This is a genomic window from Pseudomonas gingeri (assembly GCF_013386165.1).
Lineage (GTDB): Bacteria > Pseudomonadota > Gammaproteobacteria > Pseudomonadales > Pseudomonadaceae > Aquipseudomonas > Aquipseudomonas gingeri_C.
Genome location: NZ_JACAOS010000018.1, coordinates 57672 through 113695, shown reverse-complemented (window position 1 = coordinate 113695; position 56024 = coordinate 57672). Strand labels below are relative to the sequence as shown.

The window sequence follows — 56024 nt, the reverse complement described above, 5'->3', positions numbered from 1 at the left end:
CGGATTGCTTGGGCCGGCCATGTTGCGCACCACCGAGGACAGGTCGAAGCTCAACCCACGCTCGTATTGCGCGCCCTTCAAGGCATCGGCCCACAGACCGGTGTGTTTGGCATAAGTCTCGACCAGCTTGACCTGCTCGTCTTCACGCCCGGTGAGTTTGAGGTAGTCGATGGTCTGCTGGTCGATGTAGAACATCGCCGCCGTGGCGCCGTATTCCGGGGCCATGTTGGAAATGGTCGCGCGGTCGCCCAGGGTCAGCGCGCTGGCGCCTTCACCGAAGAACTCCAGCCAGGCCCCCACCACTTTCTGTTGACGCAGGAACTCGGTCAGCGCCAGCACCATGTCGGTGGCGGTGATGCCCGGTTGCAACTTGCCGGTCAATTCGACGCCGACACTTTCCGGCAGGCGCATCCAGGACGCCCGGCCGAGCATCACGCTCTCGGCTTCGAGCCCACCGACACCGATGGCAATGACGCCCAGGGCATCGACGTGGGGGGTGTGGCTGTCGGTGCCGACGCAGGTGTCAGGGAAGGCCACGCCGTCACGCGCCTGGATCACCGGAGACATTTTCTCCAGGTTGATCTGGTGCATGATGCCGTTGCCCGGCGGGATCACGTCGACGTTCTTGAAGGCCTTTTTGGTCCAGTCGATAAAGTGGAAACGGTCTTCGTTGCGACGGTCTTCGATGGCGCGGTTCTTGGTGAAGGCGTCCGGATCGAAGCCGCCGCACTCCACGGCCAGGGAGTGGTCGACGATCAGTTGGGTCGGCACCACCGGGTTGACCTGGGCCGGGTCGCCGCCCTGGGAAGCGATGGCATCACGCAGGCCGGCCAGGTCCACCAGGGCGGTCTGGCCGAGGATGTCGTGGCAGACCACCCGGGCCGGGAACCAGGGGAAGTCCAGGTCGCGCTTGCGCTCGATCAGTTGCTTGAGGGAGTCGGTCAGCGTGGCGGGGTCACAGCGCCGGACCAGGTTCTCGGCGAGCACCCGGGAAGTGTACGGCAGGGTGGCGTAGGCCCCGGACTGGATGGCCTCGACCGCCGCACGGGCGTCGAAGAAATCCAGCTGGCTGCCGGGCAGCGATTTACGGTATTGGCTATTCATGTTCTGGGACTCGATCACGGTAGTTTCAGACGGGGCGCCTGGCACCGGCAGTGAATGGCAACCGAGTCCCTGTAGGAGCCGAGCTTGCTCGCGATAGCGGTGTAACGGTCGACATCAATGTTGCAGTCAGTCCGTCATCGCGAGCAAGCTCGGCTCCTACAGGGTCGCGGTTGATTCAGCAAGCTGCGCCGTTCCCCACCGGTCAGCGTTGCTCGATTGGCACGAACTTGCGCTGATCAACGCCGATGTACTCGGCGCTCGGACGGATGATGCGGTTATTGGCCCGCTGTTCGAACACGTGCGCAGCCCAGCCGGTCAGGCGCGAGCAAACGAAGATCGGTGTGAACAGCTTGGTCGGGATCCCCATGAAGTGGTACGCCGAGGCATGGTAGAAGTCGGCATTCGGGAACAGCTTCTTCTGTTCCCACATGGTCTTGTCGATGGCTTCGGAGACCGCGAACAACACGGTGTCACCGACCTCGTCGGCGAGCTTCTTCGACCAGCCCTTGATCACTTCATTACGCGGATCGTTGTCTTTGTAGATCGCATGGCCGAAGCCCATGATCTTGTCCTTGCGCGCCAGCATGCCGAGGGTGCCTTCGACGGCCTCCTCGGGCGAGCTGAAACGCTCGATCATTTCCATCGCCGCCTCGTTGGCCCCGCCGTGCAGCGGGCCGCGCAGCGAGCCGATGGCTGCGGTCACACAGGAGAACAGGTCGGACAAGGTCGAGGCACAGACCCGCGCGGTGAACGTCGAGGCGTTGAACTCGTGTTCCGCGTAGAGGATCAGCGACACGTCCATCACCTTGCGGTGCAACTCGCTCGGCGCCTTGCCATGCAGCAAGTGCAGGAAATGCCCGCCGATGGACGCTTCGTCGGTCACGCAATCGATGCGCAAGCCTTCGTGGCTGAAGCGATACCAGTAGCACATGATCGCCGGGAACGCGGCCAGCAGCCGGTCGGTGGCTTCATGCTGGCGGGCGAAGTCGCCTTCAGGCTCGATATTGCCGAGGAAGGAGCAGCCGGTCCGCATCACGTCCATCGGGTGGGCGTCGGCGGGAATCCGCTCGAGCACTTCCTTCAGCGCCTGGGGCAGGTCGCGCAGGGTCTTCAGCTTGCCCATGTAGGCCGCCAGCTCGGTGGCATTCGGCAGCTCGCCGTACAACAGCAGATAGGCAACTTCTTCGAAACGCGCCTCGGCGGCCAGTTCACGCACGTCGTAGCCACGGTAAGTCAGGCCGGCACCGGCCTGGCCGACGGTGGACAAGGCGGTTTGCCCGGCGACCTGGCCACGCAGGCCGGCACCGCTCAGTACTTTTGCTTCAGCCATTGCTCTCTCCAATTCTTGAATTTATGACGGACCCGGCAATTACAGGGATCGAGGGGGTTTACCCCAATGCAAACACGGTCCTTGTGGGAGCTGGCTTGCCAGCGATGGCGATCTCACATTCACCACCGCTATCGCCAGCAAGCCGGCTCCTACAAATCAGCGCTCCACCGCAAATAGTGCGGGGCTCGCTCAGCCCTTCTTCTGGGCAAACAACGCATCGAGTTTCTGCTCGAAGGTGTGGTAGTCGATACGGTCATAAAGCTCCATGCGAGTCTGCATGGTATCGATGACGTTCTGCTGAGTGCCGTCACGGCGAATCGCGGTGTAGACGTTTTCTGCCGCCTTGTTCATCGCGCGGAATGCCGACAGCGGGTACAGCACCAGGGCCACATCGGCGGATTTCAGTTGTTCGGTGGTGAACAGCGGCGTCGCGCCGAACTCGGTGATGTTGGCCAGGATCGGCGCCTTCACCCGGTTGGCGAACAGCTTGTACATTTCCAGCTCGGTGATGGCTTCCGGGAACACCATGTCGGCGCCGGCCTCGATGCATGCGGCGGCACGTTCCAGGGCCGACTCCAGGCCTTCCACGGCCAGGGCATCGGTGCGGGCCATGATCACGAAGCTGTCGTCGGTGCGGGCATCCACCGCCGCCTTGATCCGGTCGACCATTTCCTGCAGGGTGACGATTTCCTTGTTCGGACGGTGGCCGCAGCGCTTGGCGCCGACCTGATCCTCGATATGGATCGCCGCCGCGCCGAACTTGATCATCGACTTGACCGTGCGCGCGACGTTGAACGCCGAGGCGCCGAAGCCGGTGTCGACATCCACCAGCAACGGCAGGTCGCAGACATCGGTGATGCGCCGTACGTCGGTAAGCACGTCATCCAGCCCGGTGATGCCCAGGTCCGGCACCCCGAGGGAGCCGGCCGCGACACCGCCACCGGACAGGTAAATGGCCTTGAAGCCGGCACGCTTGGCCAGCAAGGCATGGTTGGCGTTGATCGCGCCGACCACCTGCAAGGGCTGTTCGCTGGCGACCGCATCGCGGAAACGCTGACCGGGCGTGCTCTTGTTGGAACCCTGACTCATGACTCACCTCGCTTCGTAGCTGTCGGTTTGACGGCGTCCTGGTAATGACGCGCGATATTGCGTTTCGACGCGCCGATATGGCGGCGCATCAGCAGTTCGGCCAATTCGCCATCACGCTCGGCGATGGCATCGAGAATCCGGTGATGCTCGGCGAACGCCTGGCGTGGCCGATTGGGCGTCGCGGAAAACTGGATGCGGTACATGCGCACCAGTTGGTACAGCTCGCCGCAGAGCATCTGGGTCAGGGTGCGGTTGCCGGCGCCCTGGATAATCCGGTAATGGAAGTCGAAATCGCCTTCCTGCTGGTAATAGCCGACCCCGGCCTGGAACGCCGCGTCACGCTCGTGGGTATTGAGAACCTGTCGCAACTCCTCGATCTCCTCGGTCGTCATGCGCTCGGCCGCCAGGCGACAGGCCATGCCTTCGAGGGACTCGCGGATTTCGTAGAGTTCGATCAGTTCGGCCTGGCTGAGGGACACCACCCGCGCACCGACATGGGGCACGCGCACCAGCAGGCGCTGGCCCTCCAGACGGTGAATGGCCTCGCGCAGCGGGCCGCGACTGATGCCGTAGGTGCGCGCCAGTTCCGGTTCGGAAATCTTGCTGCCGGGGGCGATCTCACCCTTGACGATCGCCGCCTGAATGCGCCGGAAGACGTTCTCGGACAAGGTTTCCGAGTCGTCCTGGGCTATCGCGGGCGGCTCCAGCTCATGCAGCATATTGTCGACACCTCATCTTTCAATGGCGCTAAAACTAGCCAATACCAATGAATCAGTCAAAGAATTAATTGGTATTGTCGACAATAGTCTAAGAGCAGCGGCAAGTAACGAGCTTCAAGCCGCAAGCCGACTGGGGGGTGGTCCCGACGCTGGCGTCATGAAACCAGCATGCTAGAATGCGCCGCGCTTCCACCGATGCGCTGACTGTCATATTTTCCTGACAGACGTACGAGGATGCTTGCGCGATATTGCCAGTCCCCTTGAATCAAGATTGCCCGATACGCGCCAGGATTTATGAGACTCAAGCCTTCCCCCCTACTGCTTCTCTGCCTGTTTTGCCTGCCAGGTGTGAGCCTCGCGACAGAGAAGACGGTGTACGGCCTGAACGAGTACGCGCAACTGGCCGGGATCGACCTGCAAGTGCCGGCCAAGCTCGACACCGGGGCCAAGACCGCCTCCCTCAGTGCCCGCGACATCCACCGTTTCAAACGCAACGGCGAAAGTTGGGTGCGCTTCTACCTGGCGATCGACGCCGCCCATTCGCACCCGATCGAACTGCCCCTGGCCCGCGTCAGCAAGATCAAGCGCCGCGCCGGCGACTATGACCCGGACGAGGGCAACGCCTATACCGCGCGCCCGGTGATCAGCCTGGAAATCTGCATGGGCAGCGCCTTGCGCAGCATAGAAGTGAACTTGACCGACCGTAGCAGCTTCCAATACCCGCTGTTGATCGGCTCCGAGGCACTCAAGCGCTTCGATGCGCTGGTCGACCCCAGTCTTAAATATGCTGCCGGCAAACCCGCCTGCGCCCACGACGCTCAAACCGCCGAGTAATCCGAATGCGTTCTCTCACCCTCCACCTGAAAATCCTCATCACCGTACTGGTGTTGCTGGGGGCTTCGGTCACGGCCTATCAGATTTTCGTGCTGGGTATCCCCGTCACCGAAGATGCCACGGACGACTTGTGGAACATCGACGCCAAGGTCGAGTTCGTCGCCAGCACCAAGGAACCGGTGAAGATCCAGATGTTCGTGCCGCCCCTGAGCCGCGACTACGTCAGCCTCAACGAGAGCTTCATTTCCAATAACTACGGGGTGAGCGTCAACCGCGCCGACGGCAACCGCAAGGTGACCTGGTCGGCGCGACGGGTCAGTGGCAAGCAGACGCTGTATTACCGCCTGGTGCTGACCAAGCGCTACACCGGCGAGAAACCCAAGGTCAAAGGCCCGACGTTCCGCGACAGCATGGCCATCGAAGGGCCGGAAAAAATCGCTGCCGAGGCCTTGCTCGCGCCGATCCGCCAGCACTCGGCGGACGTCGAGACCTTCATCGGCGAAACCATCAAGCGGGTCAACAACCTGGGCGATGACAACGTCAAGCTGCTGCTGGCCGGCGATCCGTCGACCCCGCACAAGGCGCAGATCATCGAGCTGCTGCTGTCCATCGCCCATGTGCCGATGGAACGCGCCCACACCCTGCGCCTGGTGGCCGATCAGCCACAGACCCCGGAACTCTGGCTGCGCAGCTTCAACGGTACGAACTGGCTGTACTTCAACCCGGATACCGGCGAACAGGGCCTGCCCTCCGATCGCCTGCTCTGGTGGACCGGCGCTGACAACCTGATCACCGTCGAGGGCGGCAAGAAAGCCGGCGTCACCTTCAGCCTGAACAACAGCGAGATGAACGCGATCCGCCTGGCCAAGCTGACCGACGAGAACTCCGACGCCAACTTCCTCGAATATTCGCTCTACGGCTTGCCGCTGCAAACCCAGCAGACCTTCATGATCATGGTGATGATCCCCATCGGCGTGCTGGTGATCCTGATCCTGCGCAACCTGATCGGCCTGCAGACCCTCGGCACCTTCACCCCGGTACTGATCGCCCTGGCCTTCCGCGAAACCCAGCTGGGCTTCGGCATCGCGCTGTTCACCATCATCACCGCCCTGGGGCTGTCGCTACGCTCCTACCTGGAACATCTGAAGTTGCAGATGCTGCCGCGACTGTCGGTGGTGCTGACCTTCGTCGTGGTACTGATCGCCGCCATCAGCCTGTTCAGCCACAAACTGGGCCTGGAGCGGGGCCTGTCGGTGGCATTGTTCCCGATGGTGATCCTGACCATGACCATTGAGCGGCTGTCCATCACCTGGGAGGAACGTGGCGCCAACCACGCCCTGAAAGTGGCCATCGGCACGCTGTTCGCGGCCTCCCTGGCGCACCTGATCATGACGGTGCCGGAGCTGATCTACTTTGTCTTCACCTTCCCGGCGATCCTGCTGATCCTGGTGGGCTTCATGCTGGCGATGGGACGTTATCGCGGTTACCGCCTGACCGAACTGCTGCGCTTCAAGGCCTTCCTCAAGGAAAACGCCTGATGTTCGGCCTGTGGAAAACCTGGAAGGCCCTGGAAGCCCGCGGCATCATGGGGATCAACCGGCGCAACGCGGACTATGTGCTCAAGTACAACAAGCGCAGCCTCTACCCCATCGTCGATGACAAGATCATCACCAAGGAACGGGCCATCGCCGCCGGCATCCATGTGCCGGAAATGTATGGGGTGATTTCCACGGAAAAGGAAATCGACCAGCTCGGAACGATCATTGCCGGACGCCGTGATTTCGTCGTCAAACCGGCCCAGGGCGCTGGCGGTGACGGCATCCTGGTGATCGCCGACCGCTTCGAGGGCCACTACCGCTCGATCTCCGGGCGACTGATCAGCCATGGCGAAATCGAGCACCAGATTTCCAGCATCCTCACCGGCCTGTATTCCCTGGGCGGGCACCGTGACCGTGCGCTGATCGAATACCGGGTCACCCCCGACCAGATCTTCCAGAGCATCAGCTACGAAGGCGTGCCGGACATCCGCGTGATTGTGCTGATGGGCTATCCGGTCATGGCCATGTTGCGCCTGCCGACCCGCCAGTCCAACGGCAAGGCCAACCTGCACCAGGGCGCCATCGGTGTCGGCGTGGACCTGGCGACCGGCATCACCCTGCGCGGCACCTGGCTGAACAACATCATCCGCAAGCACCCGGACACCAATCAGCCGGTGGACGGCGTACAACTGCCGTACTGGGACGGTTTCATGCGACTGGCAGCCGGTTGCCATGAGCTGTGCGGGCTGGGTTATATCGGCGTGGACATGGTCCTAGACCAGGACAAGGGCCCGCTGATCCTCGAACTCAACGCCCGCCCAGGCCTGAATATCCAGATTGCCAACGACTGCGGCCTGACCCATCGCACCCATGCCGTGGAGGCCCATCTGGCGGAACTGGCGGCCAAAGGCATCAGCGAGACGCCGGCGCAGCGGGTGCGCTTTACCCAGGAACTGTTCGGGCACGTACCGGCGGTCGGCGACTGACTCTTTCCGCCCTTGTGGGAGCGGGCTTGCTGGCGATGAGGCCCTTGAGCCGGGTGGCGCCTGTTCGGCCGCCATCGCCGGCAGGCCGGCTCCTACAGAACCGCGTCTCACCGAAAAATTATTGTGCTGCCGAGGTCTTTGTAGGAGCTGGCTTGCCAGCGATGAGGCCCTTGGGCCTGGCGCTGTCCTGGCTGACGCCATCGCCGGCAAGCCAGGTCCCACAGGGTAATAGGCCTGTCCTCGATCCGCGATATGCCTCTAGGAGCAACGCCTTCAGGGGACTACAATCGCGCCCCCGCGCTCTCTAATGGCTGACCCGCACCACATGCTGACCTGCATCCTGCACCCGCTGCCCTACCACGCCAATCCCGCGCATTATTTCGCGGCGATTCGCCATGCGCCCGGCGCCGTACTGCTCGACAGCGGCCGGCCCGAAGCCGAACGCGGGCGTTACGATCTGCTCAGCGCCTGGCCGCTGGAGCAACTGGCGGTGCAGCCGGACGAACACGGCATGGCCTTTGTGCAACGCCTGCGGGACAATCTTGCACGCCTGGGTGAAGCGCAACTCCCGGCGTCCTGCGAACTGCCCTTTGCCGGCGGCTTGATCGGCTACCTGAGTTATGACTTCGGCCGGCACCTGGAAGCCCTGCCCGAGCAAGCCCGGGACGACCTGCAACTGCCCGATGCACGTTTCGGCCTGTACGCCTGGGCGCTGATCAGCGATCACCGGCAGGGCAGCAGCCAGCTGGTTTTCCACCCGAGTGTCGAGCCCACCGAACGCGAGCGGCTGATCCAGCTGTTCAACCAGCCGGTCAGCACCGACGCCGCTGCATTCCAGCTGAACGGCCCAATGACCGCAGACCTCAGCGCCGAGGACTACCACCAGGCCTTCGAGCGTATCCAGCACTATATCCAGGCCGGCGACTGCTATCAGGTCAATTTCGCCCAGCGCTTCCGGGCCGCTTGCCAGGGCGATCCGTGGATTGCCTATTGCGCCCTGCGCGCCGCCTGCCCGACGCCTTTTTCCGGATTCCAGAGCCTGCCCGACGACGGCGCAGTGCTGAGCCTGTCGCCAGAGCGCTTCGTCAAGATCAGCCAGGGCCAGGTCGAGACACGGCCGATCAAGGGCACGCGCCCACGCGGTCGCGACGCGGCCGAGGACGCCGCTAACGCCGCCGAGCTGCTGGCCAGCAGCAAGGACCGCGCGGAAAACCTGATGATCGTCGACCTGCTGCGCAACGACCTGGGCCGCACCTGCCAGATCGGCTCGGTGCGGGTGCCGGAGCTGTTCAGCCTGGAAAGCTACCCCAATGTGCATCACCTGGTGAGCAGCGTCACCGGCACCCTGGCCGACGACCGCGACGCCCTCGACCTGATCGCCGGCAGCTTCCCCGGCGGCTCGATCACCGGCGCGCCGAAGATCCGTGCCATGCAGATCATCGACGAGCTGGAGCCGACCCGACGGGCACTGTATTGCGGCTCGCTGCTGTACCTGGATGTGCGCGGCGAGATGGACAGTTCCATCGCCATCCGCAGCCTGCTGGTCAAGGATGGCCAGGTCAGTTGCTGGGGCGGCGGCGGCATCGTCGCCGACTCCGACTGGCAGGCGGAATACCAGGAGTCGATCACCAAGGTGAAGGTCTTGCTCGATACCCTGCAAAGCCTCTGACACACCACCCAACCTGTAGGAGCTGGCTTGCCAGCGATGGGGCCATCGAGCCTTGCGGCACCCATACGGACGCCATCGCCGGCAAGCCGGCCACAGGGAATGCGTTCAGGCATGGGGCCGTGGCCGAAGGATTTTGTTACTATTCGCCTATTCGAGCGCAAAGCGCCACTGACTGTAGGAACCGCCTGATGAGCCAACCGTTCGACGTCGCTGAACTCGCCGCGACATACGCCAACAAGTCCGCCCAGGACATCCTCAAGCTGGCCTTTGCCCAGTTTGGCGACGACCTGTGGATATCCTTCAGCGGCGCGGAAGACGTGGTGCTGGTGGACATGGCCTGGAAACTGAACAAGAACGTCAAGGTCTTCAGCCTCGACACCGGCCGCCTGCACCCGGAGACCTATCGTTTCATCGATCAGGTGCGCGAGCACTACAAGATCGACATCGAGCTGATCTCGCCGGATCACCAGGAGCTTGAGCCCTTCGTCAAGGCAAAAGGCCTGTTCAGCTTCTACAAGGACAACCATGGCGAATGCTGTGGCATCCGCAAGATCGCACCGCTGCGGCGCAAGTTGTCCGGCGTCAGCGCCTGGGCCACCGGCCAGCGTCGCGACCAGAGCCCGGGCACCCGCAGCCAGGTGGCGGCACTGGAAATCGACAGCGCCTTCTCCACCCCGGAACGTACCCTGTACAAGTTCAACCCGCTGGCGCAGATGAGCAGCGAAGAGATCTGGGGTTATATCCGCATGCTCGAACTGCCGTACAACAGCCTCCACGAACGCGGCTTCATCAGCATCGGTTGCGAGCCCTGCACCCGTCCGGTGCTGCCGAACCAGCACGAACGCGAAGGCCGCTGGTGGTGGGAAGAAGCCACGCAGAAGGAATGCGGTTTGCACTCCGGGAACCTGATCGCCAAGATCTGACGCCCCCGGTAAAACCCCGCGCGCACAAAAAAGCCCCGAACCAGTCGGGGCTTTTTCATATTCGGGCGACTCAGTGCACCGGCAGCTCGACACCGTCGAACAGCTCTTCCAGTTCCTGCTTGTTGTGGCACTGGATGGCCTTGGCCATGACTTCACGGGTCAGGTGCGGTGCGAACTTCTCGATGAAGTCGCACATGAAACCACGCAGGAAGGTCCCGCGACGGAAACCGATCTTGGTCACGCTGGACTCGAACAACTCGCTGGCATCGAGCACCACCAGGTCTTTGTCGAGCACCGGGTCCACCGCCATCTTGGCGACAATACCGACGCCCAGGCCCAGGCGCACATAGGTCTTGATCACGTCGGCGTCCGCCGCGGTGAACACCACCTTGGGGGTCAGGCCGCGATGACTGAAGGCTTCGTCCAGCTTGGAACGGCCAGTGAAACCGAACACGTAGGTCACGATCGGGTATTCGGCCAGGCTTTCCAGGGTCAGCTTCGGCAGCTTGGTCAGCGGGTGCCCTTGAGGCACGACCACACAACGGTTCCAGCGATAGCACGGCATCATCACTAGGTCGCCGAACAGCTCCAGGGCTTCGGTGGCAATGGCGAAATCCACGGTACCGTCGGCGGCCATCTCGGCGATCTGCATCGGCGAGCCCTGGTGCATGTGCAGGGCCACGTCCGGGTATTGCTTGATAAAACTGCTGATCACCGGCGGCAAGGCATAACGCGCCTGGGTGTGGGTGGTGGCGATCGACAGGGTACCTTTCTTCTCGTTGGAGAATTCCTGGGCGATCTGCTTGATGCTCTCGACCTTGCGCAGGATCTCGCCGGCCGTGGTGATGATACGTTCACCGGCTGGCGTGACGCGGGTCAGGTGCTTGCCACTGCGGGCGAAGACTTCGACACCCAGCTCGTCTTCGAGCAGGCGGATCTGTTTGCTGATACCCGGCTGAGAGGTGTAAAGGCTTTGCGCGGTCGCGGAAACGTTGAGGTCGTGGTGCGCCACTTCCCAGATGTAGCGCAGTTGTTGAAGCTTCATATGTATCCCTCAAAGCAGGTAAACGCCACAGATCAGAGCGGCGATATATAACTATATGAATGGTTTGAAGAATAAATCTAGAACTTTTTTATCAAATCACTGACTTTCCAGCTCAGATATCGCCATAACGACGGCGCTGCAACAGCGGCACCAGGTAAACCGGCACCTGGGACAACTGCAGGACCCGTGCGGCGGTACGCCCCAAATGCACCTCGCCACCAGTGCCATGACTGTGACTGCCGACGATCAGCAGGTCCACCGAAAGAGCCCGGGCCTGTTCGAGAATGACCTGCGAGGGGTCGCCCTGGAGCACCTTGATCGACTGGATCATGCTCAGGTCCTGGAGCCCATCCGCGCATTCCTCGCGAAAGCTGTCGAGCACCCGCTGCTCGATGGTCGCCATCACGGTGTTAAGACCCTGGCTGTGAAATTCGTTCAATGCCTGCTCGTCCAGGTAGCTCTGCAACACCGATTCGGCGAACAGGCCCATCGGCTCGACCGCGTGCACCACATACAAATCGGCCTTGAACGTTCGCGCCAACTCCAGGGCATGCTGCATCACATAAGGTGCATACAGACCGAGGTCGGTGGCATACAACATCGAACGGATCATGGGGCCTCCTCGATTGCCAGAATGGCGGAGATCAGTTGAGCTTAGCAGCGCCCCGAAGACCGCGGGGCACGGCTGGTCGGGCCGGCCCCACGGTCCATCCCCGAAGGAACACACTCTTGAAAATCCCACAAAACCTGTAGGAGCCAGCTTGCTGGCGATAACGGTTTACCTGGCAACAAGAATGTCGACGCTCAGATCGCAATCGCCAGCAAGCCGGCGCCTACAGGGCTGCATTCACCCCTGACGATTGTTCACGTCGATAAACGCCAGCGCCTGGTACAAGGCGCGAATCTTGGGCAACTCGCAACCGGCGGCACTCGCCGCCGCCAACGGCCGGACATAGATGGAGTCCAGTTCCAGCGCGCGCTTGTGCACAAAATCGTGGTACATGCTCGGCCAGTAGTCCGGCATCTTTTCCGTCACCTTGAACAAGTGCTCGGCACAACCGGGCGGCAGCTCATGGCCACAGGCCAGGGCGCCCTGCACGACTTCGGCCATCAGCGCCTGGACCAGCTCGCGACTGCTGTCATCGGTCATCAACGGCGTGGTGCTGGCCCGCAGCAACACCGACAGGCCGCTATAAGGCACGTTCCACACCAGCTTCTGCCAGCGCGCCTGTTGCAGGTTGGCCATGGCCTGGGACTCGATGCCCGCCTCATGGAACAGGCCGGTGCCCTCTTCGACCAGGGCCTGGAGGGCCGCGACATCCTGCAGCAACGGACCACTGTGATAACCGATATTCACCGCCCCCAGGGCCTGGTGCACGATGGCCCCGGGACCGGCGCGGTGTACGCAGATAAAACACAGACCGCCCAACAGGTGCAGGGACTCGGGCAGCAGCGCGCGCAGTTCGTCCTCCACCTCGAGACCGTTCTGCAGCACCAGCACCTTCGCCCCCGGCGCGGCGGCCTGGGCAATCAGCGGTGCGAGACTGGCGTTGCTGGTGGTCTTGGCCCCCACCAGCAACCAGTCGCAGGGCGGCATATCGGCGGCCTCGGAATAAGCCTGCACCGTCGTCAGATGCAGCGGACCATGCACCGCACTGTCGATCTGCAAACCGTTCTCGGCCACCACCGAAAATTCGCTGCGCAGCAGGAAATGCACATCAAAACCGGCCCGCGCCAGCATCACACCGTAATACCCGCCGATCGCCCCCGTACCGATAATGCCGATACGCGGCCTGCTCGCTGAACCTGTCATGGCAACTCCTCTGGTACAAGACTCAAGGCTTGCCGAAGCGCTTCGACAAGCTCGTTCACCGCCAGGCGTGACTGTACGGCGCCATGAAACCCGCCGTCCTTGATCACAAACAGCGCGGGCAGATGAAACACCCCATAACGCTGCACCGCCCCGCCGTTGTCACCCGCATCGATCCAGCACAGGTGTTCCACCGGCAGGGCCAGGGTCGGCAATACTGCCCGGGCGAAGCGGCAGGAGGCACAGCCGACACTGGTGAATATCAGTAACGAAACACCTGGCAAGTCCAATAGATTCCGGTCGATATCAAAATCCGTCAACTCCAGGCTCTTCACTATACTGTTGGAAAGTTTTTCCACTGACCGACGCAGGGAGTCGTTGTTCATGGTTCGCTTTCTTCCTCATCCCGATGACGTTCCCGTCACATTGACCTTGCTCGAGCATTCCTGCATTTCCCTCCAGCGACTGGACAGCATCAGCCTGGGAGGTGTCTCCTGCCTTTCGCCACGCGGCTGGCGCAAAGGTTCGGCGCTGCAAATGTGCATTCCCAGCCTCGGCGCAGTTGCCTGTTATCCCGGCTACGTGGCCTGGTGCCTGAAACGCAAGCACGGCTACCGGGTGGGCATTGCCTTTGTCGACGAGCAAACCCTGTTCGGCGCCCGCATGGGCGAGCAGGTTTGCCAGATCGAACGCTACCAGCGAACCCGCGAGCAACAAAGCGAAGATCGGCAAAACGTCGAAGTCATTGCCCAGCAATGGGTTCGGGAACACGCCAACGACTTCTCCCAGGCCAGCCTTGGGCAACCTTATGTGCGGGCTTTACTCGATTAAACCGGCCAGGCCATTGCCCGCCCCCCGCTTAACGCGCTAAGGTTCGGCTCCCCGACGCGCTCAAATCTGCTGCGCTCCGCCGCGCGGGGATCGCTGGCGGCCGGCACCCGTGACCTGACGAGTAACACGATGGCTGATTTACCGATCAACGACCTTAACGTCGCCTCCAACGAGACGCTGATCACTCCCGATCAGCTCAAGCGTGATATTCCCCTGAGCGAGACCGCCCTGCGTACCGTGACCAAAGGTCGCGAGGTGATCCGCAATATCCTCGATGGCACGGACCATCGCCTGTTTGTCGTCATCGGGCCTTGCTCGATCCATGACATCAAGGCGGCCCACGAATACGCCGAGCGGCTGAAGGTCCTGGCTGCCGAAGTGTCCGACAGCCTGTACCTGGTGATGCGCGTGTACTTCGAGAAGCCGCGCACCACCGTCGGCTGGAAAGGCCTGATCAACGACCCTTACCTGGATGACTCCTTCAAGATCCAGGACGGCCTGCACATCGGTCGCCAATTGCTGCTGGACCTGGCGGAAATGGGCCTGCCCACCGCCACTGAAGCCCTCGACCCGATCTCGCCGCAGTACCTGCAGGACCTGATCAGCTGGTCGGCCATCGGCGCGCGCACCACCGAATCCCAGACCCACCGCGAAATGGCCTCGGGCCTGTCCTCGGCCGTGGGCTTCAAGAACGGTACCGACGGCGGCCTGACCGTGGCGATCAACGCCTTGCAGTCGGTCTCCAGCCCCCATCGCTTCCTCGGTATCAACCAGGAAGGCGGCGTGTCCATCGTCACCACCAAGGGCAATGCCTACGGCCACGTGGTGTTACGCGGCGGCAACGGCAAGCCGAACTACGACTCGGTCAGTGTCGCGGTCTGTGAACAGGCGCTGGACAAGGCAAAGATCAAGGCCAACATCATGGTCGATTGCAGCCACGCCAACTCCAACAAGGACCCGGCCCTGCAACCGCTGGTGATGGAGAACGTCGCCAACCAGATTCTCGAAGGCAACCAGTCGATCATCGGCCTGATGGTCGAGAGCCACCTGAACTGGGGTTGCCAGGCGATTCCGAAAGACCTCGCCGACCTGCAATACGGCGTCTCGATCACCGACGCCTGCATTGACTGGAGCGCCACCGAAAAAACCTTGCGCAGCATGCATGCCAAGCTCAAGGACGTCCTGCCCAAGCGCCAGCGCAGCTGATCGCCGAACGCAGACGCAAAAACGCCGGGCATTGCCCGGCGTTTTTGTGTGCGTCGTGGACTCAGATCTTCGCGGCGTGCCGCTGATGACGTTCCATGTAACGCTCGACATAGGAGCAGGAAGGAATCACCGTGTAGCCCATCTGATCGGCATAAGCCAGCGCGTGTTCAGTCAGCGCCGCCGCGATGCCCCGGCCGCGCAAGGCGTTGGGCACGAAGGTCCGGTAGATATCCAGGGTCTGCTTACCCAGGTCCATATAGGTCAGGTAGGCACGATGACCGTCCACATTGGTCTCGAATTGATGACCTGCCTGGTCATGGTGGATGGACAACGCCTCGCTCATCGCTACTCCTCGCGGGTCTTGGGTTCTGACCCTACCTTACATGTTTTTCCGGCGAAGGGACCACCTGGCTTCCTACGAAAAATCGCTACAGCAGCCAAATCATCACAAATATCCTACGCCACCCCGTGCCAGGTTGGACAACGAGAAGAGCCGACAGCTCCCGAACAAACGGGCACCTGACAGATAGTAGGCGTCCTCCCCGTACTGCTCAAGGGACGCTCGTCATATGGTCCAACCGGCTCATGGTAGCCCGGCCGCACTGGCCCTTTCGCTGAAAAACCTGAACAGCGGCTGAAGATTGCCGGAATGTTATGTTGTAAGACGAACAGTGCTCCTTAAAGTCACTTTTCAATTGGCAAAGATGCCTCCCCGCCCTACCGACGGTAGAAGAAAAGAGTCATTCGCCGCGACTAGCGCGACGCTTGTATGAGCAGTGGACAGTCCCTGTGACTGTCACACTAGTGCAGGTTGGACTTGCCCAAAGCGCCCGGATCGCGCCCGGTTGCTGCACATTTTTCATACAGGATGATGAAAAGTTAGCTGAAAACATTCTCTTCCAAAAATTTTTTTTGCTTCTTGCGTTACGTCAGTTTACTTACTACAAGTAATGGGTAGTATGTATGCCGACTATATCCCCACTCTGGGGAGATGGTTATTAATAGAAAGTCCTTGAAGGGGAACACGATGAACAACGTTCTGAAATTCTCTGCTCTGGCCCTGGCCGCCGTTCTGGCCACTGGTTGCAGCAGCGCATCCAAAGAAACCGAAGCTCGTCTGACTGCTACTGAAGACGCCTCTGCTCGTGCCCAGGCTCGTGCTGACGAAGCTTACCGCAAAGCTGATGAAGCTCTGGCTGCTGCTCAAAAAGCACAACAGACTGCTGACGAAGCTAACGAGCGCGCTCTGCGTATGCTCGAAAAAGCAAGCAAGAAGTAATAATCCTTCGGGGTTGTTATCAAGCCGATCCATTATTGGATCGGCTTTTTTTTGCCTGGCGAAAAGTTCGCCGGACCGCAGGCATAAAAAAACCCGCCAGGACCTCAAGGCCCAGGCGGGTTGCTGGACAAGCCCTTACTGCTGCAGATCGAGCGGCGCGTTGGAGACCATCGACGGTGCACCGGGCATGGCGATTTCAGTCGGCAGGCCATCTTCGGCTGCGACGACGTCACGCACCTGGTCCCAATTGACCCGCAGGTTGTTCGCCAGGTCTTCACGCTTGAGCAGGGCGTTGATCACCGCGGTGTGTTTGTCGACCACCGACGGATTGCCATTGTCGTCCAGCGGTGTATGGGCCTCGAGGAACACCTTGCCGCCACTCATGCCGAACTTGTAGGCCTCGTTGATAATCCGCACCGACGTGCCCACCGGCACCATGTCGGCCATCTCCAGCACGTTGTTGTTATACATGCGGAAACAACCGTGGCTGGTGCGGGTACCGATACCGAACTTCATGTTCGAACCATGGATCAGGTAGCCCGGTGTGCCCAGGGCGAACTTGAACGGCCCCAGCGGGTTGTCCGGGCCGGCCGGCACCACGTTGGGCAACGGATCACCCTCGGCGGCGTGCTCGGCCTTGATCGAGGCCGGCGGGGTCCAGGTCGGGTTCGGTATCTTGGCGGTGATGGTGGTGTGGGCAACCGGCGAGCCCCAGCCTTCACGACCGATCCCCAGCGGGAAGGTGTAGACCACGTTGCGGCCTTTCGGGAAGTAGTACAGGCGATACTCGGCCAGGTTGATCACGATGCCTTCGCGCGGACCCGGCGGCAGGATGAAGCGGGTCGGCAGGACGATATCGGTCCCCGCCCCCGGCAACCAGGCATCGACGCCGGGGTTGGCCGCGACCATTTCCGAATAGCCCAGGTCGTAGGCGGTGCCCAGGTCAGCGAAGGTGTCTTCGTACTTGGCCTTGAGCACCTGGACCTGGCCGACGATATCCTCGCCCGGCGGTGGCAGCGGAAATTCCAGCGCCGAAACAGGACCCGCCACACAGAGGGCGGCTACAGACAGGCAACGGGCAACGGCAGGAAAGCGCGACAACATCCGGGACATCCTTCGCATGATCGACGTAAATGAAATAGACCGCGATTGTACACCGACACCGTGCTGGCAAGGGAGATGGCACGCCGGGACAATCGTAACGAGACAGGTACAGTACAGGTTGCCGGAAATCAGAGTTCGAAGCGCAATTCCGGCCAGATCGGCGGTGTACCGCGCTTCTGCGATTCAAGAATCGCCCGGCACAGGGGACACAGGCGCTGGTCCTGGAAAATCGAACGATCCACCCCCGACCAGCGTGGCTGGGCCGGCAACAAGGTGCCACACAGCGTCCGATCGGCCGAGCCACCGAGCTCCAGCTGCCGGGTGACCAGGTGCACGCGTACTTCCTGACAGGCGAACAGATCGAGCTGCTCGTCGGGTTCGATCAGTTGGTAGGCAAACAAGGACCAGGCGGGACGCTGCATCAGGGGCTCCAAATCGGGGCGCCACCTTAGCCGAAAGCCAGCCGCTAGAAAAGCTCAAAGCAGCGGTTTCAGGCTCGGCCAGACGTTATCGAGCAACATCCCCTGCCCCGCGGGCGCCGGATGAATCCCATCGGCCTGCATCAGCTCGGGGTGACCGCCGATGCCTTCGAGGAAAAACGGCACCAGCGCGATGTTTTTTTCCTCGGCCAGCTCACCGTAGACCTTGGCAAAGGCCTGGGTGTAGCGCGGACCATAATTGGGCGGAATCTGCATCCCGAGCAGCAGGACTTTTGCACCGGCTGCCTGGGACTTGTCGATCATCGATGCAAGATTTTGTTTCAATTGAGCCGGCAACTGTCCACGCAGGCCATCGTTGCCCCCCAACTCGAGCACCACCACTTGCGGTTTATGCTCTGCAAGCAGCGCCGGCAGCCGCGCCTGGCCCCCCGCACTGGTGTCGCCACTGATGGACGCATTGACCACCGGGTCGGCAAAACCCTCGGTCTTCAGGCGCTTTTCCAGCAGGGCGACCCATCCCACACGGGTATCCAGGCCGAAACCTGCGCTGATACTATCGCCAACGATCAGGATCGTACCCGCCGCCGCGTTCTGGGCCATGCACATCAAGGCCAGGCCGGCACTCAAAAACCACACTCGCATCGGATTCTCCATGGGCGAAAGCATTCTCACCGCGCAGAACCTTAGCAAAGTGGTTCCCAGCGCGGAAGGTGAACTGACCATCCTGCACCCTTTGAGCCTGACATTGAACAAGGGCGACAGCCTGGCCATCGTCGGCGCCTCCGGTTCGGGCAAATCGACCCTGCTGGGCCTGCTCGCCGGTCTCGACCTGCCCAGCGCCGGCGAAGTCATCCTGGCCGGACGGGCCCTGAGCACCCTGGACGAAGACCAACGGGCACGGGTCCGCGCCGAACACGTCGGTTTCGTGTTCCAGAGTTTCCAATTGCTGGACAGCCTCAACGCCCTGGAAAACGTCATGCTGCCCCTGGAGCTGGACGGTCGCAGCGATGCCCGCGAACGTGCCCGTGGCCTGCTCGAACGGGTCGGCCTGGGCCAGCGCCTGACCCACTCGCCACGGCAACTCTCCGGCGGCGAGCAGCAACGGGTAGCCATCGCCCGGGCCTTTGCCGCCGAACCCGACGTGCTGTTCGCCGACGAACCCACCGGCAACCTCGACAGCCATACCGGCGAGCGCATCAGCGACCTGCTGTTCGAACTCAACCAGGAGCGCGGCACCACCCTGGTGCTGGTGACCCACGACGAACGCCTGGCCCATCGCTGCCGGCGCCTGATCCGTCTTGATGCCGGCCATCTGGTCGGCCCTCTGGAGCCTTGATGGCACGCCTGCCGCTGTTGCGCCTGTTCAGCCTCGCCACTCGCCAACTCCTGCGCGATGCCCGCGCCGGTGAGCTGCGGGTGCTGTTCTTCGCCTTGCTGGTAGCGGTGGCGGCCAGCACCGCCATCGGCTACTTCGGCGCGCGCCTGAACGGCGCGATGCTGCTGCGGGCCACCGAATTCCTCGCCGCCGACCTGGTGCTCGACGGCACCAGTGCTGCTCGCCAGGAGCAAATCCAGACCGGCCGCGACCTGGGTCTTGCCCACGCGCGGGCGGTCGAGTTCTCCAGCGTGATCGCCACGGACACCGGCATCCAGCTGTCGAGCATCAAGGCCACGGACGAGCAGTATCCGTTGCGCGGCGAACTCAAGAGCGCTGCCGCGCCCTTCGGCGTCGAGACCGCCGGCGGTGGACCGGCGCCCGGCGAAGCCTGGGTCGAGGCACGCTTGTTGACCGCCCTGGACCTGAAGATCGGCGACAACATCGATGTCGGCCTGAAGACCGTGCGCCTGGCGCGGGTCCTGACCTACGAGCCGGATCGTGCTGGCAACTTCTACAGCCTGACTCCACGGGTGCTGATCAACCTCGCCGACCTCGATGCCACCGGCGTGGTCCAACCCGGCAGCCGGGTAGACTACCGTGAGCTGTGGCGCGGCTCGGCAAACGCCCTGTCGACCTATCGCGAGCTGATCAAGCCGGGCCTGGCACCGAACCAGCGCCTGCTCGACGCCCGCGACGGCAACCAGCAGATCGGCGGCGCCCTGGGCAAGGCCGAGCGTTACCTGAACATGGCCAGCCTGGTGGCGGTGCTGTTATCCGGCGTCGCCGTGGCCCTCAGTGCCAGCCGTTTCGCCGCCCGACGCTTCGACGCCAGTGCGCTGCTGCGCTGCCTGGGACTGTCGCGCCGGGAAACCATGCTGCTGTTCAGCCTGCAACTGGCGATCCTCGGTGTGCTGGCCAGCATCAGTGGTGCCCTGCTCGGCTGGCTCGCCCAGTTGGGCCTGTTCTCCCTGCTGCATGACCTGCTGCCCGCCGACGTACCGCCGGGTGGGTTGAGGCCGGCGCTCGCCGGCATCGGCACCGGGCTGGTGGCCCTGGCCGGATTCGCCCTGCCGCCCCTGGCCGCCCTTGGCCGGGTACCGCCGTTGCGGGTACTGCGCCGGGATCTGCTGCCGATCCCGGCCAGCACCTGGCTGGTCTACGGCACCGCCCTGCTCGCCCTGGGCCTGATCATGTGGCGCCTGAGCCTCGACCTGCTGCTGACCTTCGCCCTGCTCGGCGGCGGCGTGGTGGCGGCGCTGGTGCTCGGTGGCCTGTTGTTGCTCGGGCTGCAAAGCCTGCGCCGGCTGCTGGCCGGGGCCTCGTTGCCTTGGCGCCTGGGCCTGGGCCAGTTGCTGCGCCATCCGCTGGCCGCGGCCGGACAATCCCTGGCCTTTGGCCTGATCCTGCTGTCCATGGCCCTGATCGCCCTGCTGCGTGGCGAATTGCTCGACACCTGGCAGAACCAGTTGCCGAAAAACGCACCGAACTATTTCGCCCTGAATATCCTGCCGGCAGACAAGGACGGCTTCCGCGACCACCTGATCCAGCTCTCGGCCAAGTCGGCGCCGATCTATCCGGTGGTGCCAGGTCGACTGATCAGCATCAACGGCACCCCGGTGCGGGACATCGTCAGCAAGGACTCCGGAGGCGATCGCGCCACCCAACGTGACCTGAGTCTGACCTGGGCCGCCGATCTGCCGCCGGGCAACACCCTGACCGAAGGCAACTGGTGGACGGACAAACCCAGCGGGGACATTCCCGGCGTATCGGTGGAAACCAAGGTCGCCCTGAGCCTGAAACTCAAGCTCGGCGATCACCTGATCTTCAGTGTCGGCGGGGCCAACCGCGAGGCCGTGGTCAGCAGCCTGCGGACCATCAACTGGGACAATTTCCAGCCGAACTTCTTCATGATCTTCCAGCCCGGCACCCTGCAGGACCTGCCGGCCACCTACCTCACCAGCTTCTACCTGGCCCCCGGCCACGACAAGGATATCGTCGAGCTGTCCCGGGCCTTCCCGGCGGTGACCATCCTGCAAGTGGAGGCGTTGCTGGAGCAACTGCGCAGCATCCTGGCCCAGGTGACCATTGCCGTGGAGTACGTGCTGCTGTTCGTCCTGGCGGCGGGCATGGCGGTGCTGTTCTCCGGTTTGCAGGCCACCCTGGACGAACGTATCCGCCAGGGCGCGCTGCTACGCGCCTTGGGGGCTGAGCGAAAACTGCTGGTCAAGGCGCGGCGGATCGAGTTCGGCCTGCTGGGCGCGGCCAGCGGCCTGCTGGCCGCCCTCGGCACGGAACTGGTGAGCTGGGTGCTCTACCGGTTTGCCTTTGACCTGCCGTGGCACCTGCATCCGTGGCTGTTGCTGCTGCCGCTGATCGGCGCGGTGATGGTCGGCGGCGCGGGGGTGTTTGGCACCCGCCGGGCGCTGAATGTCAGCCCACTGACAGTGCTGCGCGAGGGCTGATAGACTCAACGCCTTGTTTCGCCAAGGGATTGCAGATGAGTCGTTACCGCCCGCCCCGCACTGCCGGCACCGCCCTGATCACTCCGGAGGGCGAGGCCCGCATGCGCGCCGAGTTGCATGAGCTGTGGCATGTGCGCCGCCCTCAGGTCACCCAGTCGGTGAGCGAGGCGGCAGCCCAGGGTGACCGCTCGGAAAACGCCGAGTACACCTACGGCAAGAAGATGCTGCGCGAGATCGACAGCCGTGTGCGCTTCCTGACCAAGCGCCTGGAAAGCCTGAAGGTGGTTGGCGAACGGCCCAGCGACCTGAACAAGGTGTATTTCGGCGCCTGGGTCACCATCGAGGACGAGGACGGCAAAGAGTCGCGCTACCGCATCGTCGGCCCGGACGAACTGGACCTCAAGCAAAACCTGATCAGCATCGACTCACCCCTGGCCCGGGCCCTGATCGGCAAGGCGCTGGATGCGGAGATTCGGGTCATGGCGCCCACCGGCGAGCAATTGGTGTACATCACCGCCATCGACTATCCATGAGCCTGCTGACGCTGATACCACCTGACCCGCCTAGCGCCGTGTGATCAAACCCTGCCGCGCGACGCGGGTCAGCTGTCGGATCACCGCTTCGGCGTGCTCGGCATCCGGGGCCTGGATCACCGCCAGGTCGAAGCTGTTATCGGCAAAACGTTCCAGGGAGTCACCGTCCTCGACAAACTGGATCAGGAAGGCCGAGGCGCGTCCCTTGCGTCGCGGCCAGCCGTCGAGATAACGCAGCAGCGTCGGCTGGTGTTGACCGCCAAGGAGGATTTTAGGATTGCGAAAAGGCAGGCTCGCCGTGATCGGCGTAAGACGTACAACGGGGCGTGGGCTGTTCAAAGTGCGTGTCTCCGCCTCAACGATCTGCCGGGCAGGTGTGAGGCAACACCGAACCAGCGCTTTAGCGGTATTTCGAAGCCTGACTCAAGCTTCTGTCGGCGGTCTTTCGACCGGCCTGGCGCCCCGCAAGTAGCTGTTTAAATCGGCGCATGTCTTAATCCTAGAGAAGCCGGTGGCAGGCTGTCAAGAATCCCTCACAACGAAAAAGCCCGCAAAAATGCGGGCCAGGTTCATTGCGCGGGCCCCGCGCCGGTCCTACGAACGGGAGATCGCCGCATCCGCCGAGAGCTTGCCGGCACCTTCGATCAATACCGCGAGCGTGCCGCCCAGCAGGGCCAGGGCGAATTCATAACCGTTGTTGGCCATGAACAGACCGTTGTGGATATGCACCGAGAAGATCGCCACCAGCAAGGTGAAGCTCAGGCCCAACGCTGCCGGACGGGCCAACAGGCCGATGATCAACGCCAGGCCGCCGAAGAACTCGGTACCACCGGCCATCAGGGCCATCAAATGACCCGGTGCCAGACCGATGCTCTCCATCCATTGCGCCGTCCCCGCCAGACCGTAACCGCCGAACAGGCCGAAAAGTTTCTGCGAACCGTGGGCGGCGAAGATGATCCCGACGAAAATCCGCAGGACAGTCAGGCCATAGCCGGCGCGGGTGCTCAGGACGCGGTTGATCAAGGTGCTCATGGGTGAATCCTTTTTAATAGGGGGTTGATGGGCCTCATAATAATCAGTTTTTAAAATGTAAAAAGCGCAAAAATCCCGACAAAACAATCGATTTATTCGATTATTTACGAGAAGCAATCTTCCGCGCATTCGGTTCCAGGGAGTCACGCTCCCGGTCAAACGCCAGGTAGTACTTGTTCACGCTGTTCACATAGTTCACCGCGTTCATCCCCACCTGCTCCATGGCGATGCGTTCGACCTGGAAGAACCACTGGTTGGGATTCAGGCCACGGCGGCGGGCCTCGGCGCGCATGCCCTGGACCCGCTCCGGGCCCATGTTGTAGGCCGCCAGGACAAAGGCCATGCGCTCGCGCTCGTTGAGCTTGGGGCTGGCAAAGAACTTGCGCCGGATCATCGCCAGGTACTTGGCCCCGGCCTGCACGTTGTTATCGACATTCTGGATATTGCTCACGCCAACCCGCTGTGCCGCCGAGGGAGTGATCTGCAACAGTCCCGTCGCGCCGCTGGCACCGCGAGCACCAGGATCCAGGGCCGACTCCTTGAAGGCCAGTGCCGCCAGGTTCAGCCAGTCAATGCCCTGGGCCTGGGCATGGCGTTGCAACACCGGGCGCAGCTTTTCCAACTTCGCTCGATCACTGCGGCTCAACGGATAGTGCACCTGGTACAAACGTCGATAGATCCGCAGAAATGCCGTGTCCTGGTCCGAAGGAGTCTTGTAGGTCTTGAGAAAACGATCGATGCTCGCGCTCAACATCGAGGCGTTATCGCGCACGAACCAGTGCATCTGCCCCGGTTCGCTGACCAGCACCTGCTTGTCGAAACGCAGCTTGGGCATGATCCGGGCCCAGCGTTCGGCTATCGGCTGTTCGACGACGGTCAGGTGAAAGATCCCGCCCTGGACCATCTCCAGCACATCCTCCACCGCCAGGCTCGGATCGACCCACTCGACCTTGACCGGCGGCAGCTTGCGTAACGCCAGTTTCTGGTTGATCTGGTTGACCGCCTCCCCTGCCGCACTCCCCGGGGTCAGGGCCAGGGTGCGGCCGGAGAGCTGCTCGAAGCGGGTAAAACGTTTTTCGCCCTTGAGCCCCACCAGCAACAACGGCACCGTACTCCCAAGCGGATCGCTGGCGATCACCGCGTGGCCCGGCTGGGCTTCGAGCAGTTCTCCCGGGGCCACCAGGTCACCCTCGCCGCGCTGCAAGGCACCGAGCAGTTGGTCCTTGGCCTTGGGAATGATCTTGAGGGTAATCTCCTGATTGTCCCGCGCCTGGCTGTTGAGGAACTGCTCAAAGGCGCGCAAGCGATGGTATTCGACGCCGATGACTTCGCCCTGGACCTCACCGCTGCTGTTGCGGCTCTGGTTGACCAGCACCCGCAGGACCCGGCTGCTACGAATCTCCGCGAGGTCGCGAACCTTGCCCGGCTGGGCGATTTCCAACGGCCCGGCCAACCGCGCAACCGCCGGCAACGGCAGCAGCAGGGACAGGCACAGCAGGAGCAACAGCGAGGGTCGCTTCTTCATCCGTTCTCCGGAAAGAATATTGCCCAGACCCAGGCAGGTAGCCTGAAGTCGGACGACTGAAATCGAACGTCTTTTGAACGCGAAAAGTGCACAAGACGGGCGCTACACCGGGGTCATGCCAACCGATGCGTTCTTGCGGCTTTAAGAGACAGTCATAACTCGTTGTAGTTCTTGATTTTTATTATAAATCTACAGCTCTGGTATGCTTTTCGGCCTGTGGCCTGAGGTAGCACCATGCAACTCATCGATATCGGCGTCAACCTGACCAACCCCAGTTTTGCCGGCAAACAGCAGGAAATACTCGACCGTGCCTATGCCGCCGGAGTCTGCCAACTGATTGTGACAGGCACCAGTCTGGAGGGCAGCGAACAGGCCTTGGAGCTATGCCGGGAGCTGGATCAGAGCGGTCAGAGACTGTTCGCCAGCGCCGGCATTCACCCCCACTCCGCCAGTGACTGGAGCACCGACAGCGCCGCTCGTCTGAAAGCCTTGCTGATGGAGCCGAACGTCTGTGCGGTCGGCGAGTGCGGCCTGGATTTCAATCGGGATTTCTCCCCGCGCCCGCAGCAGGAAAAAGTCCTCGAGGAACACCTGGCCCTGGCCGTGGAGTTGCAGCGCCCGGTGTTCCTCCACGAGCGTGACGCCAACACCCGCCTGCTGGAGATCCTGCGCGACTACCGCGATCATCTGCCCGCCGCCGTGGTGCACTGTTTCACCGGTGAGCAGAAGGCGCTGTTCAGCTACCTCGACCTGGACCTGCATATCGGCATCACCGGCTGGATCTGCGATGAGCGCCGTGGCACCCACTTGCATCCGCTGGTGCGGGAGATCCCCCGTGGTCGCCTGATGCTCGAAAGCGACGCACCCTACCTGCTGCCGCGCAGCCTGCGGCCCAAGCCGAAGAACGGTCGCAACGAACCGGCGTATCTGGGTGAAGTGCTACGCGAAGTGGCCCTGCACCGGGGCGAAACCGAGGAAGACCTGGCGGCCCACACAACGGCCTGCGCCCGCGCCTTCTTCAATTTGCCTAGCCTCGCCTGACCCCTCTGACACACCGCGACATTGACCCACATCAACAATCGTCTTCCTCAGTAGCGGCACAATAATGGCACCTTGCCAAAACTGTTTCCGCTCAATCAGAGAAGACCTTCCATGGGTGCCTGGCTTAGCAACATCTCGCTGAAGTACAAGTTCTGGGCCGTGAACGCGGTCGCTTTCGTCACCACCCTGCTCCTGGTGCTGTACGCCGTGCAATTGGAACAACAGGCGCGCACCGACGCCTCGCGCGCCGCGGTCCAGGCCCAGGCTTACCTGCTCGGCGCCTGGCCCGAAGGCAAGGCCTGGCCCGAGGCCGACAACCTGCTGCTGTTCAAGGCCGGCGAAACGCCGACCCTCAAGGGCCAGATGCTGCCGCGCCTGAAAGACGCCAAGGGCTGGGTCGGCTACGACTATATGCCGCTGTTCGGCGACAACCCGCTGCTCGGCGCCCAGGTGCTCGGCCGTGGCGAGCAGCAGGTCGCCGTACTCGCCTATGCCCCCAGCCTGGCCCAGGTGTTCGGCGAGCGTTTCGCCCACTATGCGGCGGCCGTATTCATCCTGATGCTGGCGATGCTCGGCGCCTCGCAGTTGCTGATCCGCTTCCTCCTCAGCCAACTCAATACCCTCAAGGACGTGATGCTCCACGTGGAGAAGACCGGCGACCTCTCGGCCAGGGTGCCGCTGGCCTGCAAGGACGAAGTCGGACAAATGGCCAGCGCCTTCAATGCGATGCAGGCCGGCTATCAGCGAGTGGTCGGCACGGTAGCGCGTACGGCGGCACAACTGGACGTCGGCGCCGCCAGCCTGGCCTCGAGCATGAACGACGTGCGCCACGGCATGCTCGGCCAGCAGAGCGAAACCGACCAGGCCGCCACGGCCATCAACGAGATGTCGGCCACGGTCTATCACATCGCCCAGCACGCCGGCGCTACGCGTGACCTGTCGAAAACCGCCGACGACCTGGCCGGCAGCGGGCAGGCGGTGGTCAGCCGGGTCCAGCAGTCGATCACCGGGTTGTCCAGCGGCGTACAGCAGACCGCGACGATGATCCAGCAACTGGCCGAGGACAGCCAGAAGATCAATGGCGTGGTCAGCGTGATCCACAGCATCGCCGAACAGACCAACCTGCTGGCACTCAATGCCGCCATCGAAGCGGCTCGGGCCGGGGAAATGGGCCGCGGTTTCGCGGTGGTCGCCGATGAAGTGCGCAACCTGGCCAAGCGGGTGCAGACCTCCACCGACGAAATCACCGGCATGGTCTCGGCGTTGCAGGCCGGCACCCGTGACGCCGTGGACTTCATGCAGGAAAGCTCATTCAAGGCCGACGACTGCGTGCAGCAGGCCCGGGAAGCCGGCGAGGCGCTGGCGCAGATCACCAGCGCGGTGGCCCAGATGCGCGAAAGCAACACCCAGATCGCCGTGGCCGCCGAGCAGCAGAGCCAGGTGGCAGAAGAAATGAACCGGGCGGTGGTGAGCATCCGCGACGTGACCGAGAACACCGTGCAACAGACCGTGGACTCGGCCACCACCAGCCATGACCTGGCCAAGCTGGCGGGAGAGCTGAGCAAGGCGATTGGCCAGCTCAAACTATAAGACCGATAGGAAGAGTTGATTCGCGCGGGTTACGGGTCCGGCTTAATCTCTGTTCACCGACTACACGAACAGAGGACACGATCATGGGCCAACGTCACCCCAACTTCCCCGCCTGGCAATGGCGAGTTGCACCCCAAGCGACCAACGATGGCACTGGCGAAGGCATGCAACTGCTGGCGCTGATCCTGTTCGCGCTGTCCTTCCTGCTGGTGAGCTCCGGCGTATTTGCCCACAACCCGACCGATTTCGCCGTCGGCGTGCTGGGCCTGGCAGCCGCCTTCAGCCTGCGTAGCAAAGGCCAACGCCTGGTGCTGGAAGCCTGAACCCTCAGGGTTTTCTGTAGACGCTGGCGGTCGATGCAAGCCTTACCGGCCTCATCGCCAGCAAGCCGGCTCCTACAAGTCCGTGTTTCAACACAAAGACGTCGCCATGCCCAGCCTCCCTGTAGGAGCTGGCTTGCCAGCGATGGCGTCCGGACAGGCAACACAGATCACACGGGCTCCTACAAGGGCCAACGCTGCATCAGCCAAACACGGTAACGGTTTGTCGGCTCAACGCAATCAGCCGTCCATCCGCGCTCCACAATGCCGCAGCCACATGGCCATAACCGTCGCAGGCATGCTCGATCAGTGCGCGGTATTTGCACCAGTCCAGGGTATCGAGTTCAAGCAACGGCTGAACGAACTCCACAGTCCAGGTCAGGGTGCTGCCGGGCGCCGGTTTGCCCAGATGCGGCAACACCGCTGGCGGCCAGGCGTCCACCAGCGCCAACAGATGCGCCTCGGTCAACGGCTCTTGCCGGACATCCCCCTTCAACCGCACCCAACCGCCCATTTCACGGGACGTATTGCCGGTGAAAGGCATACCGCCAATCCCCCAACGCATCGACAAATGGTTCATGAACTCCGGCATCACCCCCGGGATATACGGTGCCTCCGGACATTCGTCCCAGTGTTTGAACAAGGGCGCCGGCTCAGCCACCACCGCCACCACCGAGGCCCGGGAAGCACCAAAGCTGCCCTGCACCAGCGTCACCACCTGACCGTTCTGTACCGCCCGGCCGAGCACCTGGCTGACCGCCTTGCCCTCGCGCAACACCTCGACTTCGAAGTCGATGGGCACCCCAGGCTCCGCCGGTCCGACAAAGGTCACCGCCAGCGAACGCAAGGGTCGCTCGGCCGGCACCCGGGCGCGCATCGCCTCGTATTGCAGCGCGACCACCAGGCCACCGAAACTGGCGCGTCCCTGCCCCCAGTCGGCAGGAATGGAAAGCCCCTTGGGCTGACGACGAACCGCATCGAGCAAATCTGAAAAGCGCATGCTGACCTCAGTTGGAAAAAGTCCTACGCAATAGTAATCAGCTCACTCGCCCATCACAGCACTCATACCGGCCAAAGCAGCCGTCAAACAGGCCGTCGGCACTCAGCTGAAACAGGTCTCGCTCAAGCGGTCCAGCACCCGGTCGGCCTTGCTCTCGGCCAGGGCCATGGTCCTGCGCCAACCCGTGACACAGGATTGCAAGTCCGGTTCCTGTTCCGCCCGTAGCAACCATTGCCAGCAATCGTGCCAGTCGCCCAGCGCTTCCTGGGCCGACTTCAGGGATTTCAAGGAGCGTGCCGGCAAGCGGCTCAATTGCGGATAGGCTTCGGCCGCGTAGCGAACGCGCTTGATCAACAGCCGCAACCGATGGCGGTCATGCAACGGATCGTGCAGCGCTTCATCCAGCGCCGCCCATTGTTTTTCCAGACGTTTGTCGATGCGTTTGTCCAGGCCCTTCAACAGGCCCTGGTGCTGCGAAGCCCGGAGAAAACGCGGAAAGGCATCGAGCACACTGAACAATTGTTTCAACTCGGCACTGCGCGCCACGGCCCAGTAATCATCGGATAACTGTTCCGTGCGCCGCGCCGCCGCCACGTGATGCCCCTGCCGATGCAGGTAGGCCGCCAGCACTTCGCGATCGCGAATCGGCGTGGTCAGGCTGCCGACCTGCTGCGCCGCCTGCTCGACCTGTTCGACCCCCGGCAAACCGCGCAACGGCCGCAACAGGCTGCGCAGACGCCGGACCGTGGTGCGCAAGTCATGCAGGCCCTCCTCGTCGGTCAGCGCATCCACTCGCGCATGACAGGCCAACAAGCGCACTTCGAGGCTCAGGACCTCAACCACCAACTCATCCACCAGGGCAGACATTCGACACTCACTCCCAAATCGAACTTCCAAGACTACGACGCAATGACCGCAACCGCTGTTGCAATGCATCCATCGACGGGGTCTGTTCAGCATAGCGCTGGGCCACGAAGCTCTGGATAAATGCATTGATATTTTCCGCCTGGCGCGGCAATTGTCGCGCCGCCCGCTCGCCAAAAGCCTGCGGGCCTTCACCCGGCTCACGCACCAGGCCGCGTCGACGCAGCAACTTTTCGAAGGCGGCGAACACCCGCAACGACGGCTCGGAGGTGTTCCTCCAGGGGCGCAGCAATAGCAGGGAAAGCAGCCCCAGGATCAGCACCAACCCGACCGGCAGGACCCACACGCTCAGGTCGCCGAACCAGCGTCCCAGCACCTGCAATTGCTGTTCGCCCTGATAACCCAGGACCCAGCGCTGCCAACCATAATTGAGATTATCCCAGCCCTGGCGCAGGTCATTGAGCCAGGTCAGGTGCTGGTAACGCAGCGGTGAGAGGGGCGAGGCCCCGAGCAGATCTTCGTCGGCCGCCAGGGCTTGCTCCAGTCCCTGGTCGATCCGTTGCGGTGCCACCGCATAGGTCGGGTCGGCACTGCGCCAACCCTGCCCGTCCTGCCAGTATTCGACCCAGGCGTGGGCATCGTACTGGCGCACCGTGAGGAAGTTGCCCGCAGGGTTCAGCTCCCCCCCTTGGTAGCCGGCCACCATCCGCGCCGGGATCCCCGCCGCCCGTAGCACGTAGACCATGGCCCCGGCGTAATGCGCGCAAAAGCCCTGGCGGCTGTCGAAGAGGAACGCGTCGATGCTGTCGGCGCCCAGGGTCGGCGGCTTGAGGGTGTAGTGATACGGCTCGTCGTGAAAATGTTTGAGCAGCGCCGCCACCAGTGCCTGGGGCTGTGGATAAGCTTGCCGCAATTGTGCCGCCCACTGGCGGCTGCGCGGATCGCCCTCGGCCGGCAACTGCAAGGCCTGGCGTCGGGCCCGGTCGCTGAGCTGCGGATCGCGCACCACCTGCGGCCAGGACTCGGCCCGATAGAGCAAAACCTGCTGCACCGGACGCTGGCGCTGCACCCGATAGTCCGCCAACTGGTGTACATCGGCCTGATCGGTGCGGGCTACATCCAGCGCCGGTAACCAGGGTTTGCCACTGGCCTGGAGGATGATGCTGTAGCGCCAGGACGCGCCGCCGGGCTGCCATTTCGGCGCCGGACTGTAGGTCACCGACGGCGCCTGGCTCCAGCGCCGGCCGTCGAATTGCTCCAGGGTCAGCGCCCGCCAGTACAGGTCGCGACGCGCCGGCAGGGGGCCGTCGAAGCTGGCGCGAAAGGCCAGCTCCGCGGAACGCCCCAGCTCGGCCACGTCCCCCGGCGACATACTCTCGGACAAGCCGCTCTGCGCCTTGTCGATGGCCAACGGCAACGACCACAGCGGGGCGATACGGGGGAAAAACAGGAACAGCAGGAGCATCAGCGGCAAGGCTTGCAGCAGCAGGGTCGTGGACAGCCGAAGGGTCGCCAGGGGCCGGGTCGTCGAACCTTGCTGCAAACCGATCAAGGCCGCCAGCAGCGCCCCCACCGGCAACAGGCTGTAGAACGCCCAGGGCAAGCTGTCCTCGAACAGATAGGCCACCGCGACACAGAACAGCCCGAGGAAAATCAGCACCAGGGCATCGCGACGGGTGCGGGTCTCCACCAGCTTGAGCATGAACATCGCCACCAGCAGCACCGCCCCGGCGTCCAGCCCGATCAGGCTGCTGCGCGAGAGCCAGATGCCGCTGATAGTCACCAGCAGCAGAAGCACTTCCATCAGCCGTCCGGGAAAACGCGCACGCATTCGGTAGACCTGGATCCGCCAGACCGTGCAGCCAAGCCACAACGCCACCATCCACAGCGGCACATGAAACCAGAACGGCACCATCACCAAGGTCTGGGCCACCAGCAGCCAGACCAGGCTGGCACGGGAGATCAGCGGCGCGACATTCATGGGGCTTTCCCGAACAGCGCGAGGGCCCGCAGGCATGCCTCGCCATGGGCCGCACCGCTGTCGCTGTCCAGTACCTGGTCAGGCAGGCGCAGGGAGAACGCGGTCTCGCGGCGGGACAATTCCAGCACCCAATAACACAGACGTGACAGACGCTGCTCGACGTCCCCACCGAGGGCGAGGAAATCCAGGCACAGTTCACGGCCATCGAGCCGGGCGAACTCCTTGACCAGCAGGCCCTGCCCACGGGAATAGGCTTTCCAGTGCAGGCGCCGCCAGGAGTCGCCGGGTTGATAGACCTTCAAGCCCTGATAGTCGTCGACACCCTGGCCGTGGGCGCGCATGCCCTCTTCGCGGTCGTCGCTGAGCACACTGGCCAGGGTTGGCAGTTGGCCTTCCAGGGGCTGTGGATAAACCAGCACCTTCTGGCCCAGGTCGAGTCGGCTCCAGGTCCGCAGGATCCCCAGCGGGAAACTGCTCTCGACGCCGAAACGCGGCGCGTGCAGCCAACCTCGCACCAGGGTCGGCAGATTCAACTCCAGTTCACAGAACCCCGCCGCCGGCACATCGATACTGTGCAAGTCCTGCTTCGACCAGCCCAGGCCAATGGCGCGATGGGTTTTCCCGGCACTTTCCAGGCGCACGACAAAACGCGCCTGCTCGCCGACAAACACCGCTGGCCCGGTCCCGGCGCTGAGCACCAGCCCTTGCAAGTTACGAAAGGTATGCAGGATCGCCACCACGAACACCGACAGCAGCAGGAAACACAGGGCGTAGGCCAGGCTGTTCTGGTAGTTGATGGCGACCATCAAAATCAGCGCCAGCAAGGCCGCGAAGACCCCGCCCGCACGATTGGGCATGATGAAGATCTGTCGCTGGGTCAGCTGGATCCGCGTCGAGGGCGGCAGGCGCCGCGCCAGCCAGGCCTGCCAGGACCCGCGCAGGCGCCGGATCAAAGCGCCGGCACCTCGCGCAGCAGCCACTGCACCAGGGCGCCACCGCCCTGCCCGGTCGGATCGGCGCGCTCGCGCAAGCGATGGCTGACCACCGAGGGCAATACCGCCTGGACGTCTTCCGGGACCACATAGTCGCGCCCGGCCAACAACGCCCAGGCCCGGGCGGCGGCGAGGATCGCCAGGCTGGCGCGGGGTGACAGGCCCCAGGCGAATTGTGGTTGATCACGGGTCGCCCCGACCAGGCGCAGCACGTAGTCCACCAACGGATCGCTGGTGCGCACCTGCTTGACCTGCTGTTGCAGGGCCGACAGTTCGGCATGGCTGAGGATCGCTTGCAACTGTGGCAGCAGATCGCGGCGCGACACTCCTTGCAGCAAGGCCTTTTCCGCGGCGCGGGCCGGGTAGCCGAGGGACACCCGCATCAGGAAACGATCGAGCTGCGATTCCGGCAAGGCGAAGGTACCGCCCTGGCTGCTGGGGTTTTGCGTGGCGATCACGAAGAACGGCGACGGCAAGGGCCGAGTGGCGCCTTCGATGGTCACCTGCCCCTCTTCCATGGCTTCGAGCAAGGCGCTCTGGCTCTTGGGGGTGGCCCGGTTGATTTCGTCGGCCAGCACCAGCTCGGCGAAAATCGGCCCCGGGTGGAACACGAACAACCCGCTGTCCTTGTCGAACACCGAGGTGCCGAGGATATCGCTGGGCAACAGGTCGGAGGTGAACTGGATACGCTGGAAGCTCAGGCCAAGGACCTTGGCCAGGGTGTGACTGAGGGTGGTCTTGCCCATGCCGGGCAGGTCTTCGATCAGCAAGTGACCGTTGGCCAGGAGACAGGTCAGGGCCAGGCGAACCTGTGCTTCCTTGCCCAACACCACCTGGTTGACGGCCTGCAGGCAGGCTTCCAGTTTACTGCGCATAGGCAGACATCCGAACGTGGAGGGAAGCCGAGGATACTACCGTTTTGGGCGGATAAGGCGATCCCTGCCACGCGGGCTGCCTGAAACACCGCAGCGTCCTCACGTTCATCGCGAGCAAGCTCGCTCCTACAGTAGGCCGGTAAACAGTAGGGACCGCGTCCAAGCAAAAGCGCGCGCGTCAAACATAGCCGCGCGCTCAATCCACTCAACGCCCGGCGCGGGACTCTCGGATGTAGAAGCGCGCTTTCTCGGCCTTGTTGGTACAGCCCTCATAGGCTTCGAACTGCTGCTGGGTCTTGGCCCCGGTCAGCAGTGACAGCGCCTTGGAATAACTCACGGTCCCGGCAAAACCTTCGGCCTTGGCCAGGTCCAGTTCGTGCCAGGCGGCATCCAACTCGGTACCACAACTGTCCCGGTAGGCAGTTTTGCCCGCACAACCGGCCAACGCCAACGCAATCAATGGCACACAGATCCAGGCTTTCATCGATGACACCTCAGGTAAAAATAAACACTCGTGCACATTAAGACGGCACGCCGGGCAAAAAGTGCCTTGGCCTTTCACTCAAGCTTAATCAATCAAGATGACGATGGCTGGAGTCAATCCGATTCGACAGGCAAAGAACAGCCGATGCCACGATTGTACCTGCCTTCCCGGAGGTGCATTGTGAGTAACAGCTTGTTCAAGGACTGAGTCATGAAAAAACGTGTCGCGCTGGTGCTGGGCTCGGGTGGGGCTCGTGGGTATGCCCATATCGGGGTGATAGAGGAAATAGAAAGACGCGGTTATGAAATCGCCTGCATCGCCGGTTGTTCCATGGGCGCGGTGGTCGGTGGCATCTATGCCGCCGGCAAGCTTGACGAATATCGCCGCTGGATCGAAAGCCTCGACTATCTGGATGTGCTGCGCCTGGTGGACGTGAGCTTTCGCCTTGGCGCGATTCGCGGCGAAAAGGTCTTCGGGCAGATCCGCAAGATCGTCGGCGAGATCAATATCGAGGACCTGCGCATTCCCTACACGGCGGTCGCTACCGACCTGACCAACCAGCAGGAAATCTGGTTCCAGGAAGGTTGCCTGCACCAGGCGATGCGCGCCTCGGCGGCGATTCCCAGCCTGTTCACCCCGGTCATGCAGGGCAACCGCATGCTGGTGGACGGCGGTATTCTCAACCCTTTGCCGATCGTGCCGGTGGTCTCCAGCCACTGCGACCTGATCATCGCCGTCAACCTCAACGCCACCAACCAGAAGCAGTACCAGCTACCGGTTATCCAACGGCCGCCGGCGTTCAAGAGCCGCTTCAACAACCTGCTCAGTTCCATGGGCTCGCGCCTGCCATTCCGGCGTAAACAGGCTGAAGAGTTATTGCGCCTGGAGCAGCAGACCCTCGCCAGTGAAGCCGCCCAGGTCGGTAATCCCTGGCTCGACGGTGCCGAATCCCAAAGCCAGCAACCGGCCGCCGCACCACAAGACGACGGTGCGCCGAAATCCGCGACCGGCTCGTTCATCATCGACAACGTCGGCCCGGCCTCGCTGCTGGATCTGATCAACCAGAGTTTCGAGGTGATGCAAACCTCGCTGGCGCAATACAAGATCGCCGGCTACCCGCCGGATATCCTGATCAACGTGCCGAAGCGGGTGTGCCGTTTCTTCGAGTTCTACAAGGCGCCGGAGCTGATCGCCCTGGGACGCTTGATTGCCAGCGATACGATGGATCGCTACGAGGAAGAAGGGCGCCAGGGCTAGTTATCGAGCAACCGGTAGCCGACACCTGCTTCGGTCACGATAAATCGCGGCGCGGTGGGATCATCCGCCAGTTTCTGACGCAAATGCCCGACCACGATCCGCAGATAATGGCTGTCTTCGGTATGGGTCGGCCCCCAGATATCCTTGAGCAACTGCTGCTGGGTGATCACCCGCCCGGGATGCCGCGCCAGTTGCGCCAGCACCGCATACTCCTTGCGGGTCAACGCCACTTCCGTGCCGTCGAGCAGCACCCGCCGGTAAGCCAGGTCGACGGTCAACGGACCAAAGCTCAATGCCGCCTCCTGGGCCTCGCCGCTCGGCGCCTGGCGCAACAAGGCACGAATTCGCGCAAGAAACTCCTGGATACCGAACGGCTTGGTCACGTAGTCGTTGGCCCCGCCATCCAGCGCCTCGACCTTTTGCCCCTCACTGGCCCGCACCGAGAGCACCAGCACCGGCGCGGTGGACCATTCGCGAAACTCACGCAACACCTGCTGGCCGTCCATGTCCGGCAAGCCGAGGTCGAGCACCAGCAGGTCCGGCTTGTTCAACGCGGCGTGGGCCAGGCCCTCGGCGCCGGTGCCGGCCTCCAGCACCTTGTAGCCCTGGGACACCAGGCTGATGCGCAGGAACTTGCGAATCTGCGGTTCGTCATCGATGACCAGGATGGTCGCAATCTGGGTCATGGTCTTAACATCATGGCTATCGGTCGCCAAAGCATATCAGGCTTCACTTTCAATGCCCGGTTGCTCCTGCAAAGGGAGGAACAGGGTGATACAGGTGCCGTGGCCGTCGATGCCGTCATCCACGCCGATATGCCCGCCGTGCGCACCGACCATGCCCTGGCAGATCGCCAGGCCCAGGCCCGTACCCTGCCCGCCGCGATCGCCACGGGCCGCGGTGTAGAACATGTCGAAAATCTTGTGCCGCTCATCGGCTGGAATCCCCGGTCCTTCGTCACTGACGGAAAAGAACAGCTCCGTGTCGGTGCTGCCGGCACGCAGTTGCAGGCGGCCTTGAGGCGGTGAAAAGCGCGCGGCGTTTTCCATGACATTGATCAGCGCCTGTTCGATCAGCGCCGCGTGCACATAGAGTAGCGGCAACTGCGCCGGCAACTCGGTGCTGACCTGCAAGGGCGCCAACACTGCCCGCAATCGGTTCAGCGCACTGCCGATGATATCCGCCGGTGCGACCCAGTCGCGGGCCAGCTTCAGCGCACCGTGGCCCAGGCGGGTCATGTCCAGCAGGTTCTGGATATAGCGGTCCAGGCGCTCGGCTTCGTCGCGGGTGCCTTCCAGTAGTTCCTGGCGATCGTCCAGGGGAATCGCCTCGCCCAGCGCCAGCAGGCTGTCGATGCTGCCGCGCATGGAGGTCAGCGGCGTGCGCAGGTCGTGGGACACCGAGGCCAGCAAGGCACTGCGCAGTTGCTCGGTTTCGCCGTGCAGGCGCGCGGCTTCCAGGTCATCGGCCAACTGGGCCCGGGCCAGCGCCTGGGCCAGCGGCTGGCTGAGGGCGGTCAACAGGCGCCGACGCTGCCCGCTCAGGGTCTGGCCGTCCTTGGGCCGCACCCCCAGCAAGGCCATCGGGCCCTCTTCCGCCGACAACGGCCACCACCACCATCGCCCGAACGGCAAGGTCCCGGTGCCCATGCCCGCCGGCTGGTCGTGTTGCCAGGCCCAGTCAGCGGCGGCCCGCTCGGACTCGGAGAAGGTCTGCGGACCGCCGGTCTCGACTTTCCAGCCACCCTGGCCATCGCGGTTCAGCAGGCAGATTTGCAGCTCTTCCCAACCACTGAGGTGCTGGGAAGCGGCGCTGACCACCGCCTGGCGATCCGTGGCCGCCGTCAGCTTGCGCGACAGGTCGAGCAGTTCGCTGGTTTCTTCCTGGGTATCGCGCAGGGCCTCCAGTTGCCGCCGCTGACGGGCGGCGAGATTGCCGGTGAGCGCGGCCATCAAGAGGAAAAACAGCAACGTCAGGACATCTTCCTCACGCTGGATGGCGAAGGAAAATTTCGGCGGGATAAACAGAAAGTCGTAACTCAGGAACGACAGCACCGCACAGGCCAGCGAGGGCCCCAGGCTGCTGCGCACCGCCACCAGCAACACGGCGGCCAGGAACACCAGGGAAATATTCGGCAACGGCAGGATACTGGCCACGCCCCAGGCCAGGGCCGAGGCCAGGATCGTTGCCAGCAGCGCCATCGCGTAGTCGAACCAGACCACCGTGTGCGGGGCGCGGGTACGCGTCACCGACTGTTCCTGGTCACGGTCCAGCACGTTGATTTCCAGGCCATGGGCGCTGCGCAGCAAACGCGCCGCGAGGCCGCCCCCCAACAATCGGCGACGCCAGTTCTGCCGCGACTGCCCCACCAGCACCAGGCTGGCGCGACGTTCGGCGGCGTGTTGGATCAGGGTCTTGGCGACTTCCCCGGCGCGCAGCAGCACCACTTCGCCACCAAGGCGCTCGGCCAGTTGCTGGGCGCTTTGCAAGCGCAGGCGCGACTGCTCGTCGCGCACGCTGCCGTTGTCCACATGCACCAGGCTCCAGGGCAGGTGCCGGCGCTGGGCGACCCGACTGGCATGGCGCACCAGGCGCTCGGCCTGGGTGTCACTGTCCACCCCCACCAGCAAGCGCCCGCGCAGGGCCGGCGCCGACTGGCCGAGGGTCCGGTAGCCGAGGGCGAGGTCGTTGTCGACCTGGGCCGCGGCCGTTTGCATGGCCAGCTCGCGCAGGGCCGTGAGGTTGGTCTGGGTAAAAAACGCATCGATGGCGGCGCGCGCCTGTTCCGGTACGTAGACCTTGCCGTCGCGCAAACGCTCCAGCAACTCCCGTGGCGGCAGGTCGATCAACAGCAGTTCGTCGGCTTCCTGCAGAACCCAGTCCGGCAAGGTTTCACGGACCTGCACACCGGTAATCCCGCGCACCTGGTCGTTGAGACTTTCCAGGTGCTGGACGTTGACCGTGGTGAACACGTCGATACCGGCGGCCAGCAACTCCTGGACATCCTGCCAACGTTTTACGTGACGACTGTTGGGGGCATTGCTGTGGGCCAGTTCATCAACCAGCACCAGCTTCGGCTTGGCCTTGAGCAGGCCGTCGAGGTCCATTTCCTCCAGCAGCACGCCACGGTATTCCGAGCGCACCAGCGGCTGCTGCGGCAAGCCGCTGAGCAGCGCCTCGGTTTCCGCGCGGCCGTGGGTTTCCACCACCCCGGCGAGCAGTTTCACGCCCTGGCGCAGTTGGGTGTGGGCGGCCTGCAGCATGGCGTAGGTTTTGCCGACACCGGGCGAGGCGCCCAGGAAGACCTTGAGCCGACCACGACCGTCGCGGGGCAGTTCTGCTAGGAGCGCGTCAGCGCGACCGGAATCACTCATGTCTTCGGTTCTCACTTGTGGATCTGATTGTAGGAGCAGCCGGTCGACCCTCGATGGCTCGCGATGACGGCCGAAAAATCGATGCCGCCCTCAAGGGCCCCATCGCGAGCAAGCTCGCTCCTACACAGTCAGTGTTTCACCGCAAAATGCCGTCAGGCCCGCAACTTCATGCAGGAGCTGGCTTGCCAGCGATGGCGGCCGAAAGATCGATGCCGAACTCAAGGGCCTCATCGCCGGCAAGCCGGCTCCCACAGGGTTACGGCGTTTATTTCGAAATTTCGGCCAGGGCCGCATTCAACGCCAGCACATTGACCACCGGCGGGCCAATCAGCGGTTGCTCGATATGCATTTCAACCAGCCGCTCGACATCGGCCGTCGGCAGGTTGCGCGCCTGCGCCACGCGCGCCAGTTGATAGCGAATCGCCTCAGGTGGCAAGTGTGGATCGAGGCCGCTGGCCGACGTGGTCAGCATAGACAAGGGCACCGGGCCTTGGCCGGGCACCGCCTGCTTGGTCGCGTCGTCGAAGATCCGTGTGGCCAGGGCCGGGTTGCTCGGGCCCAGGTTGCTCGATGAACTCGGTACGGTGGCAAAGGCCCCCGCCGAAGGCCGTGGGTGGAACCAGGTGTCACCGGTGAAATCCTGGGCAATCAGGGCCGAGCCACGGACCTTGCCGTCGGCATCACGCACCAGGCTGCCATTGGCCTGTTCCGGAAATACCACCTGGGCCACGCCCGTGACCACCAGGGGATAGGCGACACCGGTAATCAGGGTCATCAGGACCAACAGGCTCAAGGCCGGACGTATTACGCTGGACATGTTCAATTCCTCTAATTCAGGGGTACAGCACAACCTGCAGGAGCCGGCTTGCTGGCGATGGGGCCAGTGAGCCTTGCATCCCATGATCGGCCGCTATCGCCGGCAAGCCGGCTCCTACGGTTTTCGTACGCTTGCCGGCAGTCACACCGGCAAGCTCGCGACGTCACACCAGATGCAAGGCCGTCAGCAGCAGGTCGATGGCCTTGATCCCCACGAACGGCACCACGATCCCGCCCAGCCCGTAGATCAGCAGGTTGCGACGCAGCAGGTGCACGGCGCTCGCCGCTTGCACCCGCACGCCACGCAGGGCCAGTGGGATCAGTACGACGATGATCAGCGCGTTGAACACGATCGCCGAGAGGATCGCGCTCTGCGGGCTGGCCAGGTGCATGATGTTGAGCACGCCCAGCTGTGGATAAATCGAGGCGAACAGCGCCGGCAGGATGGCGAAGTACTTGGCCACGTCGTTGGCAATCGAGAAGGTGGTCAGCGCCCCCCGGGTCACCAGCAACTCCTTGCCGATCTGCACCACGTCCAGCAGCTTGGTCGGGTCGCTGTCGAGGTCGACCATGTTGGCCGCCTCGCGCGCCGCCTGGGTGCCATCGTTCATCGCCATGCCGACGTCGGCCTGGGCCAGTGCCGGGGCGTCGTTGGCACCGTCACCGCACATGGCCACCAGACGACCGTCGTTCTGTTCCAGGCGAATACGTGCCAGTTTCTTCTCCGGGGTGGCCTCGGCCAGTACGTCGTCAACCCCCGCCTCCGCGGCGATCGCCGCAGCGGTCAGCGGGTTGTCGCCGGTCACCATCACGGTGCGGATACCCAGCTTGCGCAACTCGGCAAAGCGCTCACGAATACCGGGCTTGACCACGTCCTTCAGGTGAATCGCCCCCAGCAGCCGGCCATCGGCGCAGACTAGCAACGGCGTGCCGCCGCTCTGGGCAATCCGGTCGACTTCCCGGGACAGCACCGGCGACAGGTCGCTGCGTTTCTGGCCGACAAAGGCCAGCAGCGAATCCACCGCGCCCTTGCGATACACCCGGCCCTGGTAGTCGACACCCGAGAGTCGGGTTTCGGCACTGAAGGGTACGGCGGTCAGTTCAGCCGCCGTCGGCTCCTGCTGCGGATGCAGTCCGCGCAGGTACTCGACAATCGATTTACCTTCGGCGGTGTCATCCGCCAGCGACGCCAGCAACGCACCTTCAGCCAGTTCCTTGGCGCTGACGCCAGGGGTGGCATAGACCGCCGTGCAGCGACGGTTACCGAAAGTGATGGTGCCGGTCTTGTCCAGCAACAGCACGTGCACGTCGCCCGCCGCTTCCACCGCGCGGCCGGACTTGGCGATCACGTTCAGGCGCACCAGGCGGTCCATACCGGCGATACCGATGGCCGAGAGCAAGCCGCCGATGGTGGTCGGGATCAGCGTGACCAGCAGCGCCACCAGGAACACCAGCGGCAGGCTGCCACCGGAGAAGTGGGCGAACGGCTGCAGGGTCACCACCACCAACAGGAAGATCAGGGTCAGGCCGATCAGCAGGATGTCCAGCGCCACTTCGTTGGGGGTTTTCTGGCGCTTGGCGCCTTCCACCAACGCGATCATGCGGTCCAGGGTCGACTCACCGGGGTTGGCGGTGATGCGCACGATCAGCCAGTCAGACACCAGCCGGGTATTGCCGGTGACCGCCGAGCGGTCGCCGCCGGACTCACGGATCACCGGCGCGGATTCACCGGTAATCGCTGCTTCGTTGACCGCGGCGATCCCTTCGATCACCTCGCCGTCGCCGGGAATCATTTCCCCGGCGGCGACCCGTACCACATCACCTTTGCGCAGGTTGGCGGCCGGGACCGACTCGAAGCTGCCATTGGCCTTGCGGCGGTGGGCCACCAGGCCTTCGCTGCCAGCCTTGAGGCTGTCGGCGCGGGCCTTGCCGCGGCCCTCGGCGAGGGCCTCGGCAAAGTTGGCGAACAACACGGTGAACCACAGCCAGAGGGCGATCTGGGCCGAGACAAAGAACGAAACGGTGGAGTCCGGCACAAAGCACAGGACCGTGGTCAGCAGCGCCGTCAGTTCGACCACGAACATCACCGGCGCACGTTGCAACTGGCGCGGGTCAAGCTTGACGAACGCTTGTACCAGGGCCGGACGCCACAGGGCGGAGATCGCGGTCTTGGGCTGTTCCACCACAGCCGGTTTTGTTGCGGGTAGAGGCATATTCATCATCAGATCCTCAGAAGCCCATGCTCAGTTGTTCGGCAATCGGTCCCAGTGCCAGGGTCGGCAGGAAGGTCAGGCCCCCCACCAGCAGGATGGTCACCGTCAGCAGCGTCACAAACAGCAAGCCATGGGTCGGAAAGCTGTTCTGGCCGACCGGAGCGGTCTTCTTCATCGCCAGGCTGCCGGCCAGGGCCAGTACCGGGAGGATGTAGCCGAAGCGACCGAGCACCATGCTCAAACTCATCATCAGGTTGTGGTACACGGTGTTGCCGCTGAAACCGCCGAACGCCGAGCCGTTGTTGGCACTGGCCGAGGTGTAGGCGTACAGCAACTGGCTGAAACCATGGGGCCCCGGGTTGCTGATCGCGGCGGCAGGCCCTGGCAGGCTGGCGGCAATCGCGCCGAGGACCAGGGTGCCCACCGGCATCACCAGCAGGGTGACCACCAGGAGTTGCACTTCCTTGGCCTGAAGCTTCTTGCCCAGGTACTCCGGGGTACGACCGATCATCAGGCCGGCGAGGAACACCGCGGTCAGCACGTGCAGCAGCATGCCGTAGAGGCCGGCGCCGACACCGCCGAAGATCACTTCGCCGACCATCATGTTGACCAGCGCCACCATCCCGCTGAGGGGGTTGAGGCTGTCATGCATGGCATTGACCGAACCGTTGGACGCCGCCGTGGTGGTCACCGCCCAGAGCGTACTGGCGGTGGTGCCGAAACGGACTTCCTTGCCTTCCAGCGGAGCGGCCTGCTCCACCAGTGGGTTGTGCAGTGTCGGGTTCGGCTGATACTCGGCATACAACGAGACCGCGCCGCCGATCAGCAGCAGGGCCAGCATGCAACCCATGATTGCCCGGCTCTGACGCAGGTCCTTGACGTAATGCCCGAAGGTGAAGACCAGCGCTGCCGGAATCAGGATGATCGACACCAGTTCGATCAAATCGCTCAGGGCGGTGGGGTTCTCGAACGGGTGGGCCGAGTTGGCGCCGAAGAAACCGCCGCCGTTGGTGCCCAACTGCTTGATCGCGATCTGGCTGGCCGCCGGGCCCAGGGGAATGACCTGGTCGACGCCCTGCAGGGTCACGGCATGGACGTAGTGGCCGAGAGTTTGCGGAACACCCTGCCAAACCAGGAACAGCGCCAGCACCAGGCACATCGGCAGCAGGCCGTAGAGCGTGGCACGGGTCATGTCGACCCAGAAGTTGCCCAGGGTCGTGGTCGAACGCCGGGCGATGCCACGGCATAACGCAACCAGCACAGCCAGGCCGGTGGCCGCACTGGCGAAGTTGTGCACGGCGAGGCCGGCCATCTGGCTCAGGTAGCTCAGCGAGGCTTCACCGCTGTAGTTCTGCCAGTTGGTGTTGGTCATGAAGCTGACTGCCGTGTTGAACGACAGGCTCCACTCCAGGCCCGGTAGATTTTGCGGGTTGAGCGGCAGGTATTGCTGGAACAGCAGGATGGCGAACAACGACAGGAAACCGACGAAGTTGAAGGCGAACAAGGCCAGGGCGTATTTCTGCCAGCTCTGCTCGCTGCTGGCGTCAACCCCGGACAGGCGATAACAGGCCCGCTCCACCGGCCCGAGCACCGGCGTCAGCCAGGTCCGCCGGCCCTCCATCACGTTGTAATAAAACCGCCCCAATGCCGGTGCCGGCGCAAGCACCAGCACGAGAAACGCCAGGATCAGCAAATAGTCATAACTGTGCATACCTGCCGCTCCTAGTTCCGGTCCGCGCGCAACAGCGCAACCAGTAGATAAATGAACAGCGCCACAGCCAGCAGCAGTGACACCCCGTCCAGAATGCTCATGGAATTTTCCCCTTGGTACGGCAATGGCCGTGTGTGGGCTTATTGTCGTGAGGGAGGCCGTAAAGGAACGAGAGCGACGCCGGGGGCGATGCGTAAAGAAGGCGTAAAGAGTGACTTTACGTAGGACTTACACCCTAGAATCCGTACGAGCTCCAGGGAGATGAAGGGTTTGCCGGGAAATTTTTGTGTCAGTTTCGATACAAAACCGACAAGCGGCCAACATCCCCCCCCTGTAGCTTCTTGCACAGCTACACTTGAAAGGGATTCCGGCCTTCGGTCCGGGTACCTATCCTGCAACAATTCGCGGCCCGTCTTTATGGGTGGCCGCTTACCGGTAGATAATCGCCCGCATGCAGAACACTCCCGCTCCTCTGGCTGATGTCAACAAAGCGCTTCCAACAGGCGATGACAAGCGCTGGAATGTCCGCGCGCTGATCGTCGATGACGACATTCCGATCCGCGAACTGCTGATCGACTACCTGGCACGTTTCAGCATCCAGGCCACCGGTGTCACCGACGGCGCCGGCATGCGCCAGGCCTTGCAGCTTGAAACCTTCGACGTGGTGGTCCTCGACCTGATGCTCCCGGGTGAAGACGGCCTGTCGCTGTGTCGCTGGCTACGCACCGAATCGGATATCCCGATTCTGATGCTGACCGCCCGTTGTGAACCCACCGACCGGATCATCGGCCTGGAACTGGGCGCCGACGACTACATGGCCAAACCCTTCGAGCCCCGTGAACTGGTGGCCCGAATCCAGACCATCCTGCGTCGGGTACGCGATGACCGCACCGAACAACGGGCCAATATCCGCTTCGACAACTGGCGCCTGAACAGTGTGCTGCGCCAGCTGATCGCCGATGACGGGCTGGTGGTGCCGCTGTCCAACGCCGAGTTCCGCTTGCTCTGGGTGTTTATCGAACGCCCGCGCCGGGTCCTCAGCCGCGAGCAGTTGCTCGATGCCGCCCGAGGTCGCTCCATCGAAGCCTTCGACCGCAGCATCGACCTGCTGGTCTCGCGCCTGCGACAGAAACTCGGCGACGACCCGAAATCACCGCAACTGATCAAGACCGTACGGGGTGAAGGCTACCTGTTTGACGCGAGAGAAATCGGCTGATGCGCGCACGCCTCGACACGCTGTTCGGTCGCTTGTTCGGTGTGTCGCTGGTGGCGATCATCCTCGCCCACCTGCTGGGCTTTCTCTGGTTTCATCATTATGGCGGCGGCCCTCCGCCGCCCCCTCCACCTCCGCCTCCCGGCATGATGGAGAACTTCGACCCCGACCATCCGCCACTCCATCATCGGCCTCTTCGGCCTCCCCGGCCCTGGTTTGGCGGGCCGTTGGTGCCGTTGACGTTCCAGCTGATTTCCCTGGTGATTGCCGCCTGGTATGGCGCCAAGCTGCTGTCCCGGCCGATCCAGCGCCTGAGCGACGCCGCCGAACGCCTGAGTGAAGACCTCAACAGCCCACCGCTGGACGAGACCGGTCCGCGTGAAGCACGCCTGGCGGCCAACACCTTCAACCTGATGCAGCAACGTATCCGCGAACAGGTGCAGCAACGCGGGCGCATGCTCGGCGCCGTGTCCCACGACCTGCGTACGCCGTTGTCACGCCTCAAGCTGCGACTCGAGCAGGTCGACAACATGAAACTCCAGGGCCAGATGCGCCAGGACCTGGACGACATGATCGGCATGCTCGACGCCACCCTCAGCTACCTGCATGAGCAGCGCACCAGCGAGGCCATGCAATGGATGGACGTCCAGGCACTGGTCGAGTCGCTGTGCGAAAACGCCCAGGACCAGGGCTCGCGGGTCCAGGCCAGCGGCCATTGCGCGCCGCTGCTGGTGCAACCCATGGCCTTGCGTTCATGCCTGAACAACCTGCTGGATAACGCCCTGCGCTACGCCGGCGATGCCTTGATCACCCTGGAAGACAGTCGCCGGCAGTTGCTGATCCGGGTGATCGACCATGGTCCGGGGATTGCCGCGGAGAAACGCGAAGCCGTGTTCGAACCCTTCTATCGCCTGGAAGGTTCACGTAACCGCAACTCCGGTGGCGTCGGCCTGGGCATGACCATTGCCCGGGAAGCTGCCCAGCGCCTGGGTGGCGAGCTGACCCTGGAGGAAACCCCCGGCGGCGGCCTGACCGCCGTGGTCCGTCTGCCCCGGGCCTGAACGCTCTGTGTAACAACCGGTACAAAGCCCACACACCCTCGACACCTGAGCCTTGGAGTCTGCACAAGCCGGTGCACCGCCATCGGCTTTGTCAACACTTAGGGAGTGTGCACTTATGAGCACGATCAGTAGCGTCAGCAACTACTCGAGCTATACCGGTTACAGCAACAGCACAACCGCGACACAACGCCAACAGCAATTCCAGCAGCAACTGTTGGCCAAGCTCGACACCAACGGTGACGGCTCCATCAGCAAGGACGAACTGAACGCCGCCCTGTCGCAGAACAGCGGCAGCAAAGTGCTCAATGACCTGAGCCAGAATTTCAGCAGCCTGGACACCGACGGCAGCGGCACCATCAGCGCCACCGAACTGTCGGCGATGAAACCCCATGGTCATGGCGGTCATGGTGGCGGCAAGCCCGATACCCAACTGGCTGATCAGTTGCTCCAGTCCCTGGACAGCAATGGTGACGGTTCCATCAGCAGCAGCGAACTGTCTGCCGGGCTGACCAACGCCGGAATGAGCACCACCGACAGCTCCTCGCTGTTCAGCGCTCTGGACACCGACAACAGCGGCAGCATCAGCAGCAGCGAACTGGCTTCGGCCCTGTCCGGGGTCCAACCACCGCCGCCACCGCCACAAACGGTATCCGCCTCTGAGCTGTTCAGCGAGCTGGACACCAACGGCGACGGCAGCATCAGCCAGGCCGAGTTGACCAGCGCCTTGCAGGGCACCTCGGGCACCAGCACCAGTTCGACTGATTCGACCAGTGACACGACCAGTGCCACCAGCAGCACCAGCAGCACCAGCTTCAACGCCACCACCTATCTGCTCCAGTCCCTGGCCAATGCCAGCGGTAGCAGCAACGGTAGCGGCTCGGGGACCGGTTCGGGCACCAACAGCCACACCGCCCAGGAGAACATCAAAGAGGCCTTGAGCCGATTGATGGTCAGCCTCAACAGCCAGACCGCGACACAGAGCGGTAGCACTGCTGTCGCTGCCGCAGCCTGATCCACTCCCCTGTAGGAGCCGGCTTGCCAGCGATGACGTCCGAACAGACGACACAAGGTTCAACGACCTCATCGCCAGCCAGCCGGCTCCTGCAATTAATGCGGCGTCTCACCCGGATTACCGTAACGCCCCGGAATCAGGATTTCTCTTCGCGCCGCGACTGGCTTGTGCTCCAGTCGATCAGCAGGCTATAGGCCACCGCCAGCAAGGTCGGGCCAATAAACAGGCCGATAAAGCCAAAAGCGATCAAGCCACCAAACACTCCCAGCAACACAATCACCAACGGCAGATTGCCGCCACGGCTGATCAGGTAAGGCTTGAGCACGTTGTCAACGCCACTGATGATGAAGGTGCCCCAGATCCCGAGAAACACCGCCATGCCGTACTCGCCTTTCCAGGCCAGCCAGGCCGTGGCGGGAATCCAGACCAGCGGCGGCCCCATGGGAATCAGGCTGAGCAGGAACGTCGCGATCCCCAACACCAGGGCACCGGGAATCCCGGCGATCAGGAAACCGATCAGCGCCAGTACGGCCTGGGCCGCTGCCGTGCCGATCACTCCGTTGACCACCCGCTGCACCGTGCCCGCCACCAGTTCCTGGTAGTAATCGGCACGCTCGCCGATCAGTCGCTCCAGCAGCCCATGGATAAAGGTCGCCAGCCGCGGGCCATCGCGATAGAAAAAGAACACGAAGACCACACTCAGGGTCAGCTCGAGGATCCCACCGCCGATCTGCGCACTGCGCGCCAGCAGCCAGTTGCCGACCTGTCCCAGATAAGGCTTGATCGCCAGCAAAAAAGCCGCGCCCTGCTGATCGATGGTGTTCCACAGGCCTACCAGCCGCTCGCCGACAATCGGCAGGCTGCCCAGCCAGGACGGTGCTGCCGGCAGCCCGTCGACCTGGGCATCCTTGATAAAGGTCACTGCGTCACGCACATGATCCGCCAGGTTAAGCCCCAACCACACCAGGGGAGCGGCCACCAGCAGCATCCAGCCCAGGGTCAGCAGCCCGGCCGCCAGGGATTCGCGATTACCCAGCGCGCGGGTCAGCAGGCGCATCAGCGGCCAACTGGCAAACGCCAGCACGGCGCCCCAGAACAGCGCCGACCAGAACGGTGCCAGCACCCACAAGGTGGCACCGAACAGCACCAGGAGCAGTATCTGCACCAGCAGACGATCATTATTGGGCATGGAGATTCCAGACAAGAGACGGCAATGAAAGCGTAGGCGAAGCCAGGGTCAGGGGTTTACCGACAGACGATCCGGGTTCAGCCGCAAAGCGAATGATCGTCTGTCGGTGGCTGTTCGTACAGGCTTTAGCGCAGCAATTCGATGTGCAAACCGCTGGAGGCGGCGTTACCCACTTCCAGGCGGGCAGCCCTTACGCCCTGAGCCATCAGCGCCTGGCGCCAGGCCTCGGCGGAAGCGCCCGAGAGGCTGACCCGCAAGGTTGCGTCCAGGTTCAGACCACGGGAAATAAGGGTGATCCAGGTGTCCTCGGGCGCACCGGCCAATTTCGGGAGGTCGAGCTTGCCGGTATCGCGCAGCTCACGCAGCAAGGTCGCGGAGGTCGGCAGCAACTCGCCCAATGGCGAAGCGGAGGCGAACTGTTCCACATGCAGGTAGGCCCGACGGTTGCCGCGGGTGATGCTGTACAAGGCCACCAACGAATTATCCGCCGGGGCCGCCAGCCGCAGCAGCAGGTAAGCCTGTTGATCGTCGGCACCGGACAATGTGGGGTTGCCGAACACTTCGTTGGCCCACAGGCTGTTTTCCCCGCAATCGCGGGCCTGGCACCAGAACAGCAACTGCGCGCCCTCCTTCTGCAACGCTTCGCGCGCCGCAGTGAACGCCTCGTCGGCACCGTGCTCGGGGGGCAACTCGTAGGTCACCGAGGTCATCTGCCCACGGGCACTGACCTGGGCATCGGTACGCAGGCGGTTGCTGATCTTGCGGATCGCGCTCTGTGGATAAATCCGTTCCAGCTCGGCCGGTGGCCGATAGTCGACGATCTGCGCATCGGCCAGACGCGGCACCAGCGCCAGATCATGGCTGCCCGGGACATCGGCGGCGAAAAGCGCCGAGCTGCAACAGGCCATCCCGATGACGCTGGCCAGGACTGTGGATAACTTCTTCATCGGATAGACAGGGCCTGAACGGTAAGCACGATAACCGGGACAGGACGTGCCGGAACAGGACGACTCAAAGTCGTGTGGAAGTCGAGGTCTGGCATGGTTGTCTCCCTTTCAACCAGCAAGCCTCGACAGTTGCCGGCGACAAGTCAAGGCATGGAGAAAAAGCGATTGAAACAGTCTGCGACAAGGATCGCCCCGGCCTCATCGTTCAGATGCAGGTGGTGCCCACCCGGCAGGTGCTCCAGGCTGAAGGGTAGACGATCAAGCAAGTCCTTGTGCTGGGCCAGCATGCCTTGCTCGGCCACCACCAGTTGCGCCGGACAGGCGATTCGATGGACAAAGGCCATGGCCTGCTCTTCGGTCAGGCGCAAGGGTGACGGCAGGGTCAGGCGATTGTCGCTGCGCCAGGTGTAACCGCCAGGCACCGGCATCAGCCCGCGCTGGGCCAAGAGTTCAGCGGCTTCGCGGCTGACCGCCACCAGGCCCTTCATCCGCGCCTCGATCGCCCGGTCCAGGGTCGGATGTACCGACTTGCGCTTTTCCGACAGCTCAAGCTGCGCCTGCAAGGCCTTGCCCAGGCGCTCGGCGGCGTTTTCGCCAGGGCCGGTGGGTGGAATCACGCCGTCGATCAGGGCCAGGCGTGTCACCCGTTCCGGCAAGGCACCGGCCAGCACGATCGAAACAATCGCACCCAGCGAATGCCCCAACAGGCTGAAGCGCTTCCAGCCCAGTTGCTCGGCCACCTGCAGGACGTCATGAACGTAATCCCACAACGCGTACCCCGCCCCCGCCGGTCGATGCCCGGAATGCCCGTGCCCGGCCATGTCCAGGGCGACGATACGCAGGCCGTGCAGCTTCGGCGCCAGGCGCGCGAAACTGTTGGCGTTGTCCAGCCAGCCGTGCAGGGCAATTACCGGCTGCCCGTCCTCGGGACCGAACAGATGGGCCGCCAATTCGATATGCGGCAGGCTCAGGCGCACCTCCTCGACCGGATGACTCATGCGCAACGCTCCTGCCCGGCCTGGTGTTCCCAGCGGCTGAAAATATCCTTGAGCAAGCGCGCGGTGTCCTGCGGACGCTCCAGGGGAAACATATGGCCGCCGGGCATGCTCAGGGATTCGCCATGGGGCAGGCGGCCGACACTGCGGGTGTGATGGGGCATGACCACGCGGCTCTGCTGGCCACGGACCACCGCCAGCGGCACTTTCAAATGCCGGGCCAGTCCGGGGCTGGTATGGGGCACGCCACGATAGATACTGATTTCCGTGGCCGGATCGAAGCTCAGGCGCAGACGTTCACCCTCCTGGCGCAGACCGTGTTGCAGGTAAGCCTCGAAGCACTCCGGATCGAAGCCGCGAAACAGGGTCTTGCCGGCAAAGTAGTCACGCGCGGCGGCGAGATCGGCGAACTCCTCCCGCCGTCCGAGGGTGCGGCCGGCCGGTGTCAGGCGATCGATAAAACCCAGGCGCTTGGCGGCGCGGATCACCCACTGGTCGGCGCGGGTCAACACCGGCGAGTCGAGCATCACCACGCCCTTGTAGAGCTGCGGACGTCGCAGGGCCGCGTGCAAATGCAGGACGCCGCCCAGGGAATGGCCGACGCCCCAGACCGGTTCGGGCTGTTGCTCCAGGTGGTGGATCAGTTCGTCGACCAGGTTGTGCCAGTTATCGTCCGCCGGGAAACGCGGGTCGTGGGCATGCTGTTGCAGATGCGCCACCTGATACTCCGGGGCCAGCGCGGCGAACAACTTGCCGTAGGTCCCCGAGGGAAAACCGTTGGCGTGGGCGAAAAACACGGGCTGCGACATACCGGGAGCATCTCGGAAAAAACCAGTGTCCATTGTCGGCAGGAGCCGGCACGACAGCAATGACCGTAACTGCCAGGAATGATGACAGTCCGGCCACGGCTATGGTGCGACTCAGCGCGCCGGCGGTGTTTGTCCCAGCGGCACCACGGCCATGGTCAGGCGCGACACGCAACTGGCCTTGCCCTCGTCGCTGGTCAGGCGGATATCCCAGACATGGGTGGTGCGACCGATATGAATCGGTTTGGCCACCGCGGTCACCCGCCCGCTGCGCAGGCCGCGCAGATGGTTGGCGTTGATTTCCAGGCCCACGCAATAGAACTGGCTCGCGTCGATGCACAGGTAACTGGCCATGGAACCGACGCTTTCCGCCAGCACCACCGACGCCCCGCCGTGCAACAGGCCATAGGGTTGATGGGTACGATGGTCGATGACCATGCTCGCGGTCAGCGATTCGTCATCGAAGGCCTCGAAGCGAATATCCAGCAGTTCGCCGATGGTGTTTTTCTGCAAGGCATTGAGTTGTTCGAGATTCGGTGCGGTGCGCCACAAAGCCATCGTTGATTCCCCTACTGTGGTTGTTCGTCATGCCTGCAACCCTCTGAACCAAGCAGACGCTCGGTCGACTATTTCACGGAAGAACAGAAACTCGCAAGCTGAAAAAGGCCGTACGCCACGCAGGAGGCAACGGACCGCAGCGGGAAAGCCGGGCGGAATCTGATAGTTGTCGAGGGGCATATCGCGTCGAATTTCCGCCTTCCAGCCCTTGCAAGAGATCTCCATGGCAACGATAGGCCGTCTTCTTCGTCGCTTCATGCCCTCGGGTAACGCCCAGGTCCCCATCCTCTCCAACGCCAGCCCGAACGAGCTGCACAGCAGCCTGCTCGGCGAACTGATGCCAGGCGACTTCTCGCAGATCGAACGGGACCTGACCCTGCTCGGGTTGAAGGACTCGCTGGCCCAGGCACGGGGATTCCTTGGCAGCGCGCCGTCCCTGCGCCAGTACCCGCTGGCCGACCTGCTGGAACTGATGGTGGCCGCCGCCGCGCGCTTTACCGGCATCCTCAACAGTTGGGACGGTGTGCACCTGGACGGGGGCGGCCGGGTTTCCCTGCATGTGCAGAAGAAACTCTTCGACTTGCGGGTGCCGCCCTCGCTGTCCCCCCAACTGACCAATGCCCTGAAGCGCAGCGCCTTGAACATCGCCGCCCGGGATCACCAGGCTGTCGCGTGCCTGCCGTTCCAGGACGACGAGACCCACCGCGCCTTCAGGTACTGGAGCAAGGCCTCGATCTGCCAGGCGCTACGGAGCTTGCAGGTGACCAACGTCAATATGATCGGCGTCGACCTGAGTGGCGGAGATCTGCGTGGGGTGAGATTTTTCGGGCAATACCAGCAGGCCGACTTCAGGGCCGCCAACCTCAACGGCGCGTTGCTGTCGAGTGGTTTCAAAAGCAACGATTTCAGCCATTGCGACCTGCGGAACACGGTGCTCTCCGGTCACTTTGAAGCCTGTCTGTTCAAGGGCGCCAAGGTCAATGCCGCGACCTTGAAGAACACCCGCACCGATCTGCTCGGTGCGGTGTTGAGCCACTGAACCTCAGGGGTGCCTGACGCCTAGCAACGTCATCGCCCCGTCCAGCGGCAACTCACCTTCCAGCTCGGCCAGGCTGGCCGTGCCCATGGGCACCGGCTGGCGCACATGGCCATGCTGCAACAAGCTGAGCAGATTGCCCACCAGCGGCTGATGGCTGACCAGCAACAGGTCCTGCTCCGTGTCGAGACGCTGGCTGACATCCCGTGGATTGCTCTCGGGGGTCAGCCAGGGCACGGTGATGATCTCGGCCTCGAAACCCAGCGCCTCGCGTACCAGCCGCGCGGTTTGTTGCGCCCTCAGGTAAGGGCTGGCGTAGATCGCCTGCAACGGCTGGCCGATCAGGTGGGCGGCACTGTGCAGAACCTGCTCGCGGCCATGGGCGGTCAACGCCCGTTCGGCGTCGCTGCGGGCCTGGGGTTCGGCTTCGCCATGACGCAGAACCCAGACTTTCATAGCTTGGGTTCCTCGTCACGGGCCGGATGCGGCGTCGGCGGTACCACATGCGGGGCTTCGCCCTCAGGCGCCCGTGGGGTCGGCCAATCAGCGAACGGCCAAGGCTTCTGTTCAGTGTGGAAAGTGCCGAAACGACCGATCTGGGCGAGGAACTGGCTCAGGCTGTCGCCGAAGCTCATCAGGTTGGCGCTTGGCGCACCGTAGAACAACCTGTAACCCAGCTGCACCAGCACGACTGCGCCGAGGATGAACTGGGCAACCTGCCAGACCAGCAGGAACACCAGCATCCAGACAATGCGCAACACAATGGATTCGTACTTGGACTCGTTCATGACTCGCTCCCGTGGCGCTGAATATCAGTTGAAACCGCTGGTGGAAATGAAATCGACATCGGTTTTCGGCTCGCCGCGCATCAGCAACTCGATCACCTGGGCCAAGGTCCGCCCTTCAAACAGAATGGCATGCAAACCGGCCACCAAGGGCATATAGACCCCGACTTCCTGCGCCTTGACCTTCAACACCTTGAGGGTATTGACCCCTTCGGCGACTTCGCCCAGGCGGGTGACCGCCTCTTCCAGGCTCAAGCCCTGGCCGAGGGCGAAGCCGACCTGATAGTTGCGGCTCTTGGGCGAGGAGCAGGTGACGATCAGGTCGCCGACCCCGGCCAGGCCGAGGAACGTCATGGGGTTGGCGCCCTGGCTGACGGCAAAGCGGGTCATTTCCGCCAGGGCCCGGGTAATCAGCATGCTCTTGGTGTTCTCGCCCATGTCCAAGGCCACCGCCATGCCGGCAATGATCGCGTAGACGTTCTTCAACGCCCCGCCCAACTCGACGCCAAAGCGGTCGGCGCTGGCGTAGACACGGAAGGTCCGCCCATGCAACGCGGCCTGGACGCGGCTGCAAAGCGCCTCGTCCTCGCTGGCGACCACCGTGGCGGTCAACGCGTGCTCGGCCACTTCGCGGGCCAGGTTCGGCCCGGACAACACACCGATCCGTGCTTGTGGCGCGATATCCTCGAGGATCTCGCTCATCAGCTTGAAGGTATGGGCCTCGATACCTTTGGTCAGGCTCACCAGCAACTTGCCGACCAGACGCTCGGCATGGGGCGCCAGCACACTGCGCAAGGCACTGGAGGGCAAGGCGACAAAAAACAGTTCGCAGTCATCGAGGGTCGCGACCAGGTCGGTCACCGGCTCGACCGCCGGGTGCACCTTGATACCCTTGAGGTAACGCGGATTCTCGCGATTGACGCGAATGGACTCGGCCTGCTCGGGGTCGCGCATCCATTGGCGCACCCGGTGACCGTTCTCGGCCAGCAGATTGGCGATGGCGGTGCCGAAACTTCCGCCACCCAGAACCGCGATTGGGTACTGTTCAGTCATATGTAACCCGTCTATCCCTACCAATGGCGATGGCTGCATTATACGGAGCACGCCACCGGCAGCCAGCCCCAATACCAATCGACCAGCCGAACGCAATTCTTTGTAGGAGCCGGCTTGCTGGCGATGCGGGCGCTGCGGTGTTACAGGCAGACCGCGTTATCGCTCATCGCCGGCAAGCCGGCTCCTACAGGTGTGCGGCGGGCCTAGGGTTTCGGGGGGTTGACTGATTCAGCCGATACAATGACGGCCATACGCCATGGCAAACCCGCCAAGCTCGGTTAACATGCACGGCTATTATTTTTTTCAAGGCTGTGCCGTGTCTTTTGGCCCTCCCACCACACGCTCCTCCGTCGTCCTGGCCCTGATATTCAGCGGCCCGTTGCTGGCTGACGACCTGTTTATGGAAAACCAGCCCCTGCCCGAGGTGTTGACGGCCACTCGCCTGAAACAATCGCCGGCCGCGGTCCCCGGCAGCATGACGGTCATCGACAACGAACTGATCAAGGCCAGTGGCGCCCGGGATATCGCCGAACTGCTGCGCCTGGTGCCGGGCATGATGGTCGGCTACACCAACGGCAACCAGCCCAGCATCAACTACCACGGCACCGACGCCAGCAACGCCCGGCGCATGCAAGTGCTGATCGATGGCCGTTCGGTCTACCGCGCGGGCCTGGCGACCGTGGACTGGAGCGATATCCCGGTCGCCCTCGAAGACATCGAGCGCATCGAAGTGTTTCGCGGTCCCAACACCGTCAGCTACGGCGCCAACGCACTGATGGCGGTGGTCAATATCCTCACCAAGTCACCGGGCAGCACCCACGGTTCGACCCTGAAGATCACCCGCGGCGAACGCGGCATCAATGACTGGTACGCCAGCCAGGGCAACGGCTGGGGCACCGGCGACCTGCGCCTGTCGATGTCCGGCGAGGAAGATGAAGGGTTCCAGAGCGACCACCTGGGCAACGACTACCGCGATGGCCGGCGCATCACCCGGGTCAATCTCTCGGTCAGCCAGACGCTCAATGAACAGCAGAGCATCGATTGGCAATTGAACGTCAAGGACGGCACCAACCAACGGCCCTACACCTACCAGGCGGTATTCCCCGGGATCACCGCGGCCGGCGACAACTCCGATGTGCTGGCCAAGGACTACGCCGGCTCGCTGCGCTGGAACCTCGACATCAATCCCCAGCACAGCCTGTATATCCAGGGTTCGGCCCAGCACTGGGATCGCCAGCAGGTCTGGCAAGCCTGCGACGCTAAAGTATCGTTCAGTCCGGAGCTGACCCGGTTATGGCAGTTGAATCCCAACTATGCCGAAAACCTGGCACGCAACATGACCCAGTACGCGGTGGGCAGTCCCCCTCCAGGTGGCGCCCCGGAACAGGCACTGGCCAATCAGGTGCTGAACCAATGGTACAACCAGGGCGCCAGCCAGACCGTCTGCGGCAATATCGACCAGAGCACCCGCGAGACCCGCTACGACCTCGAACTGCAGGACACCCTGAGCCTGTCGGACGGCCTGCGCCTGGTCAGTGGCATGAACTACCGTTATGACAAAGCCGACTCCGAGACCTACTTCGACGGCACCATCGACGACAGCACCTGGCGCCTGTTTGGCCAGCTCGAATGGCGTGCCAGCGAACACTGGCTGGTCCAGGGCGGCGCCATGTACGAAGACGCGCAACTGACCGGAGCCTCCCTGACCCCGCGCTTTGCGGTCAACTACCTGATCAATCCCCGGCACGGCCTGCGCGCGGTGTATTCCGAAGCCATTCGCTCGCCGGACATGTTCGAGAACAACGTCAACTGGAGCTATAGAGTCACCAACCTGAGCTCGCCCACCTACGGCCAGAACAGCGGTCAGTATTTCGTCCAGACCCGTGGCCCGGGAAACCTGGACAAGGAACGGATGCGTTCGCGGGAACTGGGCTATAACGGTTTCTTCGCCGAAATCGGCCTGAGCCTCGACGTGAAGCTGTTCTACGACGAGATCAGCGACATGATCAGCACG

The 56024-nt window shown here is 63.1% G+C and carries 55 protein-coding genes (2 of these 55 cut by a window edge); 20 read left to right on the top strand and 35 right to left on the bottom strand.

The window, feature by feature from the left end; genetic code table 11:
• The 4 genes from acnD to HX866_RS22225 all read right to left on the bottom strand — a co-directional run.
• Window positions 1–1104, bottom strand: partial view of a Fe/S-dependent 2-methylisocitrate dehydratase AcnD gene (gene acnD / locus HX866_RS22240; RefSeq protein ID WP_177140410.1) — the 5' end (the start) only. Its footprint begins 1494 nt before the window's first position; the window shows 1104 of its 2598 coding nt (coding positions 1–1104); it begins with the start codon at window positions 1102–1104; its stop codon lies off the left edge, out of view.
• Window positions 1105–1306: 202 nt separating this feature from the next.
• Window positions 1307–2434, bottom strand: a complete 1128-nt coding sequence (prpC, locus tag HX866_RS22235) for a bifunctional 2-methylcitrate synthase/citrate synthase (protein WP_177094585.1) — start codon at window positions 2432–2434, stop codon at window positions 1307–1309.
• Between the two features lie 189 nt (window positions 2435–2623).
• Window positions 2624–3523 carry a methylisocitrate lyase gene (prpB, locus tag HX866_RS22230; RefSeq protein WP_177094583.1) on the bottom strand — a complete coding sequence of 300 codons (900 nt, stop codon included), beginning with the start codon at window positions 3521–3523 and terminating at the stop codon, window positions 2624–2626.
• A complete protein-coding gene (locus tag HX866_RS22225) occupies window positions 3520–4242 on the bottom strand; it encodes a GntR family transcriptional regulator (RefSeq protein ID WP_177094582.1) in 723 nt (240 codons plus the stop codon). The genes prpB and HX866_RS22225 overlap by 4 nt, the downstream gene beginning before the upstream one ends.
• A 294-nt stretch (window positions 4243–4536) precedes the next feature.
• Here HX866_RS22225 and rloA point away from each other — a divergent pair, with 294 nt between their 5' ends.
• The 5 genes from rloA to HX866_RS22200 all read left to right on the top strand — a co-directional run bounded on the left by rloA (window position 4537) and on the right by HX866_RS22200 (window position 10192).
• On the top strand, window positions 4537–5076 hold the full coding sequence (gene rloA / locus HX866_RS22220) for a retropepsin-like aspartic peptidase RloA (protein WP_177105696.1): 540 nt from the start codon (window positions 4537–4539) through the stop codon (window positions 5074–5076).
• 5 nt (window positions 5077–5081) lie between these two features.
• Window positions 5082–6614: an osmotic stress tolerance membrane protein RloB gene (gene rloB, locus HX866_RS22215; protein ID WP_177094578.1), complete on the top strand. Its 1533-nt coding sequence runs from the start codon at window positions 5082–5084 to the stop codon at window positions 6612–6614.
• Window positions 6614–7600, top strand: coding sequence for an alpha-L-glutamate ligase-like protein (locus tag HX866_RS22210; RefSeq protein WP_177094576.1), 987 nt, complete (start codon window positions 6614–6616; stop codon window positions 7598–7600). Before rloB ends, HX866_RS22210 begins: the two co-directional genes overlap by 1 nt.
• Window positions 7601–7925: 325 nt before the next feature.
• Window positions 7926–9269 (top strand): aminodeoxychorismate synthase component I, encoded by a 1344-nt coding sequence (gene pabB, locus HX866_RS22205; protein ID WP_177095306.1) that lies wholly within the window; start codon window positions 7926–7928, stop codon window positions 9267–9269.
• Window positions 9270–9457: 188 nt separating this feature from the next.
• Window positions 9458–10192, top strand: a complete 735-nt coding sequence (locus tag HX866_RS22200) for a phosphoadenylyl-sulfate reductase (RefSeq protein WP_177094574.1) — start codon at window positions 9458–9460, stop codon at window positions 10190–10192.
• A 70-nt stretch (window positions 10193–10262) separates the two neighbouring features.
• Here the strand turns inward: HX866_RS22200 and cysB are convergent, their stop codons facing one another.
• From cysB to HX866_RS22180, 4 genes are all read right to left on the bottom strand, one after another.
• Window positions 10263–11237, bottom strand: a complete 975-nt coding sequence (gene cysB / locus HX866_RS22195) for an HTH-type transcriptional regulator CysB (RefSeq protein WP_177094572.1) — start codon at window positions 11235–11237, stop codon at window positions 10263–10265.
• Between the two features lie 112 nt (window positions 11238–11349).
• Window positions 11350–11850, bottom strand: coding sequence for a universal stress protein (locus tag HX866_RS22190; protein ID WP_177094570.1), 501 nt, complete (start codon window positions 11848–11850; stop codon window positions 11350–11352).
• Between the two features lie 234 nt (window positions 11851–12084).
• A complete protein-coding gene (locus HX866_RS22185) occupies window positions 12085–13050 on the bottom strand; it encodes a putative 2-dehydropantoate 2-reductase (protein WP_177140409.1) in 966 nt (321 codons plus the stop codon).
• Window positions 13047–13433 carry a thioredoxin family protein gene (locus HX866_RS22180; protein WP_177105698.1) on the bottom strand — a complete coding sequence of 129 codons (387 nt, stop codon included), beginning with the start codon at window positions 13431–13433 and terminating at the stop codon, window positions 13047–13049. Before HX866_RS22180 ends, HX866_RS22185 begins: the two co-directional genes overlap by 4 nt.
• On the opposite strand from HX866_RS22180, the gene HX866_RS22175 reads away from it, so the two are divergent.
• On the top strand, window positions 13432–13878 hold the full coding sequence (locus HX866_RS22175; protein WP_177105699.1) for a PilZ domain-containing protein: 447 nt from the start codon (window positions 13432–13434) through the stop codon (window positions 13876–13878). The genes HX866_RS22180 and HX866_RS22175 overlap by 2 nt on opposite strands.
• Before the next feature lie 129 nt (window positions 13879–14007).
• Window positions 14008–15084 carry a 3-deoxy-7-phosphoheptulonate synthase gene (locus tag HX866_RS22170; protein ID WP_177094562.1) on the top strand — a complete coding sequence of 359 codons (1077 nt, stop codon included), beginning with the start codon at window positions 14008–14010 and terminating at the stop codon, window positions 15082–15084.
• 61 nt (window positions 15085–15145) lie between these two features.
• Here HX866_RS22170 and HX866_RS22165 read toward each other — a convergent pair whose 3' ends face one another.
• A complete protein-coding gene (locus HX866_RS22165; protein ID WP_100940822.1) occupies window positions 15146–15427 on the bottom strand; it encodes a GNAT family N-acetyltransferase in 282 nt (93 codons plus the stop codon).
• 684 nt (window positions 15428–16111) lie between these two features.
• Here HX866_RS22165 and oprI point away from each other — a divergent pair.
• The gene (gene oprI / locus HX866_RS22160) at window positions 16112–16363 is read left to right on the top strand and encodes an outer membrane lipoprotei OprI (RefSeq protein WP_100940823.1); all 252 of its coding nucleotides are present in this window, start codon (window positions 16112–16114) and stop codon (window positions 16361–16363) included.
• A gap of 135 nt (window positions 16364–16498) precedes the next feature.
• Here oprI and HX866_RS22155 read toward each other — a convergent pair whose 3' ends face one another.
• The 3 genes from HX866_RS22155 to HX866_RS22145 form a co-directional block, all read right to left on the bottom strand.
• Window positions 16499–17467 (bottom strand): L,D-transpeptidase family protein, encoded by a 969-nt coding sequence (locus HX866_RS22155; RefSeq protein WP_177094560.1) that lies wholly within the window; start codon window positions 17465–17467, stop codon window positions 16499–16501.
• A gap of 128 nt (window positions 17468–17595) precedes the next feature.
• Window positions 17596–17889: a hypothetical protein gene (locus tag HX866_RS22150; protein WP_100940825.1), complete on the bottom strand. Its 294-nt coding sequence runs from the start codon at window positions 17887–17889 to the stop codon at window positions 17596–17598.
• Between the two features lie 54 nt (window positions 17890–17943).
• Complete coding sequence (locus HX866_RS22145; RefSeq protein ID WP_177094557.1) at window positions 17944–18549, bottom strand: arylesterase; 606 nt, start codon at window positions 18547–18549, stop codon at window positions 17944–17946.
• A gap of 10 nt (window positions 18550–18559) precedes the next feature.
• Here HX866_RS22145 and HX866_RS22140 point away from each other — a divergent pair, with 10 nt between their 5' ends.
• From HX866_RS22140 to greB, 3 genes are read left to right on the top strand one after another with little or no spacing between them, the layout of a single operon-like run.
• Window positions 18560–19243, top strand: coding sequence for an ABC transporter ATP-binding protein (locus HX866_RS22140; RefSeq protein ID WP_121133525.1), 684 nt, complete (start codon window positions 18560–18562; stop codon window positions 19241–19243).
• Window positions 19243–21747, top strand: a complete 2505-nt coding sequence (locus tag HX866_RS22135; RefSeq protein WP_177125080.1) for an ABC transporter permease — start codon at window positions 19243–19245, stop codon at window positions 21745–21747. The genes HX866_RS22140 and HX866_RS22135 overlap by 1 nt, the downstream gene beginning before the upstream one ends.
• A gap of 35 nt (window positions 21748–21782) precedes the next feature.
• Window positions 21783–22280 (top strand): transcription elongation factor GreB, encoded by a 498-nt coding sequence (greB, locus tag HX866_RS22130; RefSeq protein WP_100940973.1) that lies wholly within the window; start codon window positions 21783–21785, stop codon window positions 22278–22280.
• A gap of 30 nt (window positions 22281–22310) precedes the next feature.
• Here greB and HX866_RS22125 read toward each other — a convergent pair whose 3' ends face one another.
• The 3 genes from HX866_RS22125 to HX866_RS22115 all read right to left on the bottom strand — a co-directional run bounded on the left by HX866_RS22125 (window position 22311) and on the right by HX866_RS22115 (window position 24837).
• Window positions 22311–22619, bottom strand: coding sequence for a class I SAM-dependent methyltransferase (locus HX866_RS22125; protein ID WP_177094554.1), 309 nt, complete (start codon window positions 22617–22619; stop codon window positions 22311–22313).
• A 255-nt stretch (window positions 22620–22874) separates the two neighbouring features.
• Window positions 22875–23312, bottom strand: coding sequence for a DoxX family protein (locus tag HX866_RS22120; RefSeq protein WP_177094552.1), 438 nt, complete (start codon window positions 23310–23312; stop codon window positions 22875–22877).
• 100 nt (window positions 23313–23412) lie between these two features.
• Window positions 23413–24837 (bottom strand): transglycosylase SLT domain-containing protein, encoded by a 1425-nt coding sequence (locus tag HX866_RS22115; RefSeq protein ID WP_177094550.1) that lies wholly within the window; start codon window positions 24835–24837, stop codon window positions 23413–23415.
• 234 nt (window positions 24838–25071) lie between these two features.
• On the opposite strand from HX866_RS22115, the gene HX866_RS22110 reads away from it, so the two are divergent.
• The 3 genes from HX866_RS22110 (at window position 25072) to HX866_RS22100 (ending at window position 27791) form a co-directional block, all read left to right on the top strand.
• Window positions 25072–25878 (top strand): TatD family hydrolase, encoded by an 807-nt coding sequence (locus HX866_RS22110; protein WP_177105700.1) that lies wholly within the window; start codon window positions 25072–25074, stop codon window positions 25876–25878.
• Between the two features lie 111 nt (window positions 25879–25989).
• Window positions 25990–27468: a methyl-accepting chemotaxis protein gene (locus HX866_RS22105; protein ID WP_177094545.1), complete on the top strand. Its 1479-nt coding sequence runs from the start codon at window positions 25990–25992 to the stop codon at window positions 27466–27468.
• Between the two features lie 83 nt (window positions 27469–27551).
• Window positions 27552–27791 carry a terminase gene (locus HX866_RS22100; protein WP_177094543.1) on the top strand — a complete coding sequence of 80 codons (240 nt, stop codon included), beginning with the start codon at window positions 27552–27554 and terminating at the stop codon, window positions 27789–27791.
• A 199-nt stretch (window positions 27792–27990) separates the two neighbouring features.
• Here the strand turns inward: HX866_RS22100 and HX866_RS22095 are convergent, their stop codons facing one another.
• The 6 genes from HX866_RS22095 to HX866_RS22070 form a co-directional block, all read right to left on the bottom strand.
• Window positions 27991–28788 carry an acyl-CoA thioesterase gene (locus tag HX866_RS22095; RefSeq protein WP_177125081.1) on the bottom strand — a complete coding sequence of 266 codons (798 nt, stop codon included), beginning with the start codon at window positions 28786–28788 and terminating at the stop codon, window positions 27991–27993.
• Between the two features lie 102 nt (window positions 28789–28890).
• Window positions 28891–29655, bottom strand: coding sequence for a CHAD domain-containing protein (locus HX866_RS22090; RefSeq protein ID WP_177094539.1), 765 nt, complete (start codon window positions 29653–29655; stop codon window positions 28891–28893).
• A 7-nt stretch (window positions 29656–29662) separates the two neighbouring features.
• Window positions 29663–31633: a transglutaminase TgpA family protein gene (locus HX866_RS22085; RefSeq protein WP_177125082.1), complete on the bottom strand. Its 1971-nt coding sequence runs from the start codon at window positions 31631–31633 to the stop codon at window positions 29663–29665.
• Window positions 31630–32613 (bottom strand): DUF58 domain-containing protein, encoded by a 984-nt coding sequence (locus HX866_RS22080; RefSeq protein ID WP_177125083.1) that lies wholly within the window; start codon window positions 32611–32613, stop codon window positions 31630–31632. Before HX866_RS22080 ends, HX866_RS22085 begins: the two co-directional genes overlap by 4 nt.
• Complete coding sequence (locus tag HX866_RS22075) at window positions 32583–33500, bottom strand: AAA family ATPase (RefSeq protein WP_177094532.1); 918 nt, start codon at window positions 33498–33500, stop codon at window positions 32583–32585. Before HX866_RS22075 ends, HX866_RS22080 begins: the two co-directional genes overlap by 31 nt.
• 205 nt (window positions 33501–33705) lie before the next feature.
• Entirely contained in the window at window positions 33706–33984 is a 279-nt protein-coding gene (locus tag HX866_RS22070) for a hypothetical protein (protein ID WP_100940841.1), read from the bottom strand.
• A 210-nt stretch (window positions 33985–34194) separates the two neighbouring features.
• On the opposite strand from HX866_RS22070, the gene HX866_RS22065 reads away from it, so the two are divergent.
• A complete protein-coding gene (locus HX866_RS22065; protein ID WP_177094530.1) occupies window positions 34195–35241 on the top strand; it encodes a patatin-like phospholipase family protein in 1047 nt (348 codons plus the stop codon).
• On the opposite strand, the gene HX866_RS22060 is transcribed toward HX866_RS22065, so the two are convergent.
• The 6 genes from HX866_RS22060 to kdpF form a co-directional block, all read right to left on the bottom strand.
• Complete coding sequence (locus HX866_RS22060; RefSeq protein WP_177094528.1) at window positions 35238–35927, bottom strand: response regulator; 690 nt, start codon at window positions 35925–35927, stop codon at window positions 35238–35240. The two genes, HX866_RS22065 and HX866_RS22060, sit on opposite strands and share 4 nt — an antisense overlap.
• Before the next feature lie 36 nt (window positions 35928–35963).
• Entirely contained in the window at window positions 35964–38615 is a 2652-nt protein-coding gene (locus tag HX866_RS22055; protein WP_177125084.1) for a sensor histidine kinase, read from the bottom strand.
• A 265-nt stretch (window positions 38616–38880) separates the two neighbouring features.
• Complete coding sequence (gene kdpC, locus HX866_RS22050) at window positions 38881–39432, bottom strand: potassium-transporting ATPase subunit KdpC (RefSeq protein ID WP_177094524.1); 552 nt, start codon at window positions 39430–39432, stop codon at window positions 38881–38883.
• Window positions 39433–39595: 163 nt separating this feature from the next.
• Window positions 39596–41644, bottom strand: a complete 2049-nt coding sequence (gene kdpB / locus HX866_RS22045) for a potassium-transporting ATPase subunit KdpB (RefSeq protein ID WP_371319283.1) — start codon at window positions 41642–41644, stop codon at window positions 39596–39598.
• Window positions 41645–41660: 16 nt separating this feature from the next.
• Window positions 41661–43355: a potassium-transporting ATPase subunit KdpA gene (kdpA, locus tag HX866_RS22040; RefSeq protein ID WP_177094521.1), complete on the bottom strand. Its 1695-nt coding sequence runs from the start codon at window positions 43353–43355 to the stop codon at window positions 41661–41663.
• Window positions 43356–43366: 11 nt separating this feature from the next.
• A complete protein-coding gene (gene kdpF, locus HX866_RS22035; RefSeq protein WP_017128001.1) occupies window positions 43367–43456 on the bottom strand; it encodes a K(+)-transporting ATPase subunit F in 90 nt (29 codons plus the stop codon).
• Window positions 43457–43806: 350 nt separating this feature from the next.
• Here kdpF and HX866_RS22030 point away from each other — a divergent pair, with 350 nt between their 5' ends.
• From HX866_RS22030 to xopAW, 3 genes are all read left to right on the top strand, one after another.
• Window positions 43807–44571 carry a response regulator gene (locus tag HX866_RS22030; RefSeq protein ID WP_177094519.1) on the top strand — a complete coding sequence of 255 codons (765 nt, stop codon included), beginning with the start codon at window positions 43807–43809 and terminating at the stop codon, window positions 44569–44571.
• Window positions 44571–45629 carry an ATP-binding protein gene (locus HX866_RS22025; protein WP_177094512.1) on the top strand — a complete coding sequence of 353 codons (1059 nt, stop codon included), beginning with the start codon at window positions 44571–44573 and terminating at the stop codon, window positions 45627–45629. Before HX866_RS22030 ends, HX866_RS22025 begins: the two co-directional genes overlap by 1 nt.
• A 115-nt stretch (window positions 45630–45744) precedes the next feature.
• Window positions 45745–46641: a XopAW family type III secretion system calcium-binding effector gene (gene xopAW, locus HX866_RS22020; RefSeq protein ID WP_177094510.1), complete on the top strand. Its 897-nt coding sequence runs from the start codon at window positions 45745–45747 to the stop codon at window positions 46639–46641.
• Window positions 46642–46777: 136 nt separating this feature from the next.
• Here xopAW and HX866_RS22015 read toward each other — a convergent pair whose 3' ends face one another.
• The 5 genes from HX866_RS22015 to HX866_RS21995 all read right to left on the bottom strand — a co-directional run bounded on the left by HX866_RS22015 (window position 46778) and on the right by HX866_RS21995 (window position 51136).
• Window positions 46778–47830 carry an AI-2E family transporter gene (locus HX866_RS22015; protein WP_177105709.1) on the bottom strand — a complete coding sequence of 351 codons (1053 nt, stop codon included), beginning with the start codon at window positions 47828–47830 and terminating at the stop codon, window positions 46778–46780.
• A 125-nt stretch (window positions 47831–47955) separates the two neighbouring features.
• Complete coding sequence (locus tag HX866_RS22010) at window positions 47956–48777, bottom strand: DUF4892 domain-containing protein (protein WP_177094500.1); 822 nt, start codon at window positions 48775–48777, stop codon at window positions 47956–47958.
• Between the two features lie 143 nt (window positions 48778–48920).
• Window positions 48921–49775: an alpha/beta hydrolase gene (locus tag HX866_RS22005; RefSeq protein WP_177094498.1), complete on the bottom strand. Its 855-nt coding sequence runs from the start codon at window positions 49773–49775 to the stop codon at window positions 48921–48923.
• Window positions 49772–50581, bottom strand: a complete 810-nt coding sequence (locus tag HX866_RS22000; RefSeq protein ID WP_177094496.1) for an alpha/beta fold hydrolase — start codon at window positions 50579–50581, stop codon at window positions 49772–49774. The genes HX866_RS22005 and HX866_RS22000 overlap by 4 nt, the downstream gene beginning before the upstream one ends.
• A 111-nt stretch (window positions 50582–50692) precedes the next feature.
• Entirely contained in the window at window positions 50693–51136 is a 444-nt protein-coding gene (locus HX866_RS21995; RefSeq protein ID WP_177105710.1) for a hotdog fold thioesterase, read from the bottom strand.
• 223 nt (window positions 51137–51359) lie between these two features.
• Here HX866_RS21995 and HX866_RS21990 point away from each other — a divergent pair, with 223 nt between their 5' ends.
• Window positions 51360–52175: a pentapeptide repeat-containing protein gene (locus HX866_RS21990; protein ID WP_256344977.1), complete on the top strand. Its 816-nt coding sequence runs from the start codon at window positions 51360–51362 to the stop codon at window positions 52173–52175.
• Window positions 52176–52178: 3 nt separating this feature from the next.
• On the opposite strand, the gene sixA is transcribed toward HX866_RS21990, so the two are convergent.
• From sixA to HX866_RS21975, 3 genes are read right to left on the bottom strand one after another with little or no spacing between them, the layout of a single operon-like run.
• The gene (gene sixA, locus HX866_RS21985) at window positions 52179–52628 is read right to left on the bottom strand and encodes a phosphohistidine phosphatase SixA (RefSeq protein ID WP_177126519.1); all 450 of its coding nucleotides are present in this window, start codon (window positions 52626–52628) and stop codon (window positions 52179–52181) included.
• Window positions 52625–52960, bottom strand: a complete 336-nt coding sequence (locus tag HX866_RS21980; RefSeq protein WP_177126521.1) for a DUF4389 domain-containing protein — start codon at window positions 52958–52960, stop codon at window positions 52625–52627. The genes sixA and HX866_RS21980 overlap by 4 nt, the downstream gene beginning before the upstream one ends.
• Before the next feature lie 24 nt (window positions 52961–52984).
• Window positions 52985–54010 (bottom strand): NAD(P)H-dependent glycerol-3-phosphate dehydrogenase, encoded by a 1026-nt coding sequence (locus HX866_RS21975; protein WP_177094487.1) that lies wholly within the window; start codon window positions 54008–54010, stop codon window positions 52985–52987.
• Between the two features lie 283 nt (window positions 54011–54293).
• Between HX866_RS21975 and HX866_RS21970 the strand changes: the two genes are divergently transcribed.
• Window positions 54294–56024, top strand: partial view of a TonB-dependent receptor plug domain-containing protein gene (locus HX866_RS21970; protein WP_177094485.1) — the 5' portion only. The gene runs 429 nt beyond the window's last position; the window shows 1731 of its 2160 coding nt (coding positions 1–1731); it begins with the start codon at window positions 54294–54296; the stop codon falls past the right edge of the window.

What these genes read in the sequence shown, in the direction of transcription:
- HX866_RS21975 (WP_177094487.1), bottom strand. Translation starts at nt 54,010, where the DNA reads ATGACTGAACAGTACCCAATCGCGGTTCTGGGTGGCGGAAGTTTCGGC.
- HX866_RS22105 (WP_177094545.1), top strand. Translation starts at nt 25,990, where the DNA reads ATGGGTGCCTGGCTTAGCAACATCTCGCTGAAGTACAAGTTCTGGGCC.
- sixA (WP_177126519.1), bottom strand. Translation starts at nt 52,628, where the DNA reads ATGAAAGTCTGGGTTCTGCGTCATGGCGAAGCCGAACCCCAGGCCCGC.
- HX866_RS22115 (WP_177094550.1), bottom strand. Translation starts at nt 24,837, where the DNA reads ATGAAGAAGCGACCCTCGCTGTTGCTCCTGCTGTGCCTGTCCCTGCTG.
- rloA (WP_177105696.1), top strand. Translation starts at nt 4,537, where the DNA reads ATGAGACTCAAGCCTTCCCCCCTACTGCTTCTCTGCCTGTTTTGCCTG.
- HX866_RS22015 (WP_177105709.1), bottom strand. Translation starts at nt 47,830, where the DNA reads ATGCCCAATAATGATCGTCTGCTGGTGCAGATACTGCTCCTGGTGCTG.
- oprI (WP_100940823.1), top strand. Translation starts at nt 16,112, where the DNA reads ATGAACAACGTTCTGAAATTCTCTGCTCTGGCCCTGGCCGCCGTTCTG.
- HX866_RS22140 (WP_121133525.1), top strand. Translation starts at nt 18,560, where the DNA reads ATGGGCGAAAGCATTCTCACCGCGCAGAACCTTAGCAAAGTGGTTCCC.
- HX866_RS22135 (WP_177125080.1), top strand. Translation starts at nt 19,243, where the DNA reads ATGGCACGCCTGCCGCTGTTGCGCCTGTTCAGCCTCGCCACTCGCCAA.
- HX866_RS22170 (WP_177094562.1), top strand. Translation starts at nt 14,008, where the DNA reads ATGGCTGATTTACCGATCAACGACCTTAACGTCGCCTCCAACGAGACG.
- HX866_RS22150 (WP_100940825.1), bottom strand. Translation starts at nt 17,889, where the DNA reads ATGCAGCGTCCCGCCTGGTCCTTGTTTGCCTACCAACTGATCGAACCC.
- rloB (WP_177094578.1), top strand. Translation starts at nt 5,082, where the DNA reads ATGCGTTCTCTCACCCTCCACCTGAAAATCCTCATCACCGTACTGGTG.
- kdpA (WP_177094521.1), bottom strand. Translation starts at nt 43,355, where the DNA reads ATGCACAGTTATGACTATTTGCTGATCCTGGCGTTTCTCGTGCTGGTG.
- HX866_RS21990 (WP_256344977.1), top strand. Translation starts at nt 51,360, where the DNA reads ATGGCAACGATAGGCCGTCTTCTTCGTCGCTTCATGCCCTCGGGTAAC.
- HX866_RS22145 (WP_177094557.1), bottom strand. Translation starts at nt 18,549, where the DNA reads ATGCGAGTGTGGTTTTTGAGTGCCGGCCTGGCCTTGATGTGCATGGCC.
- HX866_RS22180 (WP_177105698.1), bottom strand. Translation starts at nt 13,433, where the DNA reads ATGAACAACGACTCCCTGCGTCGGTCAGTGGAAAAACTTTCCAACAGT.
- HX866_RS22085 (WP_177125082.1), bottom strand. Translation starts at nt 31,633, where the DNA reads ATGAATGTCGCGCCGCTGATCTCCCGTGCCAGCCTGGTCTGGCTGCTG.
- prpC (WP_177094585.1), bottom strand. Translation starts at nt 2,434, where the DNA reads ATGGCTGAAGCAAAAGTACTGAGCGGTGCCGGCCTGCGTGGCCAGGTC.
- HX866_RS22110 (WP_177105700.1), top strand. Translation starts at nt 25,072, where the DNA reads ATGCAACTCATCGATATCGGCGTCAACCTGACCAACCCCAGTTTTGCC.
- cysB (WP_177094572.1), bottom strand. Translation starts at nt 11,237, where the DNA reads ATGAAGCTTCAACAACTGCGCTACATCTGGGAAGTGGCGCACCACGAC.
- greB (WP_100940973.1), top strand. Translation starts at nt 21,783, where the DNA reads ATGAGTCGTTACCGCCCGCCCCGCACTGCCGGCACCGCCCTGATCACT.
- HX866_RS22005 (WP_177094498.1), bottom strand. Translation starts at nt 49,775, where the DNA reads ATGAGTCATCCGGTCGAGGAGGTGCGCCTGAGCCTGCCGCATATCGAA.
- kdpB (WP_371319283.1), bottom strand. Translation starts at nt 41,644, where the DNA reads ATGCCTCTACCCGCAACAAAACCGGCTGTGGTGGAACAGCCCAAGACC.
- HX866_RS22155 (WP_177094560.1), bottom strand. Translation starts at nt 17,467, where the DNA reads ATGTTGTCGCGCTTTCCTGCCGTTGCCCGTTGCCTGTCTGTAGCCGCC.
- HX866_RS22210 (WP_177094576.1), top strand. Translation starts at nt 6,614, where the DNA reads ATGTTCGGCCTGTGGAAAACCTGGAAGGCCCTGGAAGCCCGCGGCATC.
- HX866_RS22030 (WP_177094519.1), top strand. Translation starts at nt 43,807, where the DNA reads ATGCAGAACACTCCCGCTCCTCTGGCTGATGTCAACAAAGCGCTTCCA.
- HX866_RS22070 (WP_100940841.1), bottom strand. Translation starts at nt 33,984, where the DNA reads ATGAAAGCCTGGATCTGTGTGCCATTGATTGCGTTGGCGTTGGCCGGT.
- HX866_RS22060 (WP_177094528.1), bottom strand. Translation starts at nt 35,927, where the DNA reads ATGACCCAGATTGCGACCATCCTGGTCATCGATGACGAACCGCAGATT.
- HX866_RS22090 (WP_177094539.1), bottom strand. Translation starts at nt 29,655, where the DNA reads ATGTCTGCCCTGGTGGATGAGTTGGTGGTTGAGGTCCTGAGCCTCGAA.
- prpB (WP_177094583.1), bottom strand. Translation starts at nt 3,523, where the DNA reads ATGAGTCAGGGTTCCAACAAGAGCACGCCCGGTCAGCGTTTCCGCGAT.
- HX866_RS22065 (WP_177094530.1), top strand. Translation starts at nt 34,195, where the DNA reads ATGAAAAAACGTGTCGCGCTGGTGCTGGGCTCGGGTGGGGCTCGTGGG.
- HX866_RS22190 (WP_177094570.1), bottom strand. Translation starts at nt 11,850, where the DNA reads ATGATCCGTTCGATGTTGTATGCCACCGACCTCGGTCTGTATGCACCT.
- HX866_RS22200 (WP_177094574.1), top strand. Translation starts at nt 9,458, where the DNA reads ATGAGCCAACCGTTCGACGTCGCTGAACTCGCCGCGACATACGCCAAC.
- kdpC (WP_177094524.1), bottom strand. Translation starts at nt 39,432, where the DNA reads ATGTCCAGCGTAATACGTCCGGCCTTGAGCCTGTTGGTCCTGATGACC.
- HX866_RS22010 (WP_177094500.1), bottom strand. Translation starts at nt 48,777, where the DNA reads ATGAAGAAGTTATCCACAGTCCTGGCCAGCGTCATCGGGATGGCCTGT.
- HX866_RS22000 (WP_177094496.1), bottom strand. Translation starts at nt 50,581, where the DNA reads ATGTCGCAGCCCGTGTTTTTCGCCCACGCCAACGGTTTTCCCTCGGGG.
- HX866_RS22175 (WP_177105699.1), top strand. Translation starts at nt 13,432, where the DNA reads ATGGTTCGCTTTCTTCCTCATCCCGATGACGTTCCCGTCACATTGACC.
- HX866_RS22165 (WP_100940822.1), bottom strand. Translation starts at nt 15,427, where the DNA reads ATGAGCGAGGCGTTGTCCATCCACCATGACCAGGCAGGTCATCAATTC.
- HX866_RS22225 (WP_177094582.1), bottom strand. Translation starts at nt 4,242, where the DNA reads ATGCTGCATGAGCTGGAGCCGCCCGCGATAGCCCAGGACGACTCGGAA.
- xopAW (WP_177094510.1), top strand. Translation starts at nt 45,745, where the DNA reads ATGAGCACGATCAGTAGCGTCAGCAACTACTCGAGCTATACCGGTTAC.
- HX866_RS22075 (WP_177094532.1), bottom strand. Translation starts at nt 33,500, where the DNA reads ATGCGCAGTAAACTGGAAGCCTGCCTGCAGGCCGTCAACCAGGTGGTG.
- HX866_RS22025 (WP_177094512.1), top strand. Translation starts at nt 44,571, where the DNA reads ATGCGCGCACGCCTCGACACGCTGTTCGGTCGCTTGTTCGGTGTGTCG.
- HX866_RS22100 (WP_177094543.1), top strand. Translation starts at nt 27,552, where the DNA reads ATGGGCCAACGTCACCCCAACTTCCCCGCCTGGCAATGGCGAGTTGCA.
- kdpF (WP_017128001.1), bottom strand. Translation starts at nt 43,456, where the DNA reads ATGAGCATTCTGGACGGGGTGTCACTGCTGCTGGCTGTGGCGCTGTTC.
- HX866_RS22120 (WP_177094552.1), bottom strand. Translation starts at nt 23,312, where the DNA reads ATGAGCACCTTGATCAACCGCGTCCTGAGCACCCGCGCCGGCTATGGC.
- HX866_RS22185 (WP_177140409.1), bottom strand. Translation starts at nt 13,050, where the DNA reads ATGACAGGTTCAGCGAGCAGGCCGCGTATCGGCATTATCGGTACGGGG.
- HX866_RS21995 (WP_177105710.1), bottom strand. Translation starts at nt 51,136, where the DNA reads ATGGCTTTGTGGCGCACCGCACCGAATCTCGAACAACTCAATGCCTTG.
- HX866_RS22095 (WP_177125081.1), bottom strand. Translation starts at nt 28,788, where the DNA reads ATGCGCTTTTCAGATTTGCTCGATGCGGTTCGTCGTCAGCCCAAGGGG.
- pabB (WP_177095306.1), top strand. Translation starts at nt 7,926, where the DNA reads ATGCTGACCTGCATCCTGCACCCGCTGCCCTACCACGCCAATCCCGCG.
- HX866_RS22055 (WP_177125084.1), bottom strand. Translation starts at nt 38,615, where the DNA reads ATGAGTGATTCCGGTCGCGCTGACGCGCTCCTAGCAGAACTGCCCCGC.
- HX866_RS21980 (WP_177126521.1), bottom strand. Translation starts at nt 52,960, where the DNA reads ATGAACGAGTCCAAGTACGAATCCATTGTGTTGCGCATTGTCTGGATG.